Here is a 57,671-nt window from a genome sequence, read left to right on the forward strand (position 1 = left end):
CCATCTTTAATTGTTGATTTTCTTTACGCAATTTTCTGAGTTCTTTTTCCTCATCAGTTAGATTATCAACAACATTAAATGAACCACTATTTTGATGATTCTTAATCCATTTATCTAAGGCCGAAGGGGTTAGATCGTATTCTCCAATAATATCAGATTTAGATTTTCCGTTTTCAAACAAACGGACCATTTGAAGTTTAAATTCTGGAGTAAAGGTTCTGCTTGTTCTAGCCATAAATAAATCGCCTACTTTCTTAATTTAACAATACATTCTCTCAGGAGACTTGTCCAATTAAGTGTAGACGATTCATATTAAAAATAATACATAGTGTAGTTTAATTAGATCAGTTAATTTATAATGATAAATAAGTAATATGTTTAAAACTTCACAACCCCCTTATAAAATCCCAAAGAGCAGCCCATCAGTGGCTGCTCTTTTAATTTGTGGTAATTAACATAATCCGTTTGCTATAGCTTCATCAATAATTAAAACGGTGACGAAGTCTGAGGTTAACAGAGTGCGGAGGGCGGGGATTTTTTCTTCGCCGGAAGCTAAGATGATCCGTTTCTTGGCTTTTTTGATGTGGTCGAGGGGAAGGCCAATCATTCGGTCAGAGATGTCTGAAGGGACTTCTTCCATGGCTTGATTATAGAAATTAGCTAGGATATCCACGATTGCTCCTTTTCTCTCCAAGTCTTTGGCATTATCTTCATCGATAAAGCCCAATTTGCGGTAGGTGGAGGATTCGGTCGGATTGCCTACGCCCAAGATAATGGCGTCTAATTGATCGGTTTTAGCCATCATGTCAGAGAAAAGTTGGCTCTGTTTGAATATATGCTTAATTTCAAGCGATTCGGCAATGGCCGGAGCATTGAAGAAGATCGGGGTCCCTTGGAGTCTTTCAGCTAACTTATAAGTTAGGTGGTTAGAATGAAATTTGACATTCTCAATTCCAAAGCCGCCCATCAGTGACACAATCTCAATAGCGGGATGTTTGAGGGGAGGCATGGCTTCCACGAACTCATAGAGGGTGGTTCCCCAACCAATACCGATTTGTTTTAGGTTGGGGAGGTGGTTCTTCAGATAATTGGCGCAGGCTTTTCCTACCAGTTCTTTATGATGGTTAGGGTCACCCCCATCACTGGTGATAATCACGGTATCGAGTTGGTATTTCTCCTTGATGATGGATTGTTGTTTATGTTTCTCATATTGGGGGTGGTGGATATAGATTTTGACAATGCCTAATTCTTTAGCTCGTTTCAGCAGGTTAGAGACAGTGGGACGGGAGGCATGAATTTTCTTAGCGATGTCGGTTTGGCTAATGTTGTTCTGATAATAATCAATGGCAACGGAGACGATTAAGTCAATATCATCAATCATGGTCTTCAACCTTTCATTTGTAAATGGGTGATAGCTTTCGTAAATTTGGTTAGTCTTTGCGAAGTTCCATTGTGGGGGAATGGTTTCTTTATTATAATGGACTTAACAAAATTTACTGTCGTTTTCAATTGTAAAGGAGAAGGATGATGCTAGTCAATTCCAAAGATTTACTAACAAGCGCAAAAGAGAATCACTTTGCCATTCCGGCTACCAACTTTATTGATCTTGATTCAGCGCGAACTTTTGTCAGTGTCGCAGAACGGCGTCAGTTACCCCTGATTTTACCTTTTGCCCAATCTCATCAGCATATTTTGTCTCTTGAAGAGGCGGCTGCGATTGGGAGATTAATGGCTGAATCGGTTCAAGTTCCAGTGGTACTCCATCTGGATCACGGGGAGGATTTCCAAACGATCCAACAAGCGATTGATCTAGGCTTTACTTCGGTGATGATTGATGCGTCGCAGAAAGCTTTTGAAGAGAATATTGAGATAACCCGTGAAGTGGTGGCTTATGCCCATTCTAAAGGTGTGACTGTTGAAGCAGAATTAGGTCACGTGGGGGCGAATGATACGTCTGAATCGGATCAAATGACAGCCTCGATTTATACCGAGGTCGAAGATGTGATTGAATTTGTTGATCAGACGAATGTGGATTCTCTTGCCATATCGATTGGAACAGCGCATGGAATCTACAAGGGCACTCCAAAATTGAACTTTGAGCGTCTGGAAGAGATCCATCAATTGGTGACCATTCCTCTCGTCTTACATGGCGGTTCTTCAACTGGGCATGCTAACTTGAACCGTTGTGCGAAATCCGGTATTTCGAAAATTAACATCTATTCCGACTTTATTAAAGCGGCGATGGAGGCGATCAATCAGGCAGAACTTAGCGATTATATTGCCCTAAAAGGGCTAGCCAACCATGCCATGTCAGAGGTCTTGAATACGTATTACGATGTCTTTAATACGGAGGCATATCTTAAATAGGAGGATAACATGACGAAAGAAACGATTAAATTGCCATTTTTTATTTTTAATCCTAAGTCTTATTTATATGGTGAAGCCTTGCTTGAATTGGCCCAAGTGGCAGATCAATTAGCTGCCGAGAAAGAGATGACCCTGATGGTGACGGCACCTTTTACTGATTTGCAGACGATTCGGGATCAGACCGAACATATTATCGTTAGTGCCCAGCATATGGATGGACTCAAGCCGGGAAGAGGAATGGGGCATATATTTGGCGAATCTTTACAGAACATTGGGGTAGGAGCGACCTTCTTGAATCATGCCGAACATCCCATGCCATTTGCTGAATTAGTGAGTGCGATTAATCGCTGTAAAGAACTAGATCTAATCAGTATTGTCTGCGCTGATTCCTTGGAGGAAGCTCAACTTTTGGCTCATTTGGGTCCTGATATCATTCTCTGCGAACCGACGGAACTGATTGGAACCGGTCAAACCAGTGATGAGGCTTATATTGAATCAACCAACCAAGCCATCAAGTCGATTGATGATCAAGTCTTGGTGATGCAGGCGGCGGGGATTAGTAAAGCGGAAGATGTTTACCGAACGATTTCACTTGGCGCCGAAGGAACAGGTTGTACTTCTGGTATTGTGAAAGCGGACAATCCGAAGGCAATGTTAGTCGAGATGGTCAATGCTGCTTATGAAGCGTATCATGCAAAGGAGGAAGCCTAATGCAATTATTTAAGAAACAATTCACGGTGGAAACGGAAGCAGGCAAAACTACCTATCTTAATATCTTAGACCAGGTCAAAGAAGCGATATCTGAAAGTAACATTCAAACGGGTGTTCTCTTTGTGACGACTGCTCATACCACTTGTTCGGTCTTCTATGAAGAGTTCTCTCATGATTTCAATGAAGAGGGCGATGAATTCTTGCAAGAAGATCTCAACCATGTCTTAGGGAAAATCATTCCTGATCATACGGATGCTTCTATTTATAAGTATCCCGGTGAAGCTCATTACCAAGAGGTCGAATCTTGGCCGGATGTGGACAGCTATTTACCTGGTGGTGACCGCCGTGCTTTATGGAATGGGGACGGCCATCTTAAGGCGACTATTATTGGATCGAGTGTTACGCTCGATGTGGAGAATCATCAGTTGGGTGTTGGGAATACGGGGTATATTTATTTCGCCGATTTTGATACCACACGGGAACGCCAGCGCAAGTTTAAAGTTATGATCTTGGGTGAGTAAATTTACTTTGACAAATGAGGCAGCAGAAATTATAATATAATTAGGAAAACGTATTCAAGTGTAACTATTCAATTAGGCATAATGAAGCTCCTATACTATGGGGGCTCATTATGCCTATTTTTTGTGAAAGGGGGTAAAAATGAAAGTCGTTCAGTCACTGAATCAGAATGCTGTTATTGTCTTGGATCAAGGGAAAGAAGTGGTTCTGACTGGGAAGGGAATTGGCTTTGGTAAGAAGGTTGGGGATGAGGTTGATACCAGTAAAATCTCTAAGATTTATCAATTCGAATATACCTCGCAACAAAAATTAATTGTTGATTCAATCAAAGAGGTGCCAGAAGATATCCTTCTGATTACGGAAGATTTGTTAGATAAGGTGGAGGATCAGCTTAATGATCATTTTGCCCCCTTTACCACTATTACCTTTGCTAGCCACTTGCATCATGCCATTGAAAGGACCAAACAATTCAAAACAGCCAATATTTCTTTGCAGCATGAATTTAAGCATATTTTTCCTAAGGAATATCAGGCTGCTATCTTCGCTATTGACTATTTAGAATCAGAGCATGATATCCAAATTGATGATCTTGAAGTAACGTTTTTCATCATGCACTTCCTTAATGGTTTACAGAAGATTGATAATATGGAAACAATGTTAGAATTAGGCAATATTATCAATGATATTTTAAACATTCTCAATCGGCATTTAATGCACGAATTTGATGCCAATAATATTTTTTATTCTCGATTTATTGTTCACTTAAGGTATTTTCTGATGCGGAAGCTCAACAATAATGAGAGTAAAGCTTCTGAGTTAGAGGAGCTATTTGATTATATCTCGGCTAAATTCTCGCGAGCCAAGGGGATTGTGGAAGAATTTATGCAGTTATTATCAGACCAGTATCAATTAACGGTTGAGAAGTCTGAGCAATTGTACTTAATTCTTCATGTGCAGAGGCTCTTAGATGAATTGGAAGAATAAGGATAGAAAGGAGATCGATAAATGACTCAAGCAAAAGTACTGGGATTAAAAATGAAAGGGTTTGACTCTAATGAGGCCATACTGACCTATATGGCTCAGACCTTGCAGGACTTAGGAGTGGTGAAAGAGAGTTTTAACCAAGCGATCTTGAATCGGGAAGAGGAATTCTCTACTGGTTTAAGAATTGGGAATCATGGCATTGCCATTCCTCATACAGATATTGAACATGTTAATCAAGCTACGATGGCGATTGTGACCTTAGAAGAGCCCGTAATGTTTAAACAAATGGGAGATAATCAAGAAATGCCGGTTTCGATGGTGTGTATGTTGGCCTTGAATGAAGCACATGCCCATTTGGAAATGTTACAAAAGTTGATGGAATTCTTCCAAGATGAGGACGTGATTGAAAGGATCATGGCACTATCAGATACTGAAGAAAACAGACAAAAGATTTTATCATTATTAGCAGAAAATCAAGTGATTTAGGAGGAAAAGTGATGGAATATATACAAGGATTTATTGATTTAGGCCCCTCCATTGTGTTGCCAATTATTATCTTCATCTTTGGATTGGCCTTGCGCACACCCCCTCGTAAAGCATTCTTAGCGGGGATCATGGTTGGGATTGGCTTTATTGGTTTGAATTTAGTAACGGGACTTTTAGGTAATAACCTAGGACCTGCTGCTCAACAGATGGTAGAGCGTTTCGGTTTAGAGCTCAACACGATTGATGTGGGATGGCCTGCTGCTTCCGCCATTTCTTATGGTACTTTATTAGGAAGTTTGGCGATTCCGGTCGGAATTGGGGTCAACTTACTGTTGCTATTTTTGGGAATGACGCAAACCTTGATGGTGGATTTATGGAACTTCTGGCATGCAGCCTTTGTGGCGTCACTCTTATATGCTGTGACTAATAACTTTGTGTTAAGTTTGTTTGGGATGGTAACCTATCTCTGTTTAATGTATTTATTGGCTGATATCATTGCACCGATTATTAATGATTTCTATGGTTTTCCGAATATTACCTTCCCGCATGGGACTTCTGCTCCTGGTTTCTTGATTGCTTTGCCAATGAATTGGTTGTTCGACCGTATTCCAGGTTTTAATAAAATTGAGGCTGATCCAGATACCATTCAAGACAAATTTGGTATTTTTGGTGAAACTACGGTGATGGGGCTGTTGATTGGTATTATGATCGGGGTTCTGGCTGGTTACGATCTTAAAGGTATTTTAAATCTGGGGATCACCTTAGCGGCTGTGATGGTCTTATTACCAAGAATGGTGGCCTTATTGATGGAAGGTTTAACACCGATTTCTGAAGCGGCGAATGAATTTGTAAATACTCGTTTCCCTGGTCGTGATCTTAACATTGGGATGGACTCGGCCTTGGCGGTTGGACACCCCGCTGTCTTATCCAGTTCCTTATTGCTGGTTCCGATTACGATTTTATTAGCCTTTATATTACCAGGAAATAAGACGATTCCATTTGGGGATTTAGCAACGATTCCTTATGCAGTTTGTTTAATGGCACCGGTCTTCCGTGGAAATATCATTCGGACGGTTATTTCAGGAACTTTCTATATGGCTAGTATCCTATATATTACCTCTTGGGTGGCACCGGTGGTAACCTCAGCCGCTCAAGCTGCTAATTTTGATATGGGTGGTAATAATAGTATTACTGCCATGATTGAAGGAGGACTCTGGCCAACCTGGTTATTCGTCTTCGCTTCAAAGAATATGCCATGGTTGATTGTGGGCGCCTTGTTCCTGATCATCTTGGCCGGCTTGTATTATGTCAACAAAGTTAAATTAAAAAATAAAGTAGTAGAAGGGTAGGAAGATTAAATGAAAAAATTATTAATTATGTGTGGTTCAGGGATTGCAACATCGACGGTTGTCACTAAGAAAGTGGAAGCCTGGTTGAAGGAGAACGGCTTGGGTAAGGAAGTTAAGATTACCCAATCGAAAGTTGCTTCAGAAGTCAATCATCTGGATGATTATGATGCGGTCTTAACTACCACCGCTGTCTCGGATAAGGTCAAAGATAAGGTCATCAATGGAGTGCCTTTATTAACGGGCGTAGGCGCTGATGCAGTTTTTGAGGCTTTAAAAGCAAAGTTAGATCAATAAGAAAGTATAAGAGCAGTCACTTTTTAGTGGCTGCTCTTTTTTATAGGGGTTTTTATAAGTTGGACTGTGTTATCTCAATGATAGGAGTTCTTCGATTTCACTTTCGTTCATGCCGACCATGGCTTCACCGAGGTTGTAGGAGACTTCCGCTAGAACTTTCGGGTCATTGTAGTGAGCGACGGCTTTGACAATGGCTTGAGCTCGTTTGCTTGGGTCGCCACTCTTGAAGATACCGGATCCGACAAAGACGCCTTCGGCTCCTAGTTGGCACATGAGTGCAGCATCGGCAGGGGTAGCGACTCCTCCGGCAGAGAAGTTCAAGACGGGTAATTTTTGGTTTTGGTGAACGTATTCGATTAAGTCAAACGGTACTTGGAGTTCTTTGGCTTTATGGTAAAGCTCTTCTTCTTTCAATCCTGCCACTTCAGCTATTTCACGGTGAAGGGTGCGCAGGTGGGTCACCGCTTGAATAATATCACCAGTACCGGCTTCTCCCTTGGTTCGAATCATGGACGCTCCTTCGCTAATCCGACGTAAGGCTTCGCCCAGATTGCGACAGCCACAGACGAAAGGCACCTGGAAGCTATCTTTCTTAATATGGTGAAGGGCATCAGCGGGTGAAAGGACTTCTGATTCATCAATGTAATCCACTTCGAGGGCTTCTAGAATTTGGGCTTCAACGAAATGCCCGATGCGAACCTTCGCCATCACGGGAATCTTGACTGCTTCGATAATTTCTTGGATCATCTTAGGATCACTCATGCGGCTCACGCCACCGGCTTGGCGGATATCAGCGGGTACTCGTTCTAAGGCCATGACGGCGACGGCACCGGCATCTTCTGCGATTCGAGCCTGCTCCGCATTCGTCACATCCATAATCACGCCCCCCTTGAGCTGGGCATGCACTTGTTCACGGCTTAATTTTGTCATATACATCCTCCTCTGAAATATTGTCCTTATTGTATGTTATAATTGTATCTATTAAAAGATACAGTTAATGAATAAATTATAGATACAGAGGTGTGGGATGTTATCGATTCATTTTGAACCGGGACAGAAATTATATGTTCAAGTCTATGAGAAGATGAGAGATGCGATTGTTCAAGGCTTCTTTCCGGCTGAAAGTCAGCTTCCTTCTTATCGAACTTTTGCCGATCATTTAGGTGTCAGCATCAATACAGTCAAGCATGCCTATCAGCAATTGATGGATGAAGGATATATTGTGGCCAAAGAGCGCCAGGGCTTTTTTGTGGATAAAATTCAATTGAATTTAATGCCCCAAGCACAAGAGACCTTACCGGATTTATTGAAGGAGCCAAACGATGAGGAAAAAGGCTGGTTGTATGATTTCAGTCCGACTCAAGTTGATTTGACGAAGTTAGCTCGAACCAGTTTGGCTCAATGTGCTCATGAGGGCATGCTGCAAAGCCAGTCCATTTCTGCTCCAGCCAATGGTGGTGAAAGGGCGCTCAAGAATGAAATCGCCCTTTATTTGTATAAGTTTCGTGGGGTGACGACTTCGGCTCAAAATATCGTCATTACGCGGGGCTTTGAGAATAACTTGATTGTGTTAGATCAATTATGGGACCATCCCATTTATGGCATTGAAGATCCGGGTTATCCCTTTAGCCAGATGAAGATTCTCTATGACAAGCACTCCATTCAAAGGATTCCCATTGACCAGTATGGATTCTCTGTCAAAGACCTGGAAAGGAGTCCGGCCAATATTGCCCTCGTGACACCGAACCATCAATTTCCTAGTGGCATTATGATGGGAATTCGAAGACGGCAACGTCTATTGAAGTGGGCACAAGAAGATCCCACTCGTTTTATCATTGAGGATGACTACGATAGTGTTTATAAGTACAGCGGTCATCCCATTGTAGCATTGAAAAGTATGGATCAGACCGACCAAGTCATCTTGTCGGGATCCTTCTCTAAAATACTCGGTAAATTTATGAAAATCTCTTATTTAGTCTTACCGGATCGTCTACTCGATCTCTATCACGAACGAGAAAGAATTAAATTGACGCCTTCCATCTTCAGTCAGCTGACCCTCGCTCGTTTCATGCAGGAAGGTTACTTAGATAAGCATATCAGTCGGATGAACACTTATTATCGCAAGAAGCAAAAAGTGATCCTAGACTTGCTCCGGACTCAGGAAGGTGTAGAAGTGATCAACAGTGATGCTGGCTTATATCTGGTGATCCGACTGGATCGAACCCTCTGGGATTTTGACAGAATTGAGTCACTTGCGGAAGCCCAGCGCTTTATGATCCATAGTCTGGCCCGCTACCACTCAGGGAAGAACTACCAAGACCATTTTATGATTGGCTTGGGTGGAGTGCCACTCGACCAACTAGAAAGGGGCCTAAGTGAGTGGTTTTGCTTGCTTGAGGCAGTGAAAGTTAAGCCCTAGTCTATAGAAGGAGAATAGAGGGCAGGATAGGATTGCAAGCGGTTAATTAAACCGGCATAACAATTTGGCTAGCTGTCCAGCTGTGGTATCCTATAGCTAGGAATGAATTCCAACAAATAAACTGGGAGGCGATGTTATTGTTGAAGAAGTTTGGACCATGTGTGACCGCTTTGATTGTGATGCTTGTATTTCTACAGACACCTACCGCCCATGCGATTAGTAATGCCATGGATTTGATTAACCAAGATGCAGATGGTCAGATGGACTTTGAATTTTTTAGTGAAAATGCCAGAATGTCAGCGATTGAGAATGTCCCAGAGCGAATTCGGTTAGAAGGTCTTCATGGAGCTCAGCCGATGCTTCGAATGATGTGGGATTTAGAAGACCCGAGTCAAGATGTAACTTTTCCTATTCAATATCAAAAAACAATGAATGCACCAGTTTCGGTATTGCCAGATACGAGTCAGTATATGGCGCATGTTCAGATTGATTTTATGACGGAGGTCGAACCCTTCTATGAGGGAATGATTTATTTAACACATATACCTATGTTTGAAGGACAGTTACAATTGATGATTCCGATTTATGGAGAATCGCAACGTCAAAACTATCAGATGATGACACAAGTGAATGAGGAGAGTCAACCGCAACCAGCTCCAGATCAGGGCGGATTAGATATTTATGATTTAGATGAGAAGGTGGTAGCCTGGCAGGAAACGATGGGACAAAGCTACTACCGAATTTACCCACCGAATAAGATTGATCTGGATCATGGTGGGTTGAATTTCAATGAATTAATGGGCTACATGACCTATAATGGCGAGACGATCAACCCCTTAGCTTCAGAAAACTACCAGTTGCATGCGGTTTATTCGACAGCTGGTCAGAATACAGATGGACGTTTTGAGCCGATCACATATCTCATGGGGACCTATGATGGGACTCCACAAGTTTGGGTCAGCCAACAAACAGATACAAGTCAACCGATTAATTTTCAGTTAACTCAGAATCCAGACTTACGTGATCTCTTTGGTCAATGGTACTATCAAGATGGGACCAGCCAATATTAACCTGGCCTTGATCATTTGCGCTTGAAGGGGATTAGATGAGTGGTTTTGCCTGTTAAAATTTTTATCCTTGTTTAAAAGATGGAAGTATATACATAGTGATACATCTTTGGTATATGAGTTTAAACTTAAGGAGGTTTTTATGATGCAGATGAAAGTGAATAAGTGGGGGAATAGCTCTGCTATTCGACTTCCCAAGCAGCTAGCACAACAACTAAATATCAAAATAAATGATCGATTAGATTGTGAAGTTTCGGGAAATAAAATCATTTTAAAAAAATCTTCCTTAAGTCCAGACATGACAGTGCAAGAATTGTTTAAAGATTATCATGGAGAACCGGTGGAAGTCACGCCTGTAATTTTTGAGAGTATAGGGAATGAAGAATGGTAAGGATCCAGCAAGGTTCTATTATTAAAATAAAACTTGATCCTAAACAAGGGCATGAACCAAAAGGATATCGACCTTACATTTGTTTGAGTCATAGTGTCGTGACGAAATATTCTAATATTGCTATTTTTGCCCCTATCAGTTCGACTTGTAGAGATTATCCCTTCTATGTCCCTTTAAAAGCGACCCAAACGTCTGGAAAAGTGCTGTTGGATCAGTTAGTAACGATTGATTTTAATGCTAGAGATTATCGTTATATTGAAGATATTCCTGAAAAATTGTTAGATGACTTATTGATTCGTGTAAAAGTCTTGTTTGAAAAAGGCTAAAGCTTAATAAGAGTGGCCAAATAAAGTATCCCCTCTATCCAGTTTTGGATAGAGGGGCTTTTTTAGTTTGTAGGTGTAACAGTATGAAGAAATTGAATACGCAAGGTTAAAAAAGAGAGTCATCTTTTTTTTTTTTACAATTAATTAATAATTATATTTAAATACTATTGCGATAAATTATTTGGTTTTCAATCATATTTAGGGAGCTACATTACGATTAATTTGCCATGATTTATTGCTGAATGAGCTATTTTGTTTGAAAAAATATTTATTTCTTCAAGTGAAATAAATTTTAATTGTATACAGAAATTCACTTCTACTCTTATTGAAATTATTAAATAAAATTAAAAAGTGAAAAAATTTTCATTTTAGTAATAAAAAAACAGAAATTAATTCATATGTAAACGCTTTACAATGTTTTATACTCCAACTATGTAAAGCGCTTTCTTACTAAGGTGGAGGAAATATTTTTCTTTTGACAGCAAAAAAGGAGGGGATTTTATGGAAAATAAAGAGGCTTTAGACTTATTAGTACAATCAGTCAATATCGATACCACTTTAGGCAATGAAAAACAATTAGCGAATCTTCTTGAACAAGTTTTTAAAAAACAAGGTTTTAGAACTAAGCAGATTGAATATGCAGAAGGAAGAAGTGGACTCATTGCAACGATAGAAGGAAAAGAAAGTGGTCCCGTTCTTACGTACTCGGGTCATTTGGATGTGGTTCCAGTTGGAGAAGTATCGTGGGAGACCGATCCATTTAGCGCGACCGAAATAGATGGGAAGTTATTTGGGCGAGGAACCTGTGATATGAAAGGGGGATTAATTGCCTTAATAGCGGGAGTATTTCGATTCTTAAGTAAGGATACGGATTTCAAAGGAGTCATAAAATTTGCCATCACCATGGGCGAGGAAACCTCTAGTATTGGGGCCCAACAATTACTTGAACTGGGAGAAATTGATGATATAGATGCAATGATCATTGCAGAGCCGACCAGTTTATCAGTGGGGATTGCACATAAAGGAGCTTTATGGCCAGAGATTACTTTTTATGGTCAAACTGCCCATGGATCAATGCCTCATAAGGGTGTTAATGCTATCAAACAAGCCATTAAAGCAGTAGAAGTAATTGACAGCCATTTTGATTTTACAAAAGAACAAGATGAAGCAGTTGGACATTCGACGTCATCTTTAAATATATTACAAGGTGGTAATGGTACAAACGTCGTTCCAGATAAATGTGTGGTGAGGTATGATATTCGGACGATTGCATCCCAAGAACATGAAAAGATTAAACAAGAATTTCATGATGTGTTAAATAGATTAGCTGAAGATGATGAAACATTTAATTTTGAAATTAAATTTATTAATGATTTACCTGCGATGAAAACATCAAGCGATGATCCTTTTGTTCACTTAGTGGTAGAGGCAGTTAAAGCAACGACTGATTATGAAGGTGAAATTAATAATCCTGCCTACTATACAGATGCTTCTATTTTTACACAAGCAGAAAAGAATTTCCCGATTATCATTATTGGACCTGGGATTGCAGAAATGGCTCATCAGCCGAATGAATTTGTAGAAATTGATAAATTTTATGACATGATCTCGATTGTCGCATATATAACAGAACATTATTTTAAATAATATTTTTTGAATAAAAAGGAGGTTCGTTATGAAACAAGAATATTTAACGATTGCCAATAGTTGGATTATGTGGTTGGCAGTTTCTCCCGTTTTATTAGTTTCTCTGTATCAGGCGTATGTTTTTTCGAAAAAAGCAAGAAAAGCAGGTCATTTAGTAGATCTTTCTAAAGAAGAGGCCAATAAAGCGTTTAGAGTCGGAGTAACTTCAGCGGTTGGACCCGCTTTAGGAGTTTTTGTTGTCATGCTAGGCTTAATGGCCGCTATTGGAGGGCCTATATCGTGGCAGAGATTGGCCATTATAGGCGCAGCACCAACAGAACTCGCTGCAGCGACACAAGCAGCTACCGCAATGGATGTTACTTTGGGTGGGGAAGGATATAATATTGTTCATTTTTCCAATGCAGCTTGGGTCATGGCACTTAATGGAGGAGCTTGGTTGCTGTTTACGGGATTATTTACCGATAAATTACAAGTTGCTACTGACAAAGTAGCAAGAGGAAATTCAAAAACATTAGGTTTAATTTCTGCGGGTGCTATTTGTGGATCATTTGCTTATTTATTTCTCAATGAAATCAAAAAAGGCATAGGTGCAGAAAATAAATCAGCCATTATAGCAGCTCTTTCAGCTTTAGTGGCGATGATGATTTTAGAAAGATTGGCGAAACAATTTCCGAAGTTAACAGAGTATAATCTAGGGATTGCGATGCTAATAGGGATGTTCTCCGCCGTATTGTTTAAATAGGAAATGAGAAATGAAGGAGAGAAATTATGGAAAATCAGGTAGATTTACAAAAGAAGTATGAAGAGGAATTTACTCGTCCGATTATTAAACTAGGACGCATTACTAACTTAGCAGCATTTTTTCTATGTTTTATCCCTGCTATTACTATTTATTTTGTATGGGGTGCCTTCCCAGGTGTGGGAAATATATTCAAAGGTTGGGTTTTGATAGCCTCTATTTATTTAATCTATGCTGTTGTTGAACCGATTTCTTATTTTCCTATTTTAGGAACACCTGGAACCTATATGTCCTTTCTATCTGGGAATATTGGAAACATGCGTGTCCCTTGTTCTTCAATTGCACAAGAGGTGGTTGGAACGGTACCAGGAACTAAGAAAGCAGAATTAGTTTCGACTTTAGGAATTGCAGGCTCTATTATCACTAATTTAGCGGTCGTAACGATTGCGGCATTTGGAGGAGCTGCTCTTATGAATAGCTTTCCTCCGATCGTAATTGAGGCCTTTACCTATGTTTCGCCCGCAATCTTTGGTGCGATGTTTGGGATGTATTGGCTAAAAAGCTTAAAAATAGGAACCTTTTCCTTGACTATAGTGGCCATCATGATATTTGGCTTAGCGCAATATTTACCGGTTTTTGTGATACTTATTGTGGCTGTTTTTGCCTCAATTGCCTTTGCTTTACTTACTAACAAATAACATTTTAGTCTCTATATTAGAGTCTCTTTTATCGAAGTATAGTATGATACTCAGAAAGAGAAAAACGAGTTTTATAGAGAGGTATTTATTATGGGAGTTACAGTGAGACAAATACTAGCACATAAACCTTTTAAGAATTTTAAAGTAATTGCTGGTAGAGAGGGACTTGATAATCAAGTTCAAGGGATTTCGGTTAGTGATTCACCTGATGCACATCTGTGGAATAATGGGAAAGAATTTATATTGACTTCTGGCTATATATTTACAGAACATCCAGATTATTTTGAAAAGCTAATCAATAGTGATGCTTTTAAGTCTGTGTCGTGTATGGGAATAAAATTAAGATTCTTTAAAGAAGTTTCAAAAAATACGATTGATCATTTCAATAAAATTAAGGTACCTTTAATTGTTTTGCCAGAAGAAATTACCTGGATGACCATTATTAATGATCTAAATATTTTAGTGATGAATAAAAATATTCAACAATTTATCATTACCAATATCAATCCAAACAACCTCTTAGAATATTCGTTTCAAAAGAGGAAAGTCCATAAAATCCTTACTAATATGGAGCAGGAGTTAGATTTCCCCGCTATGCTGTATGATGTGGAAGCAGGATTATCCTACTTTAGTTCAGATAAATTTATCAAGTATTCCAAACATTTGAAGCTTGATGATTTTTGGAATCCTTCATTTGAAACTTCTAAAGAGGTACTTTGTCAAACGTTAAAGATGACGCGATACCGTTATAAAGATGATCGATTTGATCGTCCTTTCTCGTGGATTACGGTACCGGTCGTAATAGGGAACGAAGTGAAAGCATACTTTGTAGTAATAGAAAAGGAAAATTTAATTGATTATTTTGATCAGTTTGCCATGCGCATTGGATTTATTCTGCTAGCACAGATGTTTGAACAATTATCTTTTTTATCATTAACCGAAAATTATAAGTTTGAACAACTGGTTTATAATTTAATTAATAATCGGTTGAGTGATCAACAGATTGATGAAGCAATTTCAAATATCACGTTAAGTAAAGAGGAACACTTTTACGGTTTTTTGGTCAATGTTAATGGAGAAAGCGATAATTTTAAAGAAGATCGTTTGTTAGTTAGAAAATTAATGGGGCCTGCAATCCTAAGAATTAATGATATTCGTATTTCAGTCATAGATTCTAAAAGTATTTTAGCTCTAGTTCCCAAAGAAAATCGAGAGACGGGTTTGGATAATAAAAGGTTATTAGATACCGTTACTCACTTATTAGTAGAAAATTATGTGAAATTAATGAACCGATATGATATCCGAATTGGCTGTTCAGATGAAGCGATTAATATTATTGAGTTACAAAGAAATTATGAGCGATGTGTACAAGCGATTCAAATGGGAAAAGTGTTATTCCCCAATGAATTAGTGGTTTCATATTCACAACTAGGTCCTTTTGCTTGGATGAGTATTAATAAAGAAGAATTATATAAAATGCGTAGAAAATTAGAAATGAATTTTAATGAAAAAGAGTGCCAAGAGTTGTTGCATATTTTAAGGATATATTTAAAGAACAATCTCAATTATAGTCAGACTGCTAAAGAAACATTTTTGCATATTAATACGATTCGTAAACGAATTGATACAGTGACACAGAAATTAAATTTAAATTTAGAAGATCCTGATGAGCGTTTAAAAATTGAAATTTTACTTCGTATTATGAATTAAAAAGGAGAGAATATTATGTCTTTTTATGAAAGAGCTAAAGAACTTCAAGAGGAAACGGTTGCGAACAGACGCCATTTACACCAATATCCTGAATTAGGGTACGATCAAGTCGAAACATCGGCCTATATCCGAAGTAAATTAGAAGAGTACGGTTATGACCCTGAAACATTTGAAGCACCCATTGAGAACAGTGTGGTAGTGAATATTGGTAAGCCTGGTAAAACCATTATGCTACGTGCTGATATTGATGCTCTACCGATTCAAGAAGATACAGGATTGGAGTTTTCTTCTAAAATTGATGGAAAAATGCATGCATGTGGGCATGATATCCATACAGCGCAGCTTTTAACCGTAGCTCGAATGTTAAAAGAAAGAGAAGATGAGCTTGAAGGAACTGTAAAGTTATTATTTCAACCAGCAGAAGAGTTATTAAATGGGGCGGAAACATTGGTCAAGGCAGGGGTCTTAGAAAATCCAAAAGTTGATTTTGCACTTGCCAGTCATGTTTGGCCGATTGCACCTAAAGGAATTGGATTTATGAAGGATCATTCAATGTCAGGGGCCTTAAACTTCAAGATTACTTTAATTGGTAAATCAACGCATGGTGCTATGCCATCTAGAGGGGTTGATCCCGTGTATGCAGCGACCTTTATATTCAATGGTTTACAAAGTATTTTAGCTCGTGAAGTTGATTTTACTAGCGGGGGATCAATTACCTTTGGGAAGTTTGATGGTAATGGCGCAATGAATTTAATACCGGATAAAGCTGTTTTGGAAGGAACTGCTCGTTCGTTTACTAATGAAACGCTAAAGTATATGAAAGAGCGTATACCGGAAATTGCTGAACTATTGGCTAAAGCATTTCGTTGTGAAATGGAAATTGAATGGATTGCAGATGTGCCAGTCTTGTTTAATGATCCAGAATTAGTTGAGAGAGTTCGTAAAGTTGCTGAGGAAACGGTTGGAGATGCTTATGAAATTTTTGATTTCCCGCAGCAGAATGGTTCTGAAGACTTTGCATTCTTCTCGAAAGAGGTACCTTCCGTTTACTTCATTTCAGCACATAAAGATTCTGATCTATATCAATATAATGTTCATAATTCTAAAGTCGTTATGAATGAAGAAATGATGGCTCCAACTGCCGCGATTTTTGCTCAAACAGCCGTGGATTATTTGAAAGGAAATTTATAAGATTTGTTTTGATTTTATAAAAAAATATCTGGATTCGATTTAAATGATTAAATACCTCCACACAAAAAGCCTTGCATGAAGCAAGGCTTTTTATATACGAGTAAAGAATAAACTTAGAATTCATCACTCGCCATTTGAACCGTTGAGTTGTACTGATCAAGGTCAAGGGCTTTTTCTGTTTTAGCGATGACCAAGGTACAAGCAATGTCGCCGGCTACGTTGGTGACGGTCCGAGCCATGTCGAGTAAGCGGTCGATCCCCATGATGAGGGCGACGCCGTCTAATGGTAAACCAACAGAGGTAAAGGTAATGGAGAGGAGAACGGCCCCAATACCGGGAACACCTGCTGCTCCAATGGAAGTGAGGGTAGCGGTTAAGATGACGTTAATATAGTCGGCCATGTCGAGCTCAATGCCATACAAGTTGGCGACAAAGATAACCGCAATTCCTAGCATAATCGCTGTTCCATCCATGTTGATGGTGGAACCGAGTGGAATCGAGAAGGCTGAAACCTTACGCGAAATTCCCATATCATCGGTGGCTTGAAGGGAGACTGGTATGGTAGCAGAGGAACTCGCCGAAGAAAAGGCAAAGGTCGCTACCGGAATGAATTTCTTAATAAAGGTCATGACATTCAAGCGAGTAAATAGGAAAATTAATGGCAGATAGACCAGACCAAATTGCAAGAACAGGCCTGAAATAACCGCAAACATGTAGCTAATTAAAGGCATAATTGAATCGAAACCAAGTTGGGCAAAGGTTCTGGCAATTAATGCAAAGATCCCATAAGGTGCCAATAATAAAATTTTGTCCGTTAGACTGAAGACAAAGGTATTTCCTTCTTCAATGATTCGGGTAAGGAGGGAAAGCTTATCAGGCAACTGCCCCACAATGATTCCGGTCGCCATAGCAAAGACAATGATCTGCAACATTTCACCTTCGGCCATCGCGGCAATCGGGTTAGAAGGGATAATATTCAGGATAGTCTCGACAAAGTTAGGGGCTTCCGTTCCTTCAAAACCAGAAGCATCAATCGATAAGAGATCAACGCCTGAACCTGGATTAATCAGACGTCCCCAGAAGAGGGCGATGACAATCGCAACGGCTGTGGTTAAGAAGTAGAAAGCTAAAGTCTTGACTCCGACCTTTCCAACAGCCCCCGTATCTCCCATCGAGATAGCCCCCGAGGCAATCGAGAAGAAGACGAGGGGAACAACAATCATTTGAATCAGACGCAAGAAGCCATTTCCTACGATATAGAGGAGACCATCCACGAGGAATTTATCGCGGAAATTGCCTTGTGGTAGTAAGAAATGAATGGCTAGACCAAAGAGGGCTCCCAGGAAGAGACCTAGGAGAATCTGCTTGGTGAGGGATAATTTTTTGAATTTGCTGGTCATTATTTTTTCACTCTCCTTTCAGAAATGAAGCGTTCTAGAGCATCTTCCCAATTTTTCATTGGGGGTTGATGGGTCATGCGTAACATCATATTGTCTAGGACCGAATAACGGGGTCTCAGTTCTTCGAAGCGACTTGGTTGGTCGCTTTCGATGATTTCGGCCTCTAAGCCGACGGTATCTAAGATCTTTTGAATAAAAGTTCGGATGGAAGTTTCGCCTTCACATGACACATGGAAGGTACCGTAACCATTGGTATTGAAGAGGTGAATAATTTCTTCAGCTAATTCGAGGGAAGAGGTCGGAGTTCCAATGATATCTTTATGGATGGTAACTTGACCTTGCTTGGCCTGTTCAATAATCTCATATAAATAACGCTTGCCATAGAGCCAAGAGCTGCGAATAATCGTGTATTTATTGCAGAAGGATTTGACATAGTCTTCACCGATCAGCTTGGTCTTCCCGTAAACCGTTTGAGGGTTGGGGGTATCAAATTCTGTATAGGCTTGAGTAGACGCCCCATCAAAGACAAAATCACTCGATAGATAGATTAAGTGAGCGTCTAAACTATGGGCCATAATGGCTAAGTTACGAGCCCCCAGACTGTGAAGGGCATACGCTTCTTCCGGATGTTCCTCGTACCATAGTTTATGCGAAGTGGCGGCACAGTTAATAATGATATTTGGTTTCATTTGTTCAGCAAATTGTTCGACCTGGCTGAGCACTGAAATATCTACATCCTTTTCGTCTGTTCCAATAATGGTATGGTGGGAGTCACGTTTGAGAATCCCCTCAATTGCAGAACCTAGGCGGCCAGAACGTCCGACGAGCCAGATGATATCGTTTGTTTTCATCATATACATCTATTCCTTTCCAAAAAAATAGAATCAAATTAAATTTTAATTTTAAGGAGTTTTCACTCATTATGTATTAATTTTAACAGATAATTTTAAAGAGACAAATGAGAGTGACCGATTTGTTGAAAAATAATCAAAGAGGGTCTCGAATGGTAGGGCAGATTAAATCGAAAAGGTTTACAAGATAGAAAGTGATGAGAAAGAATTTTGAAAATAAGAAATTGCTCAGAAAGCCTTTTCTAATAACGTTTTCTATGAAAAACATTTTGAATTTTTGCTCGAATTGATATATATTAAGTCTGTCCAAAAAATTAGAAAAGAGGAGTGATGTGCTATGTCAATGTTACCACAATTAGGATGGTACGATCGTGCCAATCTTTCACGTCATAAAGGCTTATCTTCACGTGAGAAAGTCCGTCGCTTAAACAATCTCTTTGTTAAACCTTATAATTATAAAAATAATAAATAGTTGGAAGTAGGAAGAAGGGCGCTAGCTCTTCTTTTTTTGTAAACGGGCATTCTAAGAAAACGCTTAACATGGTATAATGGGCAAGTGAATTTACACAAATCATTGAAAGTAGGATTCGGTATGGAAATTATTAGTGTCCCCATGTTAAAGGCAAGTCAATTAGAAGCGGCCCGAGCTTTAATTAAGAGGTGTCAGCAATATGATAGTAGTTTTCGGATGCCTTATTTATCCAATTTGTTTAATTTTGATAAAGAGATGCCGGCTTTCTTTCTAGCGTATGAAGGTCAACGATTAGTCGGTCTGTTATCGGTCTATGCCGACTCACCGGAAGTGGAATTAAGTGTCTATGTCCATCCTGATTATCGTCGTCAGGGTATCGCCTCCGCTTTAATTACGGAATACCGGCAAGTATGCGGTGCTTATCCGATTGACCAGTCTTGCTTCGTGAGTGAGAAAGCATTTCTTGACCAACACCCTGAATTTTTGCGTCAAACAGGGCTACAAATGGATGAATCGACCGAATTCTTAATGGATAGGGAACGGGAGCGTTTTGTTTTTGACAAGAATGAGGCTTTGAATTTCCGTTTGGCTCAAGCTGAAGATGTCGAGGGCATTACTCGTTTACAGATGGAAGCTTTTGAGAGCCCTTATTCCGAAGCCTTCCTTTATTGTGATGAAGCTTTAAAGGATCCTAAGAATCACCTGTATGTAATCGAGCGAGCCGGTCGAGTCATTGCCTCTTGTACCATCGAGCTCTCTGATGCGGAAAATTATCTTTATGGTTTGGCGGTTCTGAAAGAGTATCAGCATCAAGGGATTGGCTCTTACCTGGTCAAAAAGGTAATCAATGACTTGGACGACTTGAACGATCGCGATTGTCGTTTAGCCGTGGATGATGACAACCACGTGGCTAGAACTCTTTATCAGAAATTAGGCTTTAACATTCTGACCCAGGTGGTTTATTTAGACGAAATTTCATAGCGAATCATTCAGTGCGCCCCATTTTGAAGGGCTCCCTAAGATTGATATGTCCCCCTTTCACTGGACAACAGTGAAGGGGGTTTTTGTATACTGATGACTTCTGTAAGGATCAAACACACGGATAGATTAGTCCAAAGTATTAAGTGAGGTTGTTATTTGAAAACCTTCATCACCTCGCCCACAATAAGGACAGAATAGAGCGAAGGGCTACTACTAGAGTGGTTAGAAGTATTCGGATGAGGTATTGAAACACTGGGCCTTTTTTCCTTGCCAATGATCGAAATGGATTGATATTTTGGTTTAAAAACATTTTATTATTTGTTACAATTTATCAGGAAAAGTATATAGATAAAATGATGGGTCAATAATTTTCGTTAAGTCAGTAAAATAGCAAATAAGAACAACTTTTTGATAGAAATTTTAATTTTATTATTCTAATAAGTCCTCCTTTGATAAGAGGGCTAGCGGAGATAGAGAAATTGTGATTTTTGATAGGAGAGAAGGTGTTGAGTCATGAAACAGTATAATTTTGTGCTGGTTTTATTAGTAATGATGGCATTCTTTTGGATATTATTAAATGAAGCGCTTAGTTTTCATGCTTTAGGAATAGGGTTTATGATCGGAGTCCCCACCTTATTTTTAGTTCAGATTTATGTTCTAGAAACAGAAGGTAAAGATTTTGATTTTCGCACTTTACTCAATTGTGCCATTATTATTATCAAGACCATCTTATCCATTATTCCCTCATCCTTAACCGTCATCAAAGCAATTCTATCTGATAAGATGATCATCAGTCGAGTAGCAGTGGAACTCCCTTCAAATGATCATTTTATTAATGCTTTATTATGTAATTTAATTACTTTAACACCTGGAACGATCACCTTAGAGATCAATCAAGACAGGGCAGAAATCATTGTTTTGAATCCAAGAAATGTACCTGAAAAAGATTTAAGCTTGGAAATTCAACAAATGTGGAAGGGGATTAAACGCTAATGATCATACAATGGGTTGGGCTTCTTATTCTATTTGTCATTAGTTACTTGATTTATTATATTGTGATTCATAATAATATGTGGGATCAAATCTTGGCTTCGAACAATATCATGAACTTGATTGTGATATTAATTCTTATTTATGCCATTAAAGAAGAAAATAGTAGTTATTTTGATGTGTCGATTATTTTTTCTTTTTTAAGTTTTATTGGTAGTTTCTTTATTCTGATTTACTTATACCGGAAGGGGGACCTATGATTTCTTCAATTTTTTTACTCTTAGGGATTCTTTTTGTTTTATTGGGAACACTAGGGCTCCATCGTTCGAAAACATTTCATGCTCGTGTGATGTCATCGACTTTAATTGATACAACGGGGGCAATCTTATTAATTATTGGCCTTATGCTACACATCGGTTTTAATCCAACTTCTCTAAAGTTGGGGATTATCCTTATTGTGATCACATTAATTAATCCAATGCTGACGCATTTTTTGTTACTTTCTTCTTGGAAAACAGGTCAAAAAGAAGATACCGGAGGAAAATCGAATGGAAAGGTTTAGTCTATATTTTTTATTGTGTCTATTATTTACCTTGGCTGTTTTGTGCATTTACGGGAATAGTATTCGTCGGTCCATTATTTTGAATGGTGGGATTTCGGTTCTGAGTGGTCTGTTATTTTTAATTCTTGCGGCCCCAGATGTGGCATTAGCTGAGGCCGTTATAGGTTCTACCTTGTCAACGATTATTTATTTAGTCGCCTTGAAACACCATCAGATTGTCTATGTTATCTATAATGTAGAAACGATTAAAGAAGAAGAACTGCAGATGCTTTTTAACGATATTTATAGTCCAGATCATATTGATGTTCATTTCATTAATAATCATTTAAGCCTTAAAGAAAATTTGAGTCGCTACCGTTTTGCAGATTATTATATTGTGGAAGAAGACAAGCTCTATATTTATGCTCTGGAACAAGACGGCCATCGTCAACAAATTTATCAGGCATTACATTCTGAGTTCAGGGATGTTGAGTTTTGTGTTCGGAAAGATAAGGGGGAGGAACGCCATGATTAAACCTATTTACTATCGTTTACTTTTAATCGGTTTGAGTGGATTTCTCGTTCTGTATTTGTTGATCCAACAAGGTCATTCTGAAGACTTGGTCTTTCAGGGGTATATTCAAGAGGGAATCAACAAGATTGAAGTTAATAATTTGGTGAGTGCTATTTACCTTGATTATCGTTTGTTTGACACCTTATTTGAAGCTCTTCTTTTACTCGTTTCGATCCAGGGAGTCTTTCTTTTAACAAATGTTGCCCATCATGAAGATCAACAGGCATTGTATCAATTTGAATTTCATCAAGAACCTGTCTTTACACTCATTCGACAAATTTTAAGTATGATCTATCCCTTCTTTGTGATCTTAGGTATCTATATCATTGTGAATGGCGCTGATTCGCCTGGGGGTGGCTTTCAAGGGGGAGCGATTCTAGCCGCCTTATTTATGAGTCGATACATTGTTTCTGAGCAGTACTTATTTAATCCATATATCCCATATCGAATAGAAAAATGGCTATTTTTGGTTTTAATTCTCTTAATTGGATTTGTGATTGGGGGCTTTGTGCCTGCTTCCTATAGTCGAGGGTCTATTCTCCTGATCAATAGTTTTATTGGTTTTGAAGTGGCGGCTGCTTTTACGGCATTGTTTTTAAGATTTGTTGGGAGGGACTAGAAGTGGTTAATAGTATTGAAATATTTGGTATTATCTTTTTCTTTTTGGGTTTATCAGGGCTTTTGACACAGAATAATATTGTGAAGTCCGTTCTTTCTCTTTCAATTCTAGAATTAGGGGTGGTGATTTTTATCCTTTCAATTAATTACCGGCCCGAACAGAAAGCTCCTATGTTATCGAATGATCCTAATTTATTAGCAGATCCTTTACCACAAGCCATGATGATTACGACGATTGTGATTGGAGTGGCAGTGCTGTCGGTGACGATAGCCTTGGTGAACATAGTTCATCGCAAATATAACACTTCTTTATGGCATGTTTTGCAGGAAGAAAAAGATGAGGTGACGGAATGCACTTAATCATCATGGTTCTGCTACCCATTGTCGCTGGGCTGATTATTTCGCTCTTTTCAAATCGTTCGCTCCAAAGAGTCGGTGATGGTGGCCGGTTCATACTGGTGCTTCTATCTTCTTATAATTTGTATAAAGTATTAAATCATGGAACCATTTCGATCCGAATGAAAGATGTAGCCTTATTAGGGATTGGTTTGTTAAGTGATCGGGTCTCTTCTGTCCTTTTATTGATGACCAGTTTGATCTTTTTTGTCATCGGATTGTATATCATACGAGAAATAGAACTCGATAATACATTTCATTTTTTGTTTTTAACCATGCAGGCGATCCTGTATACGGCCTTTCTATCGATTGATATTTTTAATTTATTTGTTTTATTAGAATTGGCAACGTTAATCTGTGGTATTTTAATTATGTATCTCCGCGAGAAACGTTCCGCTTATGATGGCTTGACTTATATCCTTCTAAATACTGTGGCGATTATGTTCTATTTAATCGGAGTAGGCCTTCTCTATAAGATATTTGGCAATCTGGATTTAAGTTTTATCCAGGAGCAGGTGGCTGAAGTTGACAGCGAAGAATTAATATTGGCTGTGGCTTTTATATTAACGGGTTTATTGTTTAAGTCGGCGTGTTTTCCTTTATCCTTCTGGTTGCCAAGGGCTCATGGAACGCCTGGGGCTCATTCAGCAGTCTCAGCGATGCTGTCAGGTGTATTCATTAAGATCTCGCTCTACTTATTGATTCGGTATATTGGATTGTTTGAAGGGGTGCTTCCATTAAGGCCCTTTATTCTATGGATAGCGACGATTACTTCAATCTTAGGAATTGTCTTGGCTATTCTAACCAAAGATGTAAAGCTGATTTTAGCTAATCATACGATTTCACAAATTGGTTTGATTTTAATTGGAATTGTGTCTTCTGGACCACAAGGGTATTATGGTGGGCTTTTACATATCGTCAACCATGCTTTCTTTAAGAGTTTACTATTCTTGACGATTGGCTTAATCGTTGAGAAATATAAAAGTAGAAGAATTTCAGATATTTCAGGGGTTTTCCGCTACTATCCATTGTTAGGAGTGTGCTTATTAGTTGGCATTTTAGGGATTACAGGAGCCCCCTTGTTCAACGGTTTTACTTCCAAGTATTTAATTGCTTACGATTACAAAAATACGTTCTTCCAGTGGGTGATCGAATTAATAAACCTTGGGACGATTCTTTCGTTTGTAAAACTAGGATCGATTCTTTTTGAGACTGGGAAGTCTGTTCGAGTGCAAAGAATTCCAATGAATCAGCAGATTGCGTTAGTCATTTCAGCTGTATTGGTTTTTGGGTCAGGGCTTTTTGCGAAAGATATCGTCCATTGGATGACTGGCGAAACTTTGATCCTGTCGTTTGAAGACTTTTTAGTGAAGGCTCTGACTTGGCTCGGTTACTTGGTGTTAGCGACTCTTATTTATCTCAAGGTCTTACCGAAGCTCACCCTTTATCAGAAAGGTGTGAGGGTTGATGTTTCTTTTCATACGATGGTTGGAATGATTATTGTCACATTTACCGTGATTGTTTGTTATTTTCTTTTGATGACCTCGCTTTAAATTCTGCCCCTAATTATTAATCAGAAACTTGGCTTCCAACCCTTGACCCAGGTAGTTTATTTGGCTCGCCTTTAGTAAAGGTTCTGTTTGTTGGAAGCGACTTGCATTTTTTGTTATACTGGTATTAATTGATAGAAACGAGAGGTTTAAAGACATAATGATTATTTTAAACGATTTAGCTAAGTAAAAACACCTCCCACAATCAAGGGATCAGTGTGTACTTAGGCATTCGTTTAGAATAGGACTTATGTCTTTTTGTGTACATTTTTTACTTGGCTATTCTTTTGACGGTCACCAACGCCTGGCTTGAAAGGAAGAAAGAATATGCAAGAAGTAGAATTAAGAAAGATTGTAAAAGAAATTGAAACCACACTGTTATTTGAAATTGAACACTTAGTCGTGAACCAAGGAGAACGGATCGGTATAGTAGGAGGGAATGGAAAGGGCAAATCAAGCTTGTTGCGCATGATCGTCGGAGAGGATTCAGATTATGAAGGGCGGATCGAGGTTCAGCGATCCTGGTCTTATGTGCCTCAGTTGAAAGAAAGTTCCAAGATGTCGGGAGGCGAGCAGAGTATCGCCGCGATTCAGCAGGCCTTTGAAGCAAACCGACCTTTGTTACTCCTAGATGAACCCACTTCCAATCTGGATCGTGACCATCTAGAGGACTTGATTCAAGCTCTCAAGGATTCCCAACAGACCTTTCTCGTGGTCAGTCACGACCGCTATTTCCTGGATCAATTGGTCGACAAAATATGGGAGATTGATCAGCAACAGGTCACAGAATATGTAGGGAATTATAGTCAGTATCTAGAACATAAGGCTCAAGAGCAACACCGCCAGCAAATTAAATATGAAGCCTACCAGAAGAAAGTGAGCCAACTTGAAGAAGAGGCGAAGAGACGAATGGAGCGGGCCAATCGCTTTAAGAAGCGGAAGAAGAATGTCTCTGTTTCGGATTACAAAGTCATGTCTCGGATGGGAAAGTACGATGCGCAAGAGAAGTCTCTAGCCAAATCCAGCAAGGTCTTGTCTAAGCGGATTGAACAATTAGAAGAGGTTGAGGCTCCGAATCAAGCACCACACTATTTCTTTAAAGAAGTCGGCCATCTCTCGAATAAGAAGCAAACCCTGCTGAATTTAAGGGCAAATGAGGTCAGCGTGGCGGGTCGATTCTTATTTCATCTCGAGTCTTTTAAGCTACTACAGGGGGAGAAGGTTTCGATTAATGGTCCTAATCAAGCTGGAAAAACCAGTTTTTTCCGCCAATTGTTGGCCCAGGAACTCGCGGGCTATTATACGGCTGATTTGAATATCGGTTACTTTGCCCAGAATTTTGATGAATTGGAAGATTCACTCAGTCTCTTAGCCAATGTTCAAGCCACTAGTTTGCAGGAGGACTATCTGATTCGTAATGTCTTGGCAGCGCTGGGCTTTGATATTCACCGCGTGGATCAAAAAGTGGCCACTTTATCCGGTGGAGAGCGGGTGCGATTACAGTTCGCCAAGGTACTCCTTGGGAATCACAACCTGCTCCTCCTCGACGAACCCACCAACTATCTCGACATTACTACCTTGGAAGCGGTAGAAGGTTTTCTGAAGGATTACCCAGGTGCCTTTATCCTGGTTTCGCATGATCGAGAATTTGTGGAAGCGACGGCAGAGCAGCATTACTTTATCGAAGAGCAAAAACTGATTACACCGGTTTACCAAGCCAACTATGAAGATTCATCTGACAAGCAGCTTCAATTATTGACCTTTCGTTTGGAACAATTAGTGGCTGATCCGGAAGCCTCACTTGAGGAGATTAGAGCCTTGAAGCAAGAAATAGAGGCCTTAGGCGGCAGGTAAATCCTATAAAATAAGCAGCAGCTATCAGAAGGCGCTGCTTATTTTTTATTAGTATTTTGTGACCCATAGTGCAGAGTGGATCAAGTGCTTGTGAAGTGACGAGGCGATGATTAAGCGCTATACTACACTTAAATAAGATGAGAAGTCATTGGTGGATGGAGAGAATGTTAAAAAGCCTTTCGAATGAGTGAATGAAATATTAATTTTAGCTAGAATAAGTTCTGAGGTGTGACATGTCAACTTTAGATTTAGAGAGAATCGCTCTAATCGAAGAAAAGGAGAGATAAAAATGTTTAAAGCAATACCTTATTTATGTACGGATCGAGCCAATGAAATGTTGGATTTTTACCAAGAACACTTTGGAGCGGTGATTAAGAGCAAAACCATGGGAAATGATGAGATGTTCAAAGATTCTGCTGAAGAATTTCAAATGCCGGAAGAAGTTGTGAAGGACTTTGTCATGAATGCGGAATTTGAGGTGATGGGACAAACCTTTATGGTGTCCGATTCATGGGGCAAAAAGCCAGTGAATAACGAGGGAGCCAGTATTTGCTTCACTTTTGATGGTAAGAACGAAGCAGAAGTTGAGCAAGCTAAAGCCTTCTACCAAAAGGCCCTCGACACCGATTGCGAAATCACCATGCCTCTAGGGGAGACCGAATGGACCAACCTCTACGCTATGTTCAACGCCCCCTTCGGCATTACTTGGATGATCTCAGCTTATTAAGCTTGTAAGAAAGTGGTAGTCAAAAGATTTCTGATGAACACCTTCCAGGATGATGTGACCCCCAAAATAGGTATTTTGTTATTTCTTTTATTTATACTAATGTCTCTTATAACGTAAAAAGAAAATGTAGACGAACACAGATTAAATTTTTAGAAAAATTAGATATAAAAAGAAAATAAAAGGTTTAGTAAGACTTTCTGGTATGAAGTATTTGAAAACTTAAAGAAAGAGTTTTTTTGAAGTCAGAAATATTATTAAAGTTCCATTTTCGAATGATACAGATAAAGGAGGGAAAGGCTATGCCGTTAGGTGTTCAACGTGGAGAGGTTGTTTTAAGTGAATATCAAGAAAGCTGGGTTGAAGACTTTAATAAAGTCAAGAATGAAATTTTAAAAGTATTAGAAATTAAGCCTGAATATATTCAGCATGTTGGGAGCACCTCAATCAATGGATTGTGTGCAAAACCGATTATTGATATCCTCATAGGTGTGGATGATTATAAAAAGATGCCTGAATCTTTTTTTGAATCTTTGAAATCAATTGGTATTTATAGATTAAGAGTTGAAAAAGAGGATGAAATCGTATTAGCCAAGTTTGAAGATGAGTCTTTTCAAAAGCATACACATTTTGTTCATTTAGTAAACTTAGGTGGGCAAAAATGTTCTGATCTTATAGCATTTCGAGATTTTCTACGATCACATAAAGAGAGTCGAGCTGAATATATGGATTTGAAAATGAAGCTATCAGAAGAATTCTCAAAAGATAGGCCAAAATACACCGAAGCGAAAGCAGCCTTTATTCAGTCAATTATTAACCACGAAAATAGGAATAAGGAGAAACGTTGATAATATTCGCATTTGATAGAATCAAATATTAGGAGGTTTTATTACGATTTACGCCTCTAATATTTGGGGTAGGAGTGATGAACTTAATCATTATGCATCAGTATGTTGGTGGGAAATTTAGGCGTTAAATATACCACCAATCAGACTTAATTTTTAACCAAAATACATGCTATAATGAATAGACGACAGGAGGAAATCCATATGAAGAAACGATCAATTCAAGCACTTGGAATGGGATATGGATTTAGCATTGCTATTTTCTTTTAGAATGATTGAAAAGGGATCAGTCTGTACTTTTTTAATTCATTAAAGGAAAGGTGATGAGATGGATAACATTACTGTCCAAAAGCTCTCGCAACTTCATGCGGAGGAAATTGCGAATGATTGGAAGTATAATGGGATATATCGATTCTATGATTCAACTGAAGATATTGAGGATTATAAGGAATTAATTTCATCTGATGAACGAGGAGATCAATATTTTGAAGTGTTAGAGAATGGCAAGTTAGTTGGTTATTTTGTAATTGATGAGTTAGAATTTGGAGTGTTCAATTATGGCCTGGGTATGAAGCCTGATTTGACGGGGCAAGGTAGAGGTAATTGGTTCATTAATACAACGCTAGATTATATTATTGAAAATTATCACGTTAATAAAATTACTTTGTCGGTGGCTATTTTTAACGAGCGAGCCATTAAATGTTATGAAAAAGTCGGTTTCATTAAAGACGACGAATTTGATATGAAAACCAATGGTTCAACTTTTCGTTTTATAAATATGTATAAGGATATTAAATCAATTTAATCAATAAAACATTAAGGAGTAAAATGGATAATTATTTAATAAATAAAGCTTTATTGTTTACTGCGGATCATTTCAATAATTCTAATCATAATTTTGGGAAGCCGGTTTACTTTCATTGTTTAAATGTAGCTTATAAAGCAATAGAGCTTGGTTATAATGAAACTATTATCCTAGGTTCAATTATGCACGATCTATTAGAAGATACCGCCTGCACACCAAAAGAAATTTCTGATAATTTTGGTGAATATATGGGAGAACTTGTAAGGGCATTATCTTTTAATTTTGCAACCAAAGATAAACTACAAAGAAATATCGACATGATTGATAATTGTCAGGATTTTGGTAAAGAGGCACTGATTATTAAATGTCTTGATGTAGCTGATACGGCACCCTTTTTTTCACTTTCCAGTGAAGAAAATAAAAGATATCTAAGAAAAAAGTATAAGTATTTAATAGATGTTTGTGAGAAAAACATTCAAGATGAACCGGTATTTGGGTTTTTAATGACACAAATAAATGAACAAGAAATATTGTAGGACATCATTTTCTATTGAATTCGTAAGAATGTTTTGATAAAAACCGACCTCAACTGTTAGATTTTCGGACTAACGTTTGGGGTCGGTCTATTTAAAAAAGGATTTTGTAGCGAATTGACTCCTTGTATATTTGAATTCATTTATTTTTAAGAGGGTTTCAATTGCTTTAGGAAGTTTTTTTATAAAGAAATTTTCCTGTTTATTTCATTTATCCGAACATTAAACAAGTTTTCATATATAATTTACGGATTTTCAGACTAATTTATCAGATGTTTTGTATAATAGGTTCAGATTAGATAAGGAGATGGCCCTATGACCGAAATAGATAAAGAAACATTAAACCATACCATGCTTTATACAAACGATGATGTCCCACCGATTGGCACCTCGCTTGTTCTCGCTTTTCAACATATCTTAGCAGCTTTTGCTGGGATTATTGCAGTTCCTCTTGTCGTAAGTTCTGCGCTAGGTTTAAGCGTTGAAGAGACTTCCTTTATGGTGTCTGCCACTATCTTTGCTTCTGGGATTACGACTGTTATCCAATCACGTGGTTTAGGCCCAATTGGTTCTCGTGTCTCTGGCATGATGGGGACCGACTTTACCTTTGTGAATCCATCGATCGCAGTGGGATCAAAATTTGGCGTGGCCGGCATTGTGGGTGCGACCATTTTTGGATCATTTACTGAAATTATTCTTTCTCGTTTTATCAAACCTTTGATGAAGTTTTTCCCACCCCTTATCACGGGGATTGTGGTTTCATTAATTGGAATCACTCTTCTTCCAGTATCCATCGATTGGACAGCGGGTGGCTATGGAGCGCCGGACTATGGGTCAATGCAGAATTTGACTGTCGCCTTTGTGATTATGGTCTTCACCTTACTCCTTAATCATTATGGCAAAGGGATGTTGAGTACCGCTTCTGTCTTTATCGGGATGGTCTTTGGTTATTTGATCTGTATCCCTTTAGGTATGGTGGACCTGCAATCAGTGGCTGATGCTGACTGGATTGCATTACCAAGTTTCTTCCGCTATGGGGTGACTTTTGATCTAGCCTCTACCTTATCTTTTGTTCCTGCTTACCTTGTATCAACAATTGGGACGATGGGAATTATGATGGCGATTGGTGAAGCCTCTAATCTTAAACTCTCCAGTGAACGAGCAGCTGCTGGTGTCTTATGTGACGGAATCGGGTCCATGATTTCTGGAATCTTTGGAGCGGGTCCTAATACAGCTTTCTCACAGAATGTTGGCTTGATTACGCTGACCAAGGTGGCAAGCCGTCATGTGATGGTGATTGCTGGAATTATTCTAGCTTTATTAGGGGTTTTTCCTAAATTGTCTGCTTTAATTTCAGTCATGCCTCAACCAGTCTTAGGCGGGGTAGGTGTGATTATGTTTGGCCTGGTGGCTGCTCAAGGTATTAAGTCGCTTTCTACGATTCACTTGGGTGACCGGGAACTCTTAATTATTTCTGTGGCTTTTGCTCTAGGAATCGGTGTCACAGTCAAACCCGAAATCTTAGCAGGTTTACCTGCAGCCATCCAAATGATTCTTTCTTCGGGAATTTCTACGGGAACACTGGCAGCTTTAATTTTGAATATTGTTTTAGTCGATAAGAGAGGAGACCAATAAGCAGTGAAATTATTAGAAGAACGTATTCTCCAAGACGGACGGATTCTACCAGGTAATATCTTAAAGGTAGATTCTTTCTTGAACCATCAGATAGATCCTGACTTGTTTATGGCGATGGGGCAAGATTTTTATGATCATTTCAAAGACAAGGAAATCACGAAAATCTTGACCTTAGAAGTTTCTGGCATTGGGATTGCCTTTGCGGCAGCGACATATTTTAAGGTGCCTGTGCTTTTCGCCAAAAAGTCCTTATCCTTAACCCTAACAGAAGATGTCTATGCCTCAAAAGTTACGTCCTATACAAAAAAGAAGACCTTTGATATTCGCGTTCAGAAGAATTTTTTATCGGATCAAGATAAGGTCCTGATCATTGATGATTTCTTAGCCATGGGAGAAGCTTTAGGGGGCTTAATTGATCTCTGCCAACAAGCTAACGCCCAAGTTCAAGGAATTGGAATTGCCATTGAGAAGAGCTTCCAGCCTGGTGGCAACAAATACCGTGAACTCGGTTATGATGTCTATAGTCAAGCCATGATTGAAAAACTTGAAGATGGAAAAGTCACGTTTGTTAAACAATAGTGGAAGGAGCCAGCCAATCCAGCTGGCTTTTTTATTATGAGAAATTTCATACTATGATCTTGGGAGAGGGAATCTTTCATTGAGATTTTTACGGATATTCTAGCAAATGTTTTAACTTGAGTTGATAAATTTGTCTAAAACACTCATAAGTTTTACCATGAAGTGAAACTGTGGTTGATTATGACGGAAGTTTCACCTTGAAGTGAAACAATTTCTGATTATAATAAAAGTTTTAAAATATATTATTATTGTTTAGAATGACTATCATATATTCATTAAAAATCAACAATTTATTGATATGATATTAAGTATAAAAATATATTTGATGGAGGCGTCAAAATGAAATTAGTAAAAAAAACTATATTAACCTTTTGCAGTATAGTGGTTTTTAGTAATGTTCTTTCAATAAATACGATTTGGAAGAGTGATCTTAGGGTTAGAAATACTGTCTTAGCCCAAAGTGAACCTGTTTCTTGGACGGTACCTGAAGTGTTGATTGGTGTTTGGCAGTCTGAGGATGGAGAGTCACAATTTGCCTTGACTCATAATGGATATTTCTCAACTAATAATGAAGGCTATCAAGTGGTTGAAACGCAAACTATTGATAACGGTGATTATCAATTGAGCTTTGACAGCCTAGATTATCAAACGAATTCTAATTCGATGCAAATTAAGCATCAGACGACAGAAGATACGATAATGATTGATGATGTTATTTTTGTGAGACATGTCGACTCTAATATCATTAATTTTGTAAAAGATAAAGTAGCGGGTTTAGAACCAATCAACTTGGAGCAGTTATTGCGTGTCTCTGATCATCATTTAATGGCATATCATTTACAGTCAATTTACAAAACTGATGAAGCAATGGACTTAGCTCAACAAATGCGAGGGATTTACAACAATATAGCGGATGGCTTTCCGGAGTTGGAATTATTAGTGGATTCTGATTACGAGGACTATCAAGAGCTAGCTCAACTTATTATGGATCAATCGGAATGGACCTTTTCTTTATTGAATACCGCACTTCCCAAAGATATTTTAAATTGGTATCGTGACTTATCGAATCAATATGATAATGACAGCCAATTAATAGAAGCATTATTGCCGAAGATTGAAAAAGCTTCGAATGACTATTTTCAACGAAAAGAACAAAGTGAAGTCCCTTACTTAGAAAATTATGAATGGGGCAATGATTCATATCCAGCTGATTCAGAGGACCCTCATCTTCTAGCGGAATCTGAATATGAGCTAAGGGATGGTAAGTTTGATCAAGAAGAGGCTTATACTATTCTAGTCAAAGCATTAGGATTGGAAGTTGATTACAATACTGGAGAGGTAGCCGAAGATGGAGGAGCCTATGTCTTTACCATCGATGGAGAGGAATATCGGGTTTTTGCGGATGGTGAAATAATTACTCCTGGTGGCGCCCCTATAAATCGAAACGATGATTCTCGACAAAGTCGTCAAGCTGAGACAAATGAGGAAGCGGTGATCGTTCCTTTTGAACCAGATATTGCGTTAAGTTATATCAGGGAGCATGAAAAAATGGAAGGAAATTTGTTTGTGGATGATTATGTCATTCATTCAGATGGTTCCATGACTATTGATGTCTCATATAAAGGAAAGAGGCAAGAAGGTGCTAGCAAAGAAGAAGCTCTGTATGCAAGATATAGAATTTATGAAACTGGAGAGTATAGTCAAGTGGAATAAACATAACGAGAATAAATGAGAAAATAAAGTTGTAGATTTGAAATTAAAAAACACGAATTTTTTGATAAAATTTTTTTTAATTCCATTATAAAAGCCTTTAAATTATGATGTAATGTCAAAATGTTTTAGGAGAGATAATGAAAAGGCTTCTTTTGGAGAAGTCAAATATGATTTGCAATCTATATCGAATAATGTTTAAAAGGTTAAATTATGGAATGTATGTTAAATTGCATAGTAAAATGAAACAAAATATTTTCAAACTAGGTCTTAAGAAAGCTCGTAAGAGCAACTAGTTTTCTAAGCGTTAATTGCAAGCTGTTTATTATATTTATAGAATTTTTATCAAAGCAAGCTCAAACAAGCTTGCTTTTTTATTTTGGTTATCTGGTTTACAATTCTCGAAAGAAAGGTTGTTGAAGTCGTCGGAATAAAGGGACCTACGGATACAATATAAGGCGTAACGGAATGGAGCGGTGTTTCAATAAAATCAATGTAATGAATACCTTTGCTTAGAGTTTGAATTTTAAACGTATGAGTAAGTTGTTTTCAATTTGTCTTGATCCCAATAATTTTCAGTCTTATCTTGCATAATAATTACGTTATAAATTCAATATTTATTGTGTATAATCAGAATAGATTACTCATTGGAAATGATAATACTTGGATATTTGAGGTAAGGAGTTTTTAAATGTGGAGAAAAGTTATATTGTTATTGCAATGATAGTTTCGCTCATCATGATTACTTCGGTTAGAATTATATTTGCATATCTATCTAAATCAAAATATTTCTTAGTAGATCATGCTAAATGGGTCGATTTACATGGTAATATCTTGAAAATTACTGATGAATTGCTATCGATTGGAGCCTTATTATTTAGTGCTTCCATTATTTTTCTATTAGGAAGAGTCAGTCACGGTCTCTCATTATCTATATCTATCATAATAGTATGTTTGTTTTATTGCATGTATTGCTGGTTAGGAATTGTATTAAGATTAGGGAATATGGTCTACCCTGTGAATCAAATAAAGATTTTAGATGAGAAATTTATCGATAAAGCTCTATTGCAAATCTATTCAAGACTTCATTTAGCAGATTTATCACTAGGTCTTCTAACAATTTTTGTTTCAAATATGAGTGATAATGTATATGTGCAATGGAGCGGTTATTTTGTCGGTATTTTACAAATGATATTTACCTATTACAGTAAAATAATTAGACATAGAGAACATATTTTTACTACAATAATTTGGTGTATATGGATGATAATATTTCAGTGGAGCTTGATCAAATAGATAAATTTAATCGCTTATATATTAAAATTATGGAACGATAGGGGATCGTATTTTTATGGTCATAAAGAGGGGGGAAATAAATGTTCAAGGAATCATTGATCTATATTATCTTTCCGCTGCTTTTCATGACGCATGAAATAGAAGAAATATTGTTTCTCCCTCCATTCGTTAAATCATTAAAAGCAACTAATCATCATCAACTAATAAGAAAAATCCCATCCATTAATACTTGTCAATTTACTCTAATTGTTTTAGAGCAGTTAATCATGATCCTCATGTTTTCTTTATACTGTTATTGGAAGGATGCTATATCACTTTATATCGTTTTAATCTTTGTGTATATTTTTCATATAGCGATCCATTATGGACAATCTTTTATGATTAGAAAAATTGTTCCGGGATTATATTGCGGAACCTTGAGCACGATAATCCTCCTTTATTTCATATTAAATATGAAGGTGGACTATGGCATTGTATTAAGGGCTGTTCCCATAATATTGGGGATAGGAGTTCTGAATTTAATAGTGATGCACCAGTATGTTGGTGGGAAATTTAGGTGCTAAAAATATTCGATTGGGCAGTCTTATTTTTTTATACTAAATAGATGGTATAATGAATAGACGACAGGAGGAAATCCATATGAAGAAACGATCAATTCAAGCACTTGGAATGGGATATGGATTTAGCATTGCCATTTTCTTTTAGAATGATTAGAAAGGGATCAGTCTGTACTTTTTTAATTCATTAAAGGAAAGGTGATGAGATGTATATTGAAACAGAACGATTGATTATTCGGAAACTTGAATGGGAGGATCTGAATGGGGTCTTTCATATTTATCAAGATCAAGAGACGTGTCAATTTTTGCTGCACGATCCTTGGACAGAAGCGAATAAAGAACAAAATTTCACTGAAATGATCGAAAAAAGTGATTTAGAAATAGACCGTGCCGTCAATTTGGCAGTGGTGAGGAATCAGCATGTGATCGGACTCTTTCATGTTTGGTATACCGAAATGAAGAGAACCGTTGAGGTGGGGTATACTTTCTCGAAAGAGTATAGTGGAAAGGGTTATGCGACCGAAACATTAAAAGCGATGATCGATTTCATTTTTAAGCATCATGATGTCCACCGAATCCAAGCGGTTTGCGATGATCGGAATGTGTCTTCTGAGCAACTGTGCTTAAGAGCTGGCATGCGAAAAGAAGCACATTTTATTAAAGATTTTTGGAATAAAGGCGAGTGGACCAGTAGTTTTGTGTTTGGAATATTGAGAGAAGAATATAAGCGTTAAGATTTACAAGGAGCTCATAAAAGTGAGCTTCTTTTTGTTTTAAAAGTGTTGCTGTAAGTTTCCTGATAAAAATTGTTTTGATAAGAAAATATTTGAAACATTTTTAAGCTTATGCTAAACCAAATTTAGTTAGGAGCCTAACTAAATTGAAAGGAGCGTTTATGAAAGAGATTTATTTGAATGATAGTCCGGACTATCAAAAGTTAAAAAGCTTACAAGAATCCTATGATCATTTGGACATTGAGTCAGTGTTATTATTCTTCGAAATTCAAAAAGGCTATAAAAAGATGAAACAACAACATGATTCTTTAATGTTTGAGCATGATTTAACGGAAGCAAAATTTAGTGTCATGATGTTACTTTCATATGAAGGAGATCGAACTTTATCACCGTCAGAATTGGCCCAAAAGATTGGAAGCAAAAAATCGACCATTACCGGCATTATAAAAGGGATGGAAGAGCTGAACTATATTCGACGCGTTCATAAAAGTGAAGATAAGCGAACAAACTATGTTCAATTAACGGAACAAGGGCTAAACAAGTTAAAGGAGTTTTTACCTTTTAACTATCATTTAGTCAATCAATATTTTGAAGTGTTTAGTCAAGAAGAATTAAAGACCTATTTCAAATTAGCCAATAAATTGAGAATGCATTTAGTAGGGAAGGATATGAATGAATAAAGAAGAATTTTTAGAAATGTATTTAGGCTTGTATATTAACCATCATTTGGTATTAGAGGATATGAAGGCTGGAAGCCACAAATATACGGTTATCGATGTACGAAATGCCCCTAAGGAAATGAAAGGAGATAAAATTAAAGACGCTCTTGAAATCCCTGCAAAAGAATTATCCGAAAGACTTCAAGAACTCTCGAAAGACAAAATTTATGTCGTATACGATTGGACAGGTGGGACCATATTAGCCAAACAGGCGCTGCTCATTTTATTTAAAAATGGCTACGAAGCGTATGAACTGGCGGGAGCTTTAGAGGGATGGAGAGGCATGAGACTTCCTTTAGAGAAGGTGTAGATATATGAAGGAATTAAAGCTTTTTACAAGCATATGGTAAATGAAGGTTTTCTTACTTCTGAAGATTTTGAGAGAATTGGTTTTATGGATAGCTGTAATGATATCGAAGAATTTGTTTCAAATTGGATGAAATAAAAATTAGAGATTATTCAAAATAAAAGATAATATATTATCATAATCACTGGGGAACGTACTAGGAATATCTGTAGCTAACTATGTTTAAAAAAATCAGTATTTTTTATCAAATGGCTATTCTTCAAAAAGCACTTCAAATGGAGTGCTTTTTTTGTGGTTATCTAGTGGATAATACATGGGGCAGTTAAAGCTTGCTTCTTACTGTTCTAGTACAAGAGTGAATGAATCGACTGTTGATTATTAATAATTCACTGTCTGACAATTTTAATAATTTTATCCAGTATGTTCACTTTATGAAATGTTCTAAATATAATAGATAATAAATTAACTATTTGGTAATATATATCAAGAATAAATGAATTTTAGATTGGAGTGTTTTTATGAGAGGTTTAAAACGAGGGGTATTAATAGCATTATGGATATTTACATTATTAAGTTCTTTAAGTTTATTTAAAACTCATGATTTTGTTAGTAGTATATTTACAGTGCTGCTCATTTTTTATGTGGGTTATCATTATTTATTAAAAGATAAGAAGAAAGTTAATCAAAAATCGTTTATCGGTAAATTGAAACCTTTAATAAGAACAAAAAAAGAAAAGAATATTATCAAAACTGAAATTGAAATTAATGAAAGCCAATCTGATAATTCTAAAAATGGAGTCATTACAAAATTTAGAGAACAAAAAATTGACTCAGATATAAAAATAAAAAAACAGATCCTAAAAGAGCTCAAGCAAAAAATTAAGGAAGCTAATGATGAGCTTGAATTTATTGAATATGGCTTATATCAAAGAAAGTATAAATTTTCTGACTCAACAACTTATAAGCTTGCCTTAGAGAATATTAGATTAAAGGAAAAGGTTTTAATTAAAAATGATCAAGCAGGTATTATTTTAAATCCGATGATGTTAAATAATAGTGCTTCAAAAGGTAAGACAATGCAAAAACAACTAATCAAAGCGATGATCCGTGGATTTAATGGTGAAGCTGATGCATTACTTACCAAAATATCGGTTGCAAATTCTGAAAGAAAAGTTGCCTCTTTAGAAAGAATTTTTGAACAGATAAATAAACTCTACAAGAGAAATGAAATTGAAATCAGTAAAAAATATTTAGAATATAAAAAAGAAGAACTTCAATTAGCAGCTGAATATGAACTAATGAAACAAGAAGAGAAAGAAGCTTTAAGAGAACAAAGAAAAAAAGAACGAGAAGATAAAAAATTACAGGAAGAAATTAAGAAAAAACGTCAACAATTAGAAAAAGATAGGACACACTATAAACAAATGATTGATAGTGTTGAAGAAATGATAAAAAAGGCTAGCGAATCTGAAATTAATGCATTAAAAGCTCAATTAGTAGAATATCAAGATAAAATTTCAGAATTAGATGAAATTGAAGAAGATATTGATTATCGAGAAGGCCATGCTAGTGCGGGTTATGTCTATGTCATATCTAATATTGGATCTTTTGGAAAGGATATTTATAAAATTGGAGTCACTCGTCGTTTAGAACCTCTTGAAAGAATAGCCGAACTGAGTAGTGCCTCTGTCCCATTTAGATTTGATGTACATGCCCTTGTATTTAGTGAGAACGCTTTTTAGATGCATTAACGGCTTATGATGGAACCTTAGAAGAGCGGACGATAAATTATCAAACACCGCAGTATATATATGATAATATGAAGCATCGATTTCGCTACTATCAAGATAAGGCGCTTCATTATTTTCACTACGCTATAAATAATACTGAATTTAAATACATGCAATCAAAGCATGTTCTATTCAACATGGCGACAGGTTCTGGGAAGACAGATTTAATGGCAGGATTGATTTTATACTTATTTAGAGAAGAAGGATATCAACGATTTCTTTTTACGGTAAATACAAACTCTGTTCTTCAAAAAACAGTGGATAATTTAACAGATACAAATTCTATTAAAAATTTATTTAAGCATCCCATTGAAATTGAAGGGAATCGAATTCGTATCGAACAAGTAAAACAGTTTCCAACTGTAGCTAAAGAAAATGTAATATATATTAAGCTAGATACTATTCAAGGAATAGCCAGTGATTTATTTACTGAAAAAGAAAATACAATGGGGTTATCGGAATACAAGAAAAATAAAACTGTTATTTTAGCGGATGAGGCTCATCATTATTCAGCTAGAACTAAGTCGGAAAAAGAAGTAGAAAGATCTTGGGAACGTACAATCGAAATGATACTAGATGCTAATGACGATAATCGTTTGCTAGAATTTACGGCAACGATCGATTTAGAAAACAAACAAGTATATGAAAAATACAAAGACAAAATTATCTATCGTTATGCTTTAGATAAATATATACTTGACGGATATTCCAAAAACATTCGACGAATTCAGTCAAGCAATAAAGATATTGATAATATGATGAATGTTATATTGTTAAGTGAATTTAGGCGATTGTATTCGAAAGAAATGTATAATATAGAATTAAAACCAGTAATATTATTCAAATCACCAAAAATTATTGACTCTAACCAAGCCGAAACTAAGTTTTTAGAACTGATAGAAAATCTAACGCCAGATCAAATAGAATCTTTCATTCGATTGAGATTTAATGAAAACTCAGAAGAACAGAGTGAGACTCTTTATAGAACTTATCGATACTATTTAACAAATATTGAGAAATTATCTGACATAGTTAGGGAAATGAAACGTCAATTTTCCAAGAACCGTATTATTAATGCCAATGATACTGATCGTGGGAACATGTTAGAAAAAGGTCATTATGAAGCATTAAATACATTAGAAAATCCTTCAAATTTATACAGAGTCGTTTTTGCAGTTGCAAAATTAACCGAAGGATGGGATGTACTGAACCTTTATGATATTGTACGTATTTCTGATACTGAAAATGCTAAGGGTAATAAAGTGTCAACCATGGCAGAAGCGCAACTTATTGGACGTGGGGCTAGATATAATCCGTTTAAATTGGATGATGAGATTTCGTATAAACGTCGTTTTGAAGAAGATGGTGCGGATAGTTTATTATTGGAAACTCTGCACTATCATACGATTAATGAACCGCAATATCTCAAAAATCTAGTGGAATCCTTGAATGAAATGAACCTGCCAACGGGAGAAGATAAGAAAAATCCATTGATTGAGGTCAAAGTAAAACCATCATTTAAGAAAACGGAAATTTGGAAACAAGGTTCAATTTATTATAATGAACGGGTTCTAGTATCTGATGATCATTATGACAATTTATCAAAATATGGTGTAGATAATCGATCGGATATTATTGTTAATTGGCAATTCAATACAAGAGAATATAATTATGATTCAAATATGGTTCAAGATGATTTTTCCGATACATTCCAGAAAGCAATTCAATTAGATTTAAGACTAGTTTTGAAAGCTATGAATCGCAATTCTTTTTATCATTTCGATCATTTAAGAGAGTATCTCCCATTATTAAAGTCGAGAGAAGAATTCTTGAGTGAATCATGGTTAAATTTAAATAATAGAACCTTATATGCTGTAGTGCCTCGAAGTATCGGAAGACAAGAACTAAGTCCAGAGTCAAAGTTGGAAATATTTGAAATTTATTTACGACAAGTTGAACAACAAATTAAGCAAGGTTATCGAAAAGAAATTGGAACAAACAAATTTATAGGATATCCAATACGAGAATATGTCAGTGATTATAAGAAACGTCAACCGAACTATGATACAGGTCGTATGAATTTATTTGATACAAAAGCTTCTCAACATGTAAGTAGACAAGATTATATTAATGAGGAGTTCTTTGTGTATGATTCAGCCTTTATTAATCAAACCGAACAGCAGTTGGTGGATCGAATCAAAGATCGGGTTGCAGAATTAAGTGAAGAGTACAGTGAAGTATATTTAGTGCGTATGGATGAAAATATGCATCGTGAATCTGTAAAAAGTGATAAATTGAAATTACATCAATTTGATCGAGAGACGACAGATATTCATTTTGAAGCTTTTCAACCTGACTTTATTCTTTTGCTGGCTAACACTGACCATTATTTACAAATATTCATTGAGCCAAAAGGGATTAATCTTTTGGAGCGTGAGCAATGGAAAGAAGATTTATTAATGTACATTAATGATCAAGAAGCGAATCTAGTATTTGATGAAGAAATCGATGGCGTTAGAATCAAAGGATTGAAGTTTTATACAATTAATGATGGCAGAGGAACCATTGAACAATTAGGTGAGATAGCTTTAGGAGAGAAGTTTAGAGGATTGAGTTATCTATAAGAAAGTGTAGTATCAAAATTATGACTTGGAGTTGAAGATGATGGAATCTATATCTGATTTTCTTAAAGTTGAAAAAGAACAATTTACAAAAACTGGTGCGTTTAATGCAATATTGGGGGTAGATAGTAGATTATTTGTTGATCCTGCTCTAATATATTCATGTCAAATACCTGAATTAATGAATGCAAAAAGAAAAGTACATAATCACTTCCACAAAATTTTAGCTTTGGTAAAAGCATCAAAAGGTAAAGGTGATAAATGTTGGAGAGCCGCTGTTAAACACATGACATTCTCTGAAATTAAAGGAATCTCAATTGGATATTCGACAACACGCGCAAATGGAAATGCAATTGGTGAAAAATTAGCTGAAAAAATAATAGACAGTGCTAACGAAATTATTAGTCATGCTCAAAATGATATATATTTCTTCGAACTACTGGGATTATTTGAGAAAAATATTGGGGCGGATAGAATAAGTGATATCGTTATTAGCATTTTAAAACAAGAGTTTGAGGAATATACAAAAAGAATATTTGAAGAATTGGATTTAGATTATGATAATCGATCAATACTTCCTACGGGTGAAAACATTATTCTTATCCCAACAAGTGTTATTTCAAATTTACCACATTATGAGTATACTTTTAATAATGAAATAACGGATGAAAATGTTAGAGCATATTTCAACGCAGAAATTGGTAGTTCTTGGAAAGATGTTTTTAAAAATGATGAAGGTGAATGGACAAAAACTGATGTTTTTGAAACGTTTAAAACCAATCCAGAATTATTCGAATGCTTTATTACAGATTATCTAAAATTTATCCCTCAAGAATATGATTTGAAGGTTGATCCTTTAGGAAAAGTGAACTGGTATGATATAGCTAAGGAATTCGTAGATATACATGGATTAAAATATGAAAATGAAATTGAAACAAACAATATAGATAATTTGTCATTAATGGAAAAATCTCTAATTATATGTAATATATTCAAAGATTTAGTAGAGAATAATAAATTAAGTTCATTATTATATAAGTATGAAAATTATGAGGAACCCAAAGGTGAGAATGCGGTTCAGTTACTTTTTTTTGGAGTTAGTTATTTTATTTGCAAATTATTTGATATTGATTTATCACCAGAAGTTAATACTGGTAGAGGACCAGTAGATTTTAAAATAAGTAAAGGGTCAGATAAGGTTCTAATTGAGGTAAAGAAAACATTACACTCAAAATTAATACATGGATATTTTACCCAATTAGAGGAATACAAAAAGTCTGAAAAGACAGACAAAGCAATTTTTATGGTTATAATTTTTGAGGGTCAGACAAGTCAAAAAAATTTAGACAGGTTTAAAAGTAGGATTGATGATACAAGACCGCAGGACTTGAAATCTGAAATTATTTATATAGATGCTAGAAAAAAAGCTTCGGCTAGTAAGTTTTAATATTTTTTGATTAGGCAATAATAATGGTGTGAACTATGGTATTTTTTAGCTCACATATGGTTATTTTATGTAAAAGTTTACACCATTTTATTAAAACTTATTGAAATTCAATCAAATTGAATTGAATTAAATAGCGTCAAAACCCTTGATATTAAAGCATATTGAAATTTAAAGAAATAAATATTTTTAAACCAGGTCTTAAGAAAGCTCGTAATTCAAGTCAATTTAGTAAACATTCATTGCTAGAGCTATTGCGATTTGTTCGCTCACAGATAAAGTACTAGGACGAGCGTCAGCGAAACATGGTTCCTAATAAATATACGATTATTTCAAAGCAAGCTAATCGAGCTTGCTTTTTTTGTTTGCACAGATGCAAGTCAATTCAGAAAAATGTTGCTGATGACGTAGGAACGAAATGACATATTGATTCATCACGAGGGTGAGTGAAACGAACCGTTGAACCTTTTTATGCAGTTGAAGATTTGCTGATTACAACTCAAAAATTATATAAAGTATATTCAATTCAATCTTAATCTTAATTTCTGTGCTAGAATATTTCTATAACTTTAATGAATTAATAATAAGTACTCAAACTTTTTAGTTATTGAGTATAGCCTAATTAATTTACAGATAATTGAGGGCGGTGAGCTGTGTTGAAGAAGTATACAAATTTGTTAAATGATTATTGTGTCATGAATGAAGATATTAGAGGGTTGTTTTATGGAGGTAGTATCGGTAGAAATGACTCTGATCAATTCTCAGATATGGATGCAAGAATAGTGTTATATTCATCTGAAACTATTCATGATATAAAAAAAGAGATATTAGATTTGTTTAGCCATGTATTGTTTATAGAAGAAAATAATAATTCTTTTATGGTTATTCATCTAGAAGACTTTAAGAAGATAGATATCTTCTTCTATACAGCAGAACAATTAATACCAAGCTTATGGTTGAAAGATATTTTAATTATTAAAGATGATGATAATATTATTAAACAGATAAAAGAAGAATCGAAATTAGTTAAATTTACGATTTCAGAAAAAGAAATAATCTATATTTTAAATAAATATTTAGCATGTTTACTAGAGATTCGAAAAAGATACGAAAGAAATGAATGGTTTTATTTAGAACTAATGATTAATCAAATGGCTAATATACTTTCTTATTTGTGGTATATAGAGAAAGGATCCCAACCTAACGCTTTAGGAGATTGGTCAAAATATCAAGGTTCAAGATCAAAGTTAACGAAACAACAGTTAAATATACTAGATGAAGTAAAATGTAACAATGATTTTAAATTGAAAATAATTATGTTAAATAAAAATTTTGAGGTTGCTTTATCTAATATTATGTCGGTGAGTGGAGAATTGGATGTTAGTAAGCAGTTAGAAATTTTGAAAAAAATCAATGAGTTATTATAAATGTGTAAGTAGTATAAGAACAATAAAATAATAATAATTGATAGAAAGATTAGGTGCTTTCGAAGATGTCAAAACAAAATATATATGACGATGAAATATTTTTTCAGGGTTATAAGAAAATAAGAGAACAAGAAGTAAATGCAAATACTTTATTTGAAATTCCTAGTTTACTCTCAGTACTCCCAGAGTTAAAAGGAAAATCGATCCTAGATTTAGGCTGTGGATTTGGCGATCATTGCAAAAAGTTTGTTGATAAAGGTGCTAAGAAAGTTGTGGGAATTGATATTTCTAAAAAAATGCTAGAAATAGCATCTAAAGAAAATTCAAGTTCTAAAATCTCATATTTGAACATGCCGATAGAAAGCATTGAGACCCTTAATGAGGAATTTGATATCGTAATTAGTTCTCTTGCCTTTCACTATGTAGAAGATTATGGGAAATTAATTAAAGACATTTTTTCATTATTGAATGAAGATGGATATTTAATTTTTTCACAAGAACATCCTCTAAATACCTGTCATTCAGCAGGAAATAGATGGACAAAAAATCAGAACGGCGAAAAAATTTATGCTAATCTTTCCAATTATGGGATAGAAGGTGAAAGAGAATGTGTCTGGTTTGTTGATCATGTCAAAAAATACCATCGAACATTTTCGTCAATCATTACTACATTAATCGAGGGTGGATTTACAATTGAAAAAATATTAGAACCTTTGCCTGATGAAGCCATCATCCAGCGATACCCAGAAAACTATGATCTCTTTCATAAACCTGATTTTTTGATTATAAAGACAAAAAAGAAAACTTTATAAAAATATTTATTTTTGGATTGTATAATAAACGATTGTGATTCAATAATTCATGGTGTGAACTTCAGCATATTCTAGCTCGCAATTTGTTATTAACTTTAAAAACTCATACCTTTTTAACGAAACAAAATCACCCACTAACTATTTAGTGGGTGATTGTTTTTTACTCAAACTTTAAAAATTAGCTTTTCCACCTTTTACTGTTAAGTTAGGATAGTCTTGCATTCCGCTAATAATGGGTTGGGCTTTAATAATTAGTTGCCGGAATATTTCTAATTCCAAAGAAGCCTTGTGGGAAGCTTCATCTTTCCATACTTCAAAAACATGGACCGCATTTTGATTGTCAGGGACCGTTGAAACAATATAAGCATAACAAGTATCAATTGATTCCATTTCTGAACTCGCTTCTAATAAATAACTAAGTAACTCATCGCGTTTACCTTCTTTTGCTTCCAGATAACCATTGACGCCATAGAAATCCATCGTCAGAATCCCTCCTTGTTAATTGATAGTTTAAATTTAGAGAAAATGAGAAAGGAAGTCAATGGTGGTGATAAGGGATGACTGGTGGTAAAAGGTGATTAGAACTTGCTGGATCCCCAAGAAATCATATCCATTGACAAGTCGGAAAAATTTTAATAGACTTTAGCTAATCAGATTAGCTTAAATTTTACATTTTATTAAAAGGAGGTTGTATGCTTCAAACCATCAACGATATCCTGTCGTTTTTATTGGAATTAGTTGCTTTATTTCTTTATTCGCTCTGGGCTTATCGGGTTCCTCATTCTTTGTTCAAGAAATATTTATTAGTTATTCTAGCAATCGTTATGTTTGCGCTGGTTTGGGGGCTATTCTTTTCTCCTAAAGCCAAGTATCCAATTTCGGGTTCATTAGGGTGGCTATTAAAATTCTGTGTGTTGTTTATTCCTTTTATACCTTTTGCTAATGAACTCCCCGTACTTGTTATCACGATGGCAGTTATCACGTTTCTTAATTTATGGGTTCAGTCTTTAAAGTAAGTGAAACAGAATATGAGATTAATACAGGAGGCCTTATGAAAAAAACTAAGCTGAATGAAGTGACGCAAGTGTCCTTTCTACCTTGGCTCTTTCCCATTAATTGTTACATTATTGAAGAGGAAAATGACTTAACTGTGATTGATATTGGGGTTAATCAATTTGTTAAAGAAATTAAAGCGATGAGTGAACATTGCCAAAAGCCAGTCAAGAATTTGATTATCACTCATGCGCATTCTGATCATGTGATGGGATACCCTCGATTTAAGGAAACCTTCCCTGAATGTAGAACCTACATGTCTGAAAGGGAAGCACGTTTTATTTCGGAGGATTTTAAGTTTGATGAATCTGAAGTTGGTTTTCAATTAAAAGGAGATTATTCAAAGGCTAGTAGCCTTCATGTAGAGGATTTCTTACAAGAAGGAGACCAAATTGGGTCGTTTTCGGTGATAGAAACACCGGGGCATAGTGTTGGTTCGATTTCACTCTGGAATCCTCAGACACAATTAATGATCGCAGGCGATGCCTTTCAAACCAAAGGCAGACTGGCTGTATCAGGAGACTTAGTGAAGACTTTTCCTTTTCCAGCAATCGCTACTGCTAGTAAAGAAGTAGCATTACAGAGTGCCAAAAAGATTTTAAGCTTTAATCCGAGAATTTTGGCTGTCGGTCATGGTGAGATGCTAATAGATCCCATTGATAGAATGAAAGAAGCGATAAGTAGGTGTGAATGTGAGAGGAAAGATAAATAAAGATCGGATTATTGAGGAAAGTTTGAATATTCTAAATGAAAAGTCACCAGAAGAACTGACAATAAAGGAACTTGCTACGCGATTAGAAATAAAGTCATCTTCCTTGTATAAACATTTTCGCAATTTAGAGGCACTTCATGATCTATTGTCGACGTATAGTTTAAGGCAATTACTGAATCACTTAAACCAGTCCATTCAATCGTTAGAGGGGAGAGAAGCACTACGAAATTTATTAATAGCGTACCGAGCTTTTGCCCTCCAATATCCCAGCCTATACGAGTACACACAGAATACGAGTTATTGGCTGTCTGATGAATCGATGGCCATTTCCAATCAAATTGTTGAATTAATTGAGTCACTCTTGACGAATGATAAAGATACTTCTGATAAAATTGAAGCCATTCGTTTTTTAAGAAGTTATGTAACGGGGTTCGTTCACTTAGAATTACATGATGGATTTGGTTTGGACCAAGCGGTCGATCAATCTTTCCTTTTCGGCTTGGATAATTCATTAGAACTAATCCATGAGCAGGGGAAAACTCAGGATCGTTATGAACGGACATAAACTCTTAAATTTTCCTGTATGATAGAGTGGTTCTTGTAGAAATTGTGGCTTAGACCGGATTTATTAAGGAGGAATAAGATGGAATTGTATAGAATTGATAGCATTCGAACCAATAACTTCAGTGATCCTGACATGATGAGTAAAATCGGTGGTATGTGGGAAAAAGCGTATCAAAATTTTGATCTTAAGAATGAAACAATGTTTGCGATTTATGATGACTATGTCAGTGATTATAAAGGGGATTATCGTTTATCCTTATATACAACCAAAATCCTAGATTCGGAGAAAATTGAGCTCGATTTAGAAGGGATGACAACTTATCATTGCGACAGTCGAGAGGATCTTCCTAAAGTTTGGAAAGAAATTTGGGAGGATGAGGAACAAAATAAGTTGAAGCGGTCTTATCTGAAAGACCTAGAACGTTATCATGCAGATGGGTCTGTTACCCTCTATCTTTCTTAGGAAGGGCGTTACCATTCTCTGTTATATCAAAGTTCAACCGCACTGTTTGGTTTTTACCAAACAGTGCGGTTGTTGAATTATAGATAAGGTCCTGTGACAGATTTCTTATTGCGTTGAATGTCGCGTGGGGTTCCTTCCGCAATAATTTTTCCGCCTTTTAGGCCTCCTTCAGGTCCCAGATCGATCACCCAATCACTTGCGTTAATCATACGGGGATGATGTTCTACCATAATAATGGTATTTCCTTTATCTACCAGTCGATTAAAAAGATCTAATAAGAATTGAATATCATACGGGTGTAAACCAGCAGAGGGTTCATCAAGTAAGAACAAAGTCTTTTGCTTCGTTTTTTTTGATGAGTGAGGTTGAAAGTTTTAACCGTTGTCCTTCGCCTCCTGATAAGGTTGTCAGTGATTGTCCTAACTTTAAATACCCCAAGCCAATTTCTTGCAGTAATTTCAAGATTCGATGTGTTTTTGCTTCCTTTTTAAAAATATTGGCGGCTTCTTCAATAGAACATTCTAAGCAATCATTAATATTATAGTGATGATAGTTTATGTTAAGAATTTTTTCTTTGAAACGTTTGCCTTTACATCTTGGGCAGACCACTTCTATATCCTCAAAGAAGAGCCGATTACTAAGGACATAACCTAAGCCTTCACAATGATCACAACGACCACCACTCGTATTAAATGAAAAATGTTTAGAAGTGAGGCCTTGATTTTTACTTTCTTTAAGACTCGCGAAAAGTTCACGAATGAAAGTGAAGACATTGGTATAAGTGGCGACATTTGAGCGCTTCATTTTAGTAATGGTTGCTTGGTTAATGGAAATGATCTCTTGGAATGGGTCTAATCCTGTGACGTTAGTGTTTTGTTCAGCGAGTACATCAAATACGAGGGAAGACTTACCTGAACCTGAAACGCCCGTCACGCTGATGAGGACTTCTGTTGGAATGCTGACATGGATGGATTGAAGATTATGAACGTTTGCTTCTTTTATGGTGATGGGTGTAGCACTGCCTTTTCTGAATTTCTCTTTAGGTTGAGGATGATCTGAGAGGTAGTTTTTGATAAGGGAATGCTCATTTTGTTTGAGGTCGTCAAGTGTACCCGCCCCTATCAGTTTGCCTCCGAATCTACCTGCATAAGGCCCGATTTCAATTAGGTAATCGGCTTTTTTCATGATATCAGTGTTATGCTCAATCACAACGACCGTGTTCCCCTTATCTCTTAACTGCTTCAGTATTTGAATGATTCCGTTTGTGTCTTTAGCATGTAGACTTGAGGAAGGTTCATCAATGATATAAAGAACATCCGTGAGGTCAGAATCCAACACAGAAGAGAGGCGAAGGCGTTGGTTTTCTCCTCCAGATAAGGTATCAGTTCTTCGTTCTAAGGTGAGATACCCCAAGCCTAGGCGTTTAATGCGTTTCAATTTGATCTCGATATCCCGAAGGTAGACTTCAATTAATTCGATTGCCTCTGGGGAGAGTTGCTGGCGACACTTGTTCACCCATTCTAATAAAAGTTCAAGGTCTAGGGTTGAAATGTTAGAAATGGATTGGTCTAAGACTTTAATTTCACGACTTTTATAATGTAATTTTGTTCCCTGACAGGAAGGACAAGTGCTGCTGTGGAAGTAGAGTTGATCTTTCCCCATATTTCCATTCTTTTCTTGGTATTTTCTCCAAAGACTCGTCAGCACCCCTTCAAACTTTCCATCCTCTATTCTTTGAGGCGCCGGCTTATGACTCAAAGTTTGAATGTCTTGGCTACTGGTTCCATCGTATAATAGTTTAAGTTGGAAGTCAGAGTAATCTTTAAGCGGCTGATTGTCTGCCAGTGGGACGTCATAGTAGTTCATGGCTCGCTTGATATTATCAATTTGATAGTTTAAGTAGCGTCCTTCCCACAGTGCGATGGCACCATTTTCGATTGAAAGTTCTTCATTAAACAGTGCCGTCTTATTAATTTGAATGACTTTTCCAATTCCTTTACATTCTGGGCAAGCTCCTTCAATTGTATTATATGAAAAATAACTTCTAGTGAGCTTTTTGTACGCTTCATGGCAATGAGGGCAAACTTGATAAACAGTAAACTCCCCCTCCGACTGTTCGGTTATTTCTTGGGCCTGAAGTGGATCAACCGTTCGCTTACAGTTAGGGCAAGGCCCTATACCCAGTTTCTCATAAATCATTCGTAAACTAGTATACATGTCGGTTTTGGTTCCGACCGTTGATCTCGGGTTGGCAGAAGCGATCTGTTGTTGAGTAACAGCTAGAGCAGGAGAAATGCCCTGAATAGAATCGACCTTGGCTTTTTCGATTCCTTGTAGTCCCATCGCTTCAATAAATTGTCGATGTGATTCTTGATAGAGGACATCAAAGGTCAGGGTGGATTTGCCAGAACCTGAGACACCTGTGATGACGGTGAGTTTACGTTTAGGGATTTTGACACTAAGTTGATTCAAATTATGTTCATTGGCGTTCTGGATGCTGATCCATTCATTCATATTAATACCCTCCTAAGGAATTTTTTGGGGCTAAATGGCTTCCCTCTTTGAGTATATCAGTTTGAAGCAATCTTCTAGTTCTAGCAGAAAGAATGACTAAAGCACAATGAAATGATAAAATAAATCGAACATAGGACTTTAAACTTTCACTTTAAGGTTGTGATCAAGATGAATTACACGGTTAAGCAAGCGACGGAAATAGTGGGTGTCAGCAATACCACATTAAAAAGATATGAACAAAGAAATCTGATTCCTCCTGTCACGTATACGAAAGGGGGGCAAAGAAGATACCAGGACATTCATATAACGGCCTTCATTACCCTCAGAAAACTGTTAAAAGGATTTGAAATTCCGATTGCTTATCAATTAATGGCCTTCGCAATCGAGGGTCAGTTTAATCAAGCGAACTGGATAATTGCTAAGGAACAGAAGAAGCTAGTAGAGAATAAAGAATTATTAGAACGGCATCGAGAATTCTTATTAGCCTTTCCTAGTCATTCAAAAGTTATTCATAAGATGCGCATTGGAGAGCTAGCCAATTATGCCAAAGTTGAAACTTCAGCGATTCGCTATTGGGAAGAAAGAAATTTAATTGAAAGTGTCAGAGATAACTCAAATGGTTACCGTTATTATGAACCCCACGAAATAAGAAAAACTGTGGTGATTTCTTTTTTAAGGAAGACAATTTATGATTTAGAAGAAATTAGAAAAGTTGTGGTGGGAATTAAAGAAGAAGATTTCAATGGATTAAAAAAGCACTATTCGATGGTCATCCAGAATAATGAAAAACAATTAGCGACACAGTTAGAGGCGATCTCCATCTATGTTCAATATTGTCATGACTTGCAAGCAAATTAAATGCTGGATCAATTGGTGTTTTAAATTTTTTTCAAACAATAGAGGATGATAAGTTGAGAGTGGGTGGGTTGGTTTGGACTTTATATCATCCGATTGCCTGCATGATTTTAGAAGAACATCCGCAATTAACTTTGTGCATTAACTAACATAGGTCTTGCTGTAGATAGATAGGTCTTGTGAAATGGCTAGGCTTTCTCAGCTTGTTATGGTACCCTATAGGTAAGATGAGAATCTAATAATTATACGGAGGCGTTGAAGATGAAGCGTATAATGGTAGGGATATGTTTTCTGTTGCTGACGATGATAATGATCGAGGTTCCCAAAGTTGAAGCGAATGAAGTGATGGATGCGATTGCTTCGGATGAAGATGGACAGATTGAATTTGAGTTTTTTAATCTTGATGAGAATTTGACGGACGTCAATAGTTATCCAGTACGAGTGCGACTGGAAGGGTTGAATACGGACCAGGCCTATATTCGAATGATTTGGGATTTGGAAGTACGTGAATTAGATGAGGTCTTCCCAATCAGTATTCATGAAGATATGAATGCGCCCGTTCCTGTCTTGCCAAATGGTGATACTTACATGGCAACGGGTCGGATTGAGTTTGAAGGGGTGTCCCAGGAGATGTTTGGTGGCCATCTCTATTTGACCAATTTGCCGAGTCAGTCGGGAATCCAGTTGATGATGGCGGATTATGTGAATAATGAGCAAGGCCAGAAGAAATTTCATTGGATGCTGACGGAAACAGATGATATAGCGGGCAGTCCCGTTGAGGAAGTGGCACGAGATATTTATGATTTGGATGAACGAGTCTTAGCATGGACACAAGAAGTAGGCGGTAAATTTTATCGGATTTACCCACCGAATAAAGCCGAACTTGATCACAGTGGTTTGACTTTTGATGAGTTAATGAACTATATGACATTGGATGGTTTGGCAGTGAATCCTTTGGAGACACCGGGTTATACCTTACATGCGGTCTATTCGACTGCGATTCAAGGTGTTGATCACGAGGAATATATTACTTATTTAATGTTGGAATTTCAAGGACAAGCCCAAGTTTGGGTCAGTACCCAAAGCTCGACCGATAGTCCGGTGAATTTTCACTTGACCGAGAATGCTCAAATGCGTCAATTATTTGAAGATTGGTTTTATTCAGCAAATTAAATCTTTAAACTGAATGATCACCTAACAGGTTAGAATTTATTTCTGACCTGTTTTTTATTTTGGAAAAAGCCCCCTTATTCTTAGCTTGATTGGGGGCGAAAGGGTAAAGGAGGGAGCATTTTTTCAAGTGAATGGGATTTATTTCCTAACTATTAGGAAATAAGTGTAGCTAAATTAAATCCCATTTTTAGTTATAATAAAGTATAAATAACCAGCGAAAGGGGGATTGGGTTATTAAAACTAAAGAAATAGAATTAATTAAAATTCTAAGAGAACAGGACACTTGGATCAGTGGTAGAGAATTGGCCGATCAATTGGCAGTGACCCGACGAACCCTTCGAACTTATATTAAAAGTTTAAATGAGTTTAGAGAAGGACTCATTGAGTCCAATACACACAATGGTTATCAACTAAATCATGAGCTATTCTCTGAGGATATGGTTCTGAATTATCAAAAGGAGAATCGCCGACATACACCTGAGTTTCGTTTGATTCATATTATTAAACAATTGATTGAAAGCGATTACCTCGAAGTGAGTCAATTGGCGGATTTGTTTTATGTGAGTGAGGGGACGATCCTTTCAGATATTACCAAAATCAATTCGATCATTTCACCTTTCAAAGACTTAGAAATTAAAAGACAGAAAGGGAGAGTGGTTTTACGAGGGTCAGAATATAGTAAACGTCGTCTCTATCGCAGAATGCTAACGGAAGAGCTACAGGAAGATTTTCTAAATATTGAGCAATTGGATAAGTTATACCCGGAGATCGATATGAAATTAGTCTCTGAATTGACGGAGGCTGTTTTTAGAGAATTTAATTATTCGATCACGACCTCTCAATTCAAATTGTTATTGATCCATATCGGAATTTCCATTGATCGAATTAATAAAAACCAAATGATTGATGAACCGGATTTATCCAAACGTCACTTACAAGATAATATTGAATGGGAAATTTCAACCCAGCTCTATCAACGAATCAAAGAAGAATATCAGTTGAAAATTTCGACTAGTGAGATCGATTATTTAGCCGATTTATTGAAGAATAATCAAGCGAAAAAGCAAGAAGCAGTGAGTGTGAATATCGAAGGTCAATTCATTGATATCAAGAATTTATTAGGGGAAACTTTTAACTATTTAAATACGATGTTTGGAACGCAGTTTTCATCTGAGGATGATCTAGCGACGAACTTTGTCTATCATATTAAGGCTTTAGTTGATCGTGCTAAGAAACAGAGGCATTATACGACTCGTCCACTAACCGATGTAAAACAAGATTATCCTTTTATCTTTGAATTAGGAGTTGTAGCGGCGAAGTTTATTGAGCAAGAGACTCAGATTCAAATATCGGAAGATGAGATAAGTTATATTGCCCTGCATCTTGGAGCCATCTATTCAAGTAAACCTAATTCAGCCAAGATAAAGGCTGCCATGTGTTCTTCTATTAATCCTAATCTAGCCAGAATGGCAATTCAGAAAATTATGAGTAATTTTAATCATAAGTTAGAAGAAATCAGATTAGTAGAGACCATCGAAGAACAGTTCTTAATTGAAGAGGATATTGATTTGGTATTGACTTTTAATGACATAAATGAAGAAATAAGTCTGCCACAGCTAATGATTTCACCCTTTTTTAATGAGGAAGATAATATCAAATTGTTTGAGATTCTCTATGAAATCGAAAAAACAAAGAAGTTTTCACAATTCAAATTAAATATCGGGAAATTGATTCGCGATGAATTCTTCTATAAGGATTTAATTTGTCATGAAGTTGAAGACTTGATCAGGCGCTTATCGACGGACTTATTTCAGGCGGGGATTGTCGATCATGAATTTGAATCTTCTGTTATCCAAAGAGAACACTATTCTCCGACCTCTTTTGGTTATTCGTTGGCGATTCCTCATCCCATGGTGATGAATAGTAAGAAATCCACCGTTTCCGTTTGTATTCTAGAGGAAGCTATGAAGTGGGGGGGACCATGAGGTGAGTATTGTATTCTTACTGGCCATTAAGGAGAAAGATAGTGGTTTTATGAAGTTGTTTTTTGATTGGTTGAGTTTGATGATTGATCAACCAGAAAAGATGAGCAAGTTAAAAGAGGCTCATCATCGGGATGAATTTATTGAAGTGATTTTAAATCAGTAGGGGGAATAGGTAAATGAATGAAGTTGAGAAGATTAGTTTTAAAATGATTAGTGCTTTAGGTGGAGCCAAATCATCCTTTATGGAGGCAATAAATTTTGCGAAAGAATTTGATTTTGAGCAAGCGGATAAGCTCATAGAAGAAGGGAGCGAATTATTAAAAGCAGGTCATGATGTGCATTTTGAATTGTTAACGAAGGAAGCGAACAAGGAAGCTGTTGAGTTATCCGTTCTATTGATACATGCAGAAGACCAATTAATGAGTGCCGAATTACTTAAAATCATGGCAGAAGAATGGTTGAACAATTATAAGATGTTACAAGAAATAAAAGAAAAATAAAAGGAGAGAGCTTATGAAGAAAGTATATTTGTTTTGTAATGCAGGAATGTCTACTAGTTTAGTCGCAAGTAAAATGCAAGAGTTGGCCAATCAGTATCAGTTACCTATTGAAGTTGAAGCTTTTTCAGATTCAAAAATGGCAACCATTGTGGAAGAGAAACATCCAGATGTCATTTTACTGGGGCCTCAAGTGAAATATAAATACGAAGAAACAAAAAAGAAATACGAACCACAAGGAATTCCCGTTGCGGTGATTAACCTCGAAGATTATGGGAATGTCGATGGTGAAAGGATTTTGAAGAAAGCAATCAAAATATTAAAAGAACAGGCGGAATAGACGATGTTAAATAAATTAGAAAAAATACTAGCCCCTTTAGCAGAAAGACTTGCGAATAATATTGTTTTAACTGCAATCCGTGATGGTTTCTTGGTGACGACTCCCTTATTAATAGTGGCCTCTATCTTCCTAGTGATTGCTAATTTTCCAATTCCAGGTTATTCAGAATTTATGGCTGGATTCTTGGGAACCGGCTGGGAAGCTTACCTTGATCCTATTATTAATTCAACCTTCGGAGTGATTGCCTTAATTGGATCAGTCGGCATCGGCTATTCTTATGGTAAATTATTGGAAGTTGATCCAATTGCCAGTGCAGCTGTTTCTTTGGCCTCTTTCTTAATTTTATCACCGCAAACTCATCCAGACTTTGTCGGTCCAGAACAAGAGGTTTTTAATGGTTTTGCCTTCTCAAATTTGGGAACAGCTGGCCTCTTTCTAGCCATGATTACCGCGCTCCTATCCGTGAAATTGTTTGCCTATGCTTCCAAAAAAGGCTGGGTCATTACCTTACCAGATGGGGTCCCACCTGCCGTAATGAATTCTTTTGCAGCCTTGATTCCTAGTGGAATGGTTCTCTTATTGGCTTTACTGGTTAATATTTTATTCTCATTTACACCGTATAAGTATGCGCATAATTTTATTTATGAAATCTTACAATCGCCATTAATGGGCTTCGGTCAAAGCTTTATTTTTGAACCGATTTATCAATTTTTATCCACCTTGTTCTGGTTCTTTGGTATCAATGGACCCGCCGTAACCAACACTATCTTTTCACCGATTCATTTGGCATTGACTACTGAGAATCTAACAGCATTTAATGCGGGTGAACCCTTACCCAATATTTTCACCCAGCCTTTTGGTGATTTCTTTGCGAATTTTGGTGGTGGCGGAAGTACCCTATCTCTTGTTATCTTAATGGTCTTTGTGGCTAAATCACAGCGAATGAAGCAATTAGGTAAGTTATCCTTAATCCCAGGTGTTTTTGGAATTAATGAGATGGTGATCTTTGGATTGCCAGTGGTTTTAAATCCCATTATCTTTATTCCTTTTATCATCTGTCCACTCGTGAATATTATTATTTCAACCATTGCCACACAAATCGGTGTGATTCCTTATACAACCGGAGCTTCCTTGCCTTGGACAACGCCACCTTTCTTTTCCGGCTGGTTATCAACCGGAAGTATGTTGGCAGGACTCTTACAAATTGGCTTGATTGTCTTAGACTGTGTCATCTATTATCCTTTCTTCAAAGTCATGGATAAACAATATTTACAGGATGAGCAAACGGTTGAAGAGCAAGAGGATGATCTAGATAGCATTGATTTAGGATCCGTGACATTTGATTAGGAAAGGAGCAATGCGGAATGTGGGGAATCATTGGAACATGGTGCATGGCAGAAGAAGGGATCAAGAAAGCTTCCCAGATGCTAGAAAATAAAGACTTAGCTTCCGATGCAACGGAAGCAGCGATTAAGGAAGTGGAAGATTACCCTTATTTCAAGTCGGTAGGATACGGCGGACTTCCTAATGAAGAAATGGTTGTAGAATTAGATGCCGGCTTCATGAATGGTGATAATTTAGATTTTGGTGCGGTTTGTGGCTTGAGTGACTTTGCCAATCCGATCAGTATTGCCAAGCAACTTAGTCTTCTGCAAGTAAACAATGTGTTAGTGGGAGAGGGGGCGAATGCCTATGCCCATCGAGAAGGTTTCCAGCGCAAAAATATGCTGACGGATCGAGCAAAAATTCACTATCATAACCGAGTTAAAACCTTAGCAAAGGATAGAGAATTAATGCCTTATGATGGGCATGATACGGTTGGAATGGTTGCTCTGGACCAGCATGGCTCAAT

63 protein-coding genes (1 of these 63 running past the window's edge) are annotated in these 57,671 nt (G+C 36.8%); 55 read left to right on the forward strand and 8 right to left on the reverse strand.

The genetic code is table 11. The annotated features are described in order from the left end of the window. A partial coding sequence (locus tag HZY91_RS10300; protein ID WP_197116186.1) for a transposase occupies positions 1-235 on the reverse strand: 235 nt, incomplete at its 3' end. 216 nt (positions 236-451) lie between these two features. After that, positions 452-1,381, reverse strand: coding sequence for a sugar-binding transcriptional regulator (locus HZY91_RS10305; protein ID WP_197116187.1), 930 nt, complete (start codon positions 1,379-1,381; stop codon positions 452-454). A 146-nt stretch (positions 1,382-1,527) separates the two neighbouring features. Here HZY91_RS10305 and HZY91_RS10310 point away from each other — a divergent pair, with 146 nt between their 5' ends. From HZY91_RS10310 to HZY91_RS10340, 7 genes are all read left to right on the forward strand, one after another. Continuing rightward, the gene (locus HZY91_RS10310; protein ID WP_197116188.1) at positions 1,528-2,367 is read left to right on the forward strand and encodes a class II fructose-bisphosphate aldolase; all 840 of its coding nucleotides are present in this window, start codon (positions 1,528-1,530) and stop codon (positions 2,365-2,367) included. A 9-nt stretch (positions 2,368-2,376) separates the two neighbouring features. Beyond that, entirely contained in the window at positions 2,377-3,078 is a 702-nt protein-coding gene (locus HZY91_RS10315; protein ID WP_197116189.1) for a triose-phosphate isomerase, read from the forward strand. Continuing rightward, on the forward strand, positions 3,078-3,599 hold the full coding sequence (locus HZY91_RS10320) for a YjbQ family protein (RefSeq protein ID WP_197116190.1): 522 nt from the start codon (positions 3,078-3,080) through the stop codon (positions 3,597-3,599). The genes HZY91_RS10315 and HZY91_RS10320 overlap by 1 nt, the downstream gene beginning before the upstream one ends. Positions 3,600-3,738: 139 nt before the next feature. Further along, a complete protein-coding gene (locus tag HZY91_RS10325; RefSeq protein ID WP_197116191.1) occupies positions 3,739-4,581 on the forward strand; it encodes a PRD domain-containing protein in 843 nt (280 codons plus the stop codon). 21 nt (positions 4,582-4,602) lie between these two features. Continuing rightward, the gene (locus HZY91_RS10330; RefSeq protein WP_197116192.1) at positions 4,603-5,067 is read left to right on the forward strand and encodes a PTS sugar transporter subunit IIA; all 465 of its coding nucleotides are present in this window, start codon (positions 4,603-4,605) and stop codon (positions 5,065-5,067) included. An 11-nt stretch (positions 5,068-5,078) separates the two neighbouring features. Then, complete coding sequence (locus HZY91_RS10335; protein WP_218957715.1) at positions 5,079-6,416, forward strand: PTS galactitol transporter subunit IIC; 1,338 nt, start codon at positions 5,079-5,081, stop codon at positions 6,414-6,416. A gap of 9 nt (positions 6,417-6,425) precedes the next feature. Next, the gene (locus tag HZY91_RS10340; protein WP_197116194.1) at positions 6,426-6,710 is read left to right on the forward strand and encodes a PTS sugar transporter subunit IIB; all 285 of its coding nucleotides are present in this window, start codon (positions 6,426-6,428) and stop codon (positions 6,708-6,710) included. Positions 6,711-6,779: 69 nt separating this feature from the next. On the opposite strand, the gene pdxS is transcribed toward HZY91_RS10340, so the two are convergent. Next, positions 6,780-7,640: a pyridoxal 5'-phosphate synthase lyase subunit PdxS gene (gene pdxS, locus HZY91_RS10345; RefSeq protein WP_235991422.1), complete on the reverse strand. Its 861-nt coding sequence runs from the start codon at positions 7,638-7,640 to the stop codon at positions 6,780-6,782. A gap of 97 nt (positions 7,641-7,737) precedes the next feature. On the opposite strand from pdxS, the gene pdxR reads away from it, so the two are divergent. From pdxR to HZY91_RS10390, 9 genes are all read left to right on the forward strand, one after another. Continuing rightward, positions 7,738-9,129 (forward strand): MocR-like pyridoxine biosynthesis transcription factor PdxR, encoded by a 1,392-nt coding sequence (gene pdxR / locus HZY91_RS10350; protein WP_197116196.1) that lies wholly within the window; start codon positions 7,738-7,740, stop codon positions 9,127-9,129. 137 nt (positions 9,130-9,266) lie between these two features. Next, complete coding sequence (locus HZY91_RS10355) at positions 9,267-10,199, forward strand: DUF4767 domain-containing protein (RefSeq protein WP_197116197.1); 933 nt, start codon at positions 9,267-9,269, stop codon at positions 10,197-10,199. A 142-nt stretch (positions 10,200-10,341) separates the two neighbouring features. Then, positions 10,342-10,587, forward strand: coding sequence for an AbrB/MazE/SpoVT family DNA-binding domain-containing protein (locus HZY91_RS10360; protein ID WP_197116254.1), 246 nt, complete (start codon positions 10,342-10,344; stop codon positions 10,585-10,587). Beyond that, a complete protein-coding gene (locus HZY91_RS10365) occupies positions 10,581-10,913 on the forward strand; it encodes a type II toxin-antitoxin system PemK/MazF family toxin (RefSeq protein ID WP_197116198.1) in 333 nt (110 codons plus the stop codon). The genes HZY91_RS10360 and HZY91_RS10365 overlap by 7 nt, the downstream gene beginning before the upstream one ends. 501 nt (positions 10,914-11,414) lie before the next feature. Continuing rightward, positions 11,415-12,560: a M20 family metallopeptidase gene (locus HZY91_RS10370; RefSeq protein WP_197116199.1), complete on the forward strand. Its 1,146-nt coding sequence runs from the start codon at positions 11,415-11,417 to the stop codon at positions 12,558-12,560. 28 nt (positions 12,561-12,588) lie between these two features. Next, positions 12,589-13,302 carry a DUF5058 family protein gene (locus HZY91_RS10375; protein WP_197116200.1) on the forward strand — a complete coding sequence of 238 codons (714 nt, stop codon included), beginning with the start codon at positions 12,589-12,591 and terminating at the stop codon, positions 13,300-13,302. Between the two features lie 26 nt (positions 13,303-13,328). Beyond that, on the forward strand, positions 13,329-13,997 hold the full coding sequence (locus HZY91_RS10380; RefSeq protein ID WP_197116201.1) for a hypothetical protein: 669 nt from the start codon (positions 13,329-13,331) through the stop codon (positions 13,995-13,997). Between the two features lie 90 nt (positions 13,998-14,087). Continuing rightward, positions 14,088-15,707, forward strand: coding sequence for a PucR family transcriptional regulator (locus HZY91_RS10385; protein WP_197116202.1), 1,620 nt, complete (start codon positions 14,088-14,090; stop codon positions 15,705-15,707). 15 nt (positions 15,708-15,722) lie between these two features. Then, positions 15,723-16,898 (forward strand): M20 metallopeptidase family protein, encoded by a 1,176-nt coding sequence (locus HZY91_RS10390; protein WP_197116203.1) that lies wholly within the window; start codon positions 15,723-15,725, stop codon positions 16,896-16,898. A gap of 113 nt (positions 16,899-17,011) precedes the next feature. Here the strand turns inward: HZY91_RS10390 and HZY91_RS10395 are convergent, their stop codons facing one another. Together HZY91_RS10395 and HZY91_RS10400 are read right to left on the reverse strand one after the other, a co-directional pair. Next, entirely contained in the window at positions 17,012-18,298 is a 1,287-nt protein-coding gene (locus HZY91_RS10395; protein WP_197116204.1) for a dicarboxylate/amino acid:cation symporter, read from the reverse strand. After that, positions 18,298-19,152, reverse strand: coding sequence for an SDR family oxidoreductase (locus tag HZY91_RS10400; protein WP_197116205.1), 855 nt, complete (start codon positions 19,150-19,152; stop codon positions 18,298-18,300). Before HZY91_RS10400 ends, HZY91_RS10395 begins: the two co-directional genes overlap by 1 nt. Before the next feature lie 334 nt (positions 19,153-19,486). On the opposite strand from HZY91_RS10400, the gene HZY91_RS11100 reads away from it, so the two are divergent. The 27 genes from HZY91_RS11100 to HZY91_RS10530 all read left to right on the forward strand — a co-directional run bounded on the left by HZY91_RS11100 (position 19,487) and on the right by HZY91_RS10530 (position 45,663). Continuing rightward, positions 19,487-19,621, forward strand: a complete 135-nt coding sequence (locus tag HZY91_RS11100) for a hypothetical protein (protein WP_268888833.1) — start codon at positions 19,487-19,489, stop codon at positions 19,619-19,621. Positions 19,622-19,741: 120 nt separating this feature from the next. Next, positions 19,742-20,602, forward strand: coding sequence for a GNAT family N-acetyltransferase (locus tag HZY91_RS10405; protein ID WP_197116206.1), 861 nt, complete (start codon positions 19,742-19,744; stop codon positions 20,600-20,602). Between the two features lie 513 nt (positions 20,603-21,115). Next, complete coding sequence (locus HZY91_RS10410; RefSeq protein ID WP_197116207.1) at positions 21,116-21,595, forward strand: Na+/H+ antiporter subunit E; 480 nt, start codon at positions 21,116-21,118, stop codon at positions 21,593-21,595. Continuing rightward, the gene (locus HZY91_RS10415) at positions 21,595-21,852 is read left to right on the forward strand and encodes an MrpF/PhaF family protein (protein WP_197116208.1); all 258 of its coding nucleotides are present in this window, start codon (positions 21,595-21,597) and stop codon (positions 21,850-21,852) included. Before HZY91_RS10410 ends, HZY91_RS10415 begins: the two co-directional genes overlap by 1 nt. Continuing rightward, on the forward strand, positions 21,849-22,154 hold the full coding sequence (locus HZY91_RS10420; protein ID WP_197116209.1) for a monovalent cation/H(+) antiporter subunit G: 306 nt from the start codon (positions 21,849-21,851) through the stop codon (positions 22,152-22,154). Before HZY91_RS10415 ends, HZY91_RS10420 begins: the two co-directional genes overlap by 4 nt. Next, positions 22,141-22,668: a Na(+)/H(+) antiporter subunit B gene (locus HZY91_RS10425; protein ID WP_197116210.1), complete on the forward strand. Its 528-nt coding sequence runs from the start codon at positions 22,141-22,143 to the stop codon at positions 22,666-22,668. The genes HZY91_RS10420 and HZY91_RS10425 overlap by 14 nt, the downstream gene beginning before the upstream one ends. Then, on the forward strand, positions 22,661-23,326 hold the full coding sequence (locus tag HZY91_RS10430; protein ID WP_197116211.1) for an MnhB domain-containing protein: 666 nt from the start codon (positions 22,661-22,663) through the stop codon (positions 23,324-23,326). The genes HZY91_RS10425 and HZY91_RS10430 overlap by 8 nt, the downstream gene beginning before the upstream one ends. A gap of 2 nt (positions 23,327-23,328) precedes the next feature. Continuing rightward, positions 23,329-23,685 carry a sodium:proton antiporter gene (locus HZY91_RS10435; protein WP_197116212.1) on the forward strand — a complete coding sequence of 119 codons (357 nt, stop codon included), beginning with the start codon at positions 23,329-23,331 and terminating at the stop codon, positions 23,683-23,685. After that, positions 23,676-25,274 carry a complex I subunit 5 family protein gene (locus HZY91_RS10440; RefSeq protein ID WP_197116213.1) on the forward strand — a complete coding sequence of 533 codons (1,599 nt, stop codon included), beginning with the start codon at positions 23,676-23,678 and terminating at the stop codon, positions 25,272-25,274. The genes HZY91_RS10435 and HZY91_RS10440 overlap by 10 nt, the downstream gene beginning before the upstream one ends. Positions 25,275-25,598: 324 nt before the next feature. After that, positions 25,599-27,125, forward strand: coding sequence for a ribosomal protection-like ABC-F family protein (gene abc-f / locus HZY91_RS10445; protein ID WP_197116214.1), 1,527 nt, complete (start codon positions 25,599-25,601; stop codon positions 27,123-27,125). 289 nt (positions 27,126-27,414) lie between these two features. Further along, positions 27,415-27,852: a VOC family protein gene (locus HZY91_RS10450; RefSeq protein ID WP_197116215.1), complete on the forward strand. Its 438-nt coding sequence runs from the start codon at positions 27,415-27,417 to the stop codon at positions 27,850-27,852. A gap of 299 nt (positions 27,853-28,151) precedes the next feature. Then, the gene (locus tag HZY91_RS10455; RefSeq protein ID WP_197116216.1) at positions 28,152-28,697 is read left to right on the forward strand and encodes a GrpB family protein; all 546 of its coding nucleotides are present in this window, start codon (positions 28,152-28,154) and stop codon (positions 28,695-28,697) included. Positions 28,698-29,022: 325 nt separating this feature from the next. Beyond that, the gene (locus HZY91_RS10460) at positions 29,023-29,499 is read left to right on the forward strand and encodes a GNAT family N-acetyltransferase (RefSeq protein WP_197116217.1); all 477 of its coding nucleotides are present in this window, start codon (positions 29,023-29,025) and stop codon (positions 29,497-29,499) included. 23 nt (positions 29,500-29,522) lie between these two features. Then, positions 29,523-30,035 (forward strand): HD domain-containing protein, encoded by a 513-nt coding sequence (locus HZY91_RS10465; protein ID WP_197116218.1) that lies wholly within the window; start codon positions 29,523-29,525, stop codon positions 30,033-30,035. 312 nt (positions 30,036-30,347) lie between these two features. Further along, positions 30,348-31,667 (forward strand): nucleobase:cation symporter-2 family protein, encoded by a 1,320-nt coding sequence (locus HZY91_RS10470; RefSeq protein ID WP_197116219.1) that lies wholly within the window; start codon positions 30,348-30,350, stop codon positions 31,665-31,667. 3 nt (positions 31,668-31,670) lie between these two features. Then, complete coding sequence (locus HZY91_RS10475) at positions 31,671-32,246, forward strand: xanthine phosphoribosyltransferase (RefSeq protein ID WP_197116220.1); 576 nt, start codon at positions 31,671-31,673, stop codon at positions 32,244-32,246. Positions 32,247-32,585: 339 nt separating this feature from the next. After that, positions 32,586-33,959 carry a hypothetical protein gene (locus HZY91_RS10480; protein WP_197116221.1) on the forward strand — a complete coding sequence of 458 codons (1,374 nt, stop codon included), beginning with the start codon at positions 32,586-32,588 and terminating at the stop codon, positions 33,957-33,959. Between the two features lie 690 nt (positions 33,960-34,649). Continuing rightward, entirely contained in the window at positions 34,650-35,252 is a 603-nt protein-coding gene (locus HZY91_RS10485) for a hypothetical protein (RefSeq protein WP_197116222.1), read from the forward strand. An 80-nt stretch (positions 35,253-35,332) separates the two neighbouring features. Beyond that, positions 35,333-35,815 carry an HXXEE domain-containing protein gene (locus tag HZY91_RS10490; RefSeq protein ID WP_197116223.1) on the forward strand — a complete coding sequence of 161 codons (483 nt, stop codon included), beginning with the start codon at positions 35,333-35,335 and terminating at the stop codon, positions 35,813-35,815. A 200-nt stretch (positions 35,816-36,015) separates the two neighbouring features. After that, positions 36,016-36,543, forward strand: coding sequence for a GNAT family N-acetyltransferase (locus tag HZY91_RS10495; protein WP_197116224.1), 528 nt, complete (start codon positions 36,016-36,018; stop codon positions 36,541-36,543). Between the two features lie 161 nt (positions 36,544-36,704). Continuing rightward, on the forward strand, positions 36,705-37,223 hold the full coding sequence (locus tag HZY91_RS10500) for a MarR family winged helix-turn-helix transcriptional regulator (protein WP_197116225.1): 519 nt from the start codon (positions 36,705-36,707) through the stop codon (positions 37,221-37,223). Beyond that, positions 37,216-37,572, forward strand: a complete 357-nt coding sequence (locus HZY91_RS10505) for a rhodanese-like domain-containing protein (protein ID WP_197116226.1) — start codon at positions 37,216-37,218, stop codon at positions 37,570-37,572. The genes HZY91_RS10500 and HZY91_RS10505 overlap by 8 nt, the downstream gene beginning before the upstream one ends. Positions 37,573-38,087: 515 nt before the next feature. Next, the gene (locus HZY91_RS10510; RefSeq protein WP_197116227.1) at positions 38,088-39,311 is read left to right on the forward strand and encodes an SNIPE associated domain-containing protein; all 1,224 of its coding nucleotides are present in this window, start codon (positions 38,088-38,090) and stop codon (positions 39,309-39,311) included. Between the two features lie 77 nt (positions 39,312-39,388). Continuing rightward, the gene (locus HZY91_RS10515; protein WP_235991634.1) at positions 39,389-41,983 is read left to right on the forward strand and encodes a DEAD/DEAH box helicase family protein; all 2,595 of its coding nucleotides are present in this window, start codon (positions 39,389-39,391) and stop codon (positions 41,981-41,983) included. A 37-nt stretch (positions 41,984-42,020) separates the two neighbouring features. After that, a complete protein-coding gene (locus HZY91_RS10520) occupies positions 42,021-43,427 on the forward strand; it encodes a DUF8370 family protein (RefSeq protein WP_197116228.1) in 1,407 nt (468 codons plus the stop codon). 653 nt (positions 43,428-44,080) lie between these two features. Continuing rightward, the gene (locus HZY91_RS10525; protein ID WP_197116229.1) at positions 44,081-44,851 is read left to right on the forward strand and encodes an aminoglycoside 6-adenylyltransferase; all 771 of its coding nucleotides are present in this window, start codon (positions 44,081-44,083) and stop codon (positions 44,849-44,851) included. A 65-nt stretch (positions 44,852-44,916) separates the two neighbouring features. Continuing rightward, a complete protein-coding gene (locus tag HZY91_RS10530; protein ID WP_197116230.1) occupies positions 44,917-45,663 on the forward strand; it encodes a class I SAM-dependent methyltransferase in 747 nt (248 codons plus the stop codon). Between the two features lie 171 nt (positions 45,664-45,834). On the opposite strand, the gene HZY91_RS10535 is transcribed toward HZY91_RS10530, so the two are convergent. Beyond that, the gene (locus HZY91_RS10535) at positions 45,835-46,143 is read right to left on the reverse strand and encodes a putative quinol monooxygenase (RefSeq protein ID WP_197116231.1); all 309 of its coding nucleotides are present in this window, start codon (positions 46,141-46,143) and stop codon (positions 45,835-45,837) included. Between the two features lie 212 nt (positions 46,144-46,355). Between HZY91_RS10535 and HZY91_RS10540 the strand changes: the two genes are divergently transcribed. The 4 genes from HZY91_RS10540 (at position 46,356) to HZY91_RS10555 (ending at position 48,455) form a co-directional block, all read left to right on the forward strand. After that, the gene (locus HZY91_RS10540) at positions 46,356-46,679 is read left to right on the forward strand and encodes a YrdB family protein (protein ID WP_197116232.1); all 324 of its coding nucleotides are present in this window, start codon (positions 46,356-46,358) and stop codon (positions 46,677-46,679) included. A 35-nt stretch (positions 46,680-46,714) separates the two neighbouring features. Beyond that, a complete protein-coding gene (locus HZY91_RS10545; protein WP_197116233.1) occupies positions 46,715-47,428 on the forward strand; it encodes an MBL fold metallo-hydrolase in 714 nt (237 codons plus the stop codon). Then, positions 47,409-47,993: a TetR/AcrR family transcriptional regulator gene (locus HZY91_RS10550; RefSeq protein WP_197116234.1), complete on the forward strand. Its 585-nt coding sequence runs from the start codon at positions 47,409-47,411 to the stop codon at positions 47,991-47,993. Before HZY91_RS10545 ends, HZY91_RS10550 begins: the two co-directional genes overlap by 20 nt. 78 nt (positions 47,994-48,071) lie before the next feature. Continuing rightward, a complete protein-coding gene (locus HZY91_RS10555) occupies positions 48,072-48,455 on the forward strand; it encodes a hypothetical protein (protein WP_197116235.1) in 384 nt (127 codons plus the stop codon). Between the two features lie 77 nt (positions 48,456-48,532). On the opposite strand, the gene HZY91_RS10560 is transcribed toward HZY91_RS10555, so the two are convergent. Both HZY91_RS10560 and HZY91_RS10565 read right to left on the reverse strand, forming a co-directional pair. Beyond that, positions 48,533-48,787, reverse strand: a complete 255-nt coding sequence (locus HZY91_RS10560; protein WP_197116236.1) for a hypothetical protein — start codon at positions 48,785-48,787, stop codon at positions 48,533-48,535. Then, entirely contained in the window at positions 48,774-50,969 is a 2,196-nt protein-coding gene (locus tag HZY91_RS10565) for an ATP-binding cassette domain-containing protein (protein ID WP_197116237.1), read from the reverse strand. Before HZY91_RS10565 ends, HZY91_RS10560 begins: the two co-directional genes overlap by 14 nt. Positions 50,970-51,137: 168 nt before the next feature. Between HZY91_RS10565 and HZY91_RS10570 the strand changes: the two genes are divergently transcribed. The 8 genes from HZY91_RS10570 to HZY91_RS10605 all read left to right on the forward strand — a co-directional run. Further along, the gene (locus HZY91_RS10570) at positions 51,138-51,827 is read left to right on the forward strand and encodes a MerR family transcriptional regulator (protein ID WP_197116238.1); all 690 of its coding nucleotides are present in this window, start codon (positions 51,138-51,140) and stop codon (positions 51,825-51,827) included. A 258-nt stretch (positions 51,828-52,085) separates the two neighbouring features. Beyond that, positions 52,086-52,997, forward strand: coding sequence for a hypothetical protein (locus HZY91_RS10575; protein WP_197116239.1), 912 nt, complete (start codon positions 52,086-52,088; stop codon positions 52,995-52,997). A gap of 248 nt (positions 52,998-53,245) precedes the next feature. Beyond that, positions 53,246-54,982: a BglG family transcription antiterminator gene (locus HZY91_RS11175; protein ID WP_328752738.1), complete on the forward strand. Its 1,737-nt coding sequence runs from the start codon at positions 53,246-53,248 to the stop codon at positions 54,980-54,982. A gap of 1 nt (position 54,983) precedes the next feature. Continuing rightward, positions 54,984-55,145, forward strand: coding sequence for a PTS sugar transporter subunit IIA (locus HZY91_RS11120; RefSeq protein ID WP_197116241.1), 162 nt, complete (start codon positions 54,984-54,986; stop codon positions 55,143-55,145). Positions 55,146-55,158: 13 nt separating this feature from the next. Next, positions 55,159-55,482 carry a PTS sugar transporter subunit IIA gene (locus HZY91_RS10590; RefSeq protein ID WP_197116242.1) on the forward strand — a complete coding sequence of 108 codons (324 nt, stop codon included), beginning with the start codon at positions 55,159-55,161 and terminating at the stop codon, positions 55,480-55,482. A 13-nt stretch (positions 55,483-55,495) separates the two neighbouring features. Then, positions 55,496-55,819, forward strand: coding sequence for a PTS sugar transporter subunit IIB (locus HZY91_RS10595; protein WP_197116243.1), 324 nt, complete (start codon positions 55,496-55,498; stop codon positions 55,817-55,819). Between the two features lie 3 nt (positions 55,820-55,822). Further along, on the forward strand, positions 55,823-57,166 hold the full coding sequence (locus HZY91_RS10600) for a PTS sugar transporter subunit IIC (RefSeq protein WP_197116244.1): 1,344 nt from the start codon (positions 55,823-55,825) through the stop codon (positions 57,164-57,166). Between the two features lie 17 nt (positions 57,167-57,183). Beyond that, on the forward strand, positions 57,184-57,671 hold the 5' portion of the coding sequence (locus HZY91_RS10605; RefSeq protein WP_197116245.1) for a glycosylasparaginase. Its footprint extends 472 nt past the window's final position; the window shows 488 of its 960 coding nt (coding positions 1-488); it begins with the start codon at positions 57,184-57,186; its stop codon lies off the right edge, out of view.

This window comes from Facklamia lactis (genome assembly GCF_015863205.1).
Taxonomy (GTDB): Bacteria; Bacillota; Bacilli; order Lactobacillales; family Aerococcaceae; genus Facklamia; species Facklamia lactis.

Coding starts and splice junctions, on each gene's coding strand:
- HZY91_RS10490 (WP_197116223.1), top strand. CDS start 35,333: ATGTTCAAGGAATCATTGATCTATATTATCTTTCCGCTGCTTTTCATG.
- HZY91_RS10480 (WP_197116221.1), top strand. CDS start 32,586: ATGAAATTAGTAAAAAAAACTATATTAACCTTTTGCAGTATAGTGGTT.
- HZY91_RS11100 (WP_268888833.1), top strand. CDS start 19,487: ATGTCAATGTTACCACAATTAGGATGGTACGATCGTGCCAATCTTTCA.
- HZY91_RS10375 (WP_197116200.1), top strand. CDS start 12,589: ATGAAACAAGAATATTTAACGATTGCCAATAGTTGGATTATGTGGTTG.
- HZY91_RS10530 (WP_197116230.1), top strand. CDS start 44,917: ATGTCAAAACAAAATATATATGACGATGAAATATTTTTTCAGGGTTAT.
- HZY91_RS10420 (WP_197116209.1), top strand. CDS start 21,849: ATGATTTCTTCAATTTTTTTACTCTTAGGGATTCTTTTTGTTTTATTG.
- HZY91_RS10330 (WP_197116192.1), top strand. CDS start 4,603: ATGACTCAAGCAAAAGTACTGGGATTAAAAATGAAAGGGTTTGACTCT.
- HZY91_RS10400 (WP_197116205.1), bottom strand. CDS start 19,152: ATGATGAAAACAAACGATATCATCTGGCTCGTCGGACGTTCTGGCCGC.
- HZY91_RS10425 (WP_197116210.1), top strand. CDS start 22,141: ATGGAAAGGTTTAGTCTATATTTTTTATTGTGTCTATTATTTACCTTG.
- HZY91_RS10535 (WP_197116231.1), bottom strand. CDS start 46,143: ATGGATTTCTATGGCGTCAATGGTTATCTGGAAGCAAAAGAAGGTAAA.
- HZY91_RS10540 (WP_197116232.1), top strand. CDS start 46,356: ATGCTTCAAACCATCAACGATATCCTGTCGTTTTTATTGGAATTAGTT.
- HZY91_RS10500 (WP_197116225.1), top strand. CDS start 36,705: ATGAAAGAGATTTATTTGAATGATAGTCCGGACTATCAAAAGTTAAAA.
- HZY91_RS10570 (WP_197116238.1), top strand. CDS start 51,138: ATGAATTACACGGTTAAGCAAGCGACGGAAATAGTGGGTGTCAGCAAT.
- HZY91_RS10575 (WP_197116239.1), top strand. CDS start 52,086: ATGAAGCGTATAATGGTAGGGATATGTTTTCTGTTGCTGACGATGATA.
- HZY91_RS10360 (WP_197116254.1), top strand. CDS start 10,342: ATGCAGATGAAAGTGAATAAGTGGGGGAATAGCTCTGCTATTCGACTT.
- HZY91_RS10415 (WP_197116208.1), top strand. CDS start 21,595: ATGATCATACAATGGGTTGGGCTTCTTATTCTATTTGTCATTAGTTAC.
- HZY91_RS10430 (WP_197116211.1), top strand. CDS start 22,661: ATGATTAAACCTATTTACTATCGTTTACTTTTAATCGGTTTGAGTGGA.
- HZY91_RS10465 (WP_197116218.1), top strand. CDS start 29,523: ATGGATAATTATTTAATAAATAAAGCTTTATTGTTTACTGCGGATCAT.
- HZY91_RS10545 (WP_197116233.1), top strand. CDS start 46,715: ATGAAAAAAACTAAGCTGAATGAAGTGACGCAAGTGTCCTTTCTACCT.
- HZY91_RS10510 (WP_197116227.1), top strand. CDS start 38,088: ATGAGAGGTTTAAAACGAGGGGTATTAATAGCATTATGGATATTTACA.
- HZY91_RS10305 (WP_197116187.1), bottom strand. CDS start 1,381: ATGATTGATGATATTGACTTAATCGTCTCCGTTGCCATTGATTATTAT.
- HZY91_RS10565 (WP_197116237.1), bottom strand. CDS start 50,969: ATGAATGAATGGATCAGCATCCAGAACGCCAATGAACATAATTTGAAT.
- HZY91_RS10460 (WP_197116217.1), top strand. CDS start 29,023: ATGGATAACATTACTGTCCAAAAGCTCTCGCAACTTCATGCGGAGGAA.
- abc-f (WP_197116214.1), top strand. CDS start 25,599: ATGCAAGAAGTAGAATTAAGAAAGATTGTAAAAGAAATTGAAACCACA.
- HZY91_RS10595 (WP_197116243.1), top strand. CDS start 55,496: ATGAAGAAAGTATATTTGTTTTGTAATGCAGGAATGTCTACTAGTTTA.
- HZY91_RS10600 (WP_197116244.1), top strand. CDS start 55,823: ATGTTAAATAAATTAGAAAAAATACTAGCCCCTTTAGCAGAAAGACTT.
- HZY91_RS10450 (WP_197116215.1), top strand. CDS start 27,415: ATGTTTAAAGCAATACCTTATTTATGTACGGATCGAGCCAATGAAATG.
- HZY91_RS10405 (WP_197116206.1), top strand. CDS start 19,742: ATGGAAATTATTAGTGTCCCCATGTTAAAGGCAAGTCAATTAGAAGCG.
- HZY91_RS10365 (WP_197116198.1), top strand. CDS start 10,581: ATGGTAAGGATCCAGCAAGGTTCTATTATTAAAATAAAACTTGATCCT.
- HZY91_RS10520 (WP_197116228.1), top strand. CDS start 42,021: ATGATGGAATCTATATCTGATTTTCTTAAAGTTGAAAAAGAACAATTT.
- HZY91_RS10395 (WP_197116204.1), bottom strand. CDS start 18,298: ATGACCAGCAAATTCAAAAAATTATCCCTCACCAAGCAGATTCTCCTA.
- HZY91_RS10505 (WP_197116226.1), top strand. CDS start 37,216: ATGAATAAAGAAGAATTTTTAGAAATGTATTTAGGCTTGTATATTAAC.
- HZY91_RS10390 (WP_197116203.1), top strand. CDS start 15,723: ATGTCTTTTTATGAAAGAGCTAAAGAACTTCAAGAGGAAACGGTTGCG.
- HZY91_RS10590 (WP_197116242.1), top strand. CDS start 55,159: ATGAATGAAGTTGAGAAGATTAGTTTTAAAATGATTAGTGCTTTAGGT.
- HZY91_RS10340 (WP_197116194.1), top strand. CDS start 6,426: ATGAAAAAATTATTAATTATGTGTGGTTCAGGGATTGCAACATCGACG.
- HZY91_RS10370 (WP_197116199.1), top strand. CDS start 11,415: ATGGAAAATAAAGAGGCTTTAGACTTATTAGTACAATCAGTCAATATC.
- HZY91_RS10410 (WP_197116207.1), top strand. CDS start 21,116: ATGAAACAGTATAATTTTGTGCTGGTTTTATTAGTAATGATGGCATTC.
- HZY91_RS10310 (WP_197116188.1), top strand. CDS start 1,528: ATGCTAGTCAATTCCAAAGATTTACTAACAAGCGCAAAAGAGAATCAC.
- HZY91_RS10320 (WP_197116190.1), top strand. CDS start 3,078: ATGCAATTATTTAAGAAACAATTCACGGTGGAAACGGAAGCAGGCAAA.
- HZY91_RS10455 (WP_197116216.1), top strand. CDS start 28,152: ATGCCGTTAGGTGTTCAACGTGGAGAGGTTGTTTTAAGTGAATATCAA.
- HZY91_RS10335 (WP_218957715.1), top strand. CDS start 5,079: ATGGAATATATACAAGGATTTATTGATTTAGGCCCCTCCATTGTGTTG.
- HZY91_RS10470 (WP_197116219.1), top strand. CDS start 30,348: ATGACCGAAATAGATAAAGAAACATTAAACCATACCATGCTTTATACA.
- HZY91_RS10555 (WP_197116235.1), top strand. CDS start 48,072: ATGGAATTGTATAGAATTGATAGCATTCGAACCAATAACTTCAGTGAT.
- HZY91_RS10495 (WP_197116224.1), top strand. CDS start 36,016: ATGTATATTGAAACAGAACGATTGATTATTCGGAAACTTGAATGGGAG.
- HZY91_RS10440 (WP_197116213.1), top strand. CDS start 23,676: ATGCACTTAATCATCATGGTTCTGCTACCCATTGTCGCTGGGCTGATT.
- HZY91_RS10515 (WP_235991634.1), top strand. CDS start 39,389: ATGAAGCATCGATTTCGCTACTATCAAGATAAGGCGCTTCATTATTTT.
- pdxS (WP_235991422.1), bottom strand. CDS start 7,640: ATGACAAAATTAAGCCGTGAACAAGTGCATGCCCAGCTCAAGGGGGGC.
- HZY91_RS10325 (WP_197116191.1), top strand. CDS start 3,739: ATGAAAGTCGTTCAGTCACTGAATCAGAATGCTGTTATTGTCTTGGAT.
- HZY91_RS10385 (WP_197116202.1), top strand. CDS start 14,088: ATGGGAGTTACAGTGAGACAAATACTAGCACATAAACCTTTTAAGAAT.
- pdxR (WP_197116196.1), top strand. CDS start 7,738: ATGTTATCGATTCATTTTGAACCGGGACAGAAATTATATGTTCAAGTC.
- HZY91_RS10380 (WP_197116201.1), top strand. CDS start 13,329: ATGGAAAATCAGGTAGATTTACAAAAGAAGTATGAAGAGGAATTTACT.
- HZY91_RS10315 (WP_197116189.1), top strand. CDS start 2,377: ATGACGAAAGAAACGATTAAATTGCCATTTTTTATTTTTAATCCTAAG.